A 57,671-nucleotide genomic window follows, 5' to 3' on the forward strand; every position below is an offset into this window, starting at 1 on the left:
TGGAGTAGAACCCAATCCACGTCTTTCCACAGTACATAAAGGCGTAGACCTGTGCCGGGAGCATAATATTGACCTTGTTCTCGCAGTAGGGGGCGGAAGCGTATTGGACTGCGCAAAAGCTGTTGCTGTTGGAGCCAAATATGATGGTGATATGTGGGACTTTGTAGAGCGTAAAGCAGCGGCCCAAGACGCGCTTCCACTGGGCACAGTGCTGACAATGGCTGCTACGGGATCTGAAATGAATAACGGCTCCGTAATTACAAATGAGGTTACTAAGGAAAAAATGGGCTGGGGCAGCGTGCATGCCTACCCGGCATTTTCGATTCTTGATCCAGAGAACACTTTTTCTCTGCCACGTGATCAGACCGTTTATGGCATGGTGGACATCATGTCACATGTACTGGAGCACTATTTCCATACAGACGGCAATACACCGGTACAAGACGGGTTCTGTGAAACTTTGCTGCGCACTGTAATTGAAACCGCGCCGAAGCTTATCGAAGATCTGAACAACTACGAGCTGCGTGAGACCATTATGTACTGCGGTACGATGGCGCTTAACGGAATGGTCAGCATGGGTTTTGCCGGGGATTGGGCGACTCATAATATCGAGCATGCAGTGTCGGCTGTATACGATATTCCGCATGGCGGAGGTTTGGCGATTCTGTTCCCGCAATGGATGAAATATAATCTCAGCACAAACCCTGCGCGTTTCCGTCAGCTTGCAGTAAATGTGTTCGGAGTTGAACCTGCTGGCAAAACTGATGAAGAAATCGGGCTGGAGGGTATTGAGGCTCTGCGTAATTTCTGGGATTCCATCGGTGCGCCGAAGACGCTCGGAGATTATGATATTGATGACAGCGAGATCGGCAGTATGGCTGACAAGGCTGTTCGTTTCGGAGCGTTTGGTAATTTCCGCAAGCTTGAGCGTGAAGATGTAGTTGAGATTTATAAAATGGCTTTGTAAGTAATTCTTCTACGAAAAGAGACCATTTGTCTTTATTCCAGAAGTCACAATAGAATGTCAAAGAAGCGATTCCTCCGTTATGGGAGAATCGCTTCTTTGTATTTATGGTCTAGTGTGACTTGCTCCTCTGGCTATACTTTTCTGTCGTGCTCATCCCAAGCTTTCGCTGCCGCTGACCGAACCTCCGCTGCCGCTGGCCGAACCTCCGCTGCCGCTGGCCGTACCTCATCTATCACTGTTCGCACCCGTAATCTAATCCGTCGACCGTCCTCCAGAGTCTTACGGACCCAGCTGACGTTATCTGTGAATTTTCAGCCTTTTGAGCAAGTTTTCGGACACCAGAGACACTATTGCTTCGAAATGGTCTTATATTTGCTGTTTTTCATGCCAATAGGGGCTATGCGGTCCGATAGCATACCAAATGTCGGAAAAATCGGCGAATAGGGTCTGCTGAGTCCGATAGGCCGAGGCGTAAGCAACATAGCCTCTTCATATGCGCGAGAGTGTTACCTAACAAACTAGGGTTTGTAAGATCCCCTCACGACTGATTCCTCTACCAATATACGGCCTACCCTTACGGACCCAGCTGACGTTATCTGTGAATTTTCAGCCTTTTGAGCAAGTTTTCGGACACCAGAGACACTATTGCTTCGAAATGGTCTTATATTTGCTGTTTTTCATGCCAATAGGGGCTATGCGGTCCGATAGCATACCAAATGTCGGAAAAATCGGCGAATAGGGTCTGCTGAGTCCGATGGGCCGAAGGCGCGTAAACAGCATAGCCTCTTCATACGCGCGAGAGTGTTACCTAACCAACTAGGGTTTGTATGATCCCCACACGACTGATTCCTCTTCCAATGCACGCCTACCCTACGGACCCAGCTGACGTTATATGCGAATTATCAGTGTTTTGAGCAAGTTTTCGGACGCCATGGACCTCTGTCAAGAAAGTGGACAGTCACGCAACAGACATTCTAGTCAATTGCTCAGCAAAACGAACTGGAGAAAGATACCCCAGCGCGCCATGCATTCGCTTGCGGTTATAGTAAAACTCAATATATTGAAAAAGTGTCTGGTAGGCTTGCTCCTTAGTTTTGAATCGTGGATTACAATAAATGAGCTCCTTTTTCAAAATGCTGTGCCACGACTCGATACAGGCGTTATCATAACAGTTACCTCTGCGGCTCATGCTGGACTCCATGCCATACGCTTTCAACTGCTTTGTGTATTCATGAGAAGTATATTGAGAACCTCTATCGGAGTGATGTAATAGACCCTTTTCCGGTTGTTTAGCTTCGTAGGCATCTTGTAAAGCGCCCGAAATCAAGCTAGTTTCCATATGGTTCTCCAAACGCCACCCCACGATTTCGCGCGTGCAAAGGTCCATCACACTAGCCAGGTACAAGCGCCCTCCCCGGCAAGGAATGTACGTAATGTCGGTAACCCATACTGAATTGGGTTTGCGTATTTTAAATTGCTGGTTCAGCGTATTCGGGGCAATCGGATGGTCATGATTGGAGTCAGTGGTCTGTACCCGATACGTTTTGGAGACAATGGAGCGAAGCTTCATATGTCGCATGTACACACTCACCGTGCGTTCGGTAACGGTATAACCTTCTTGATGTAACAGGCGGGTGATCTTCGGACTCCCATACCGCTTTTGATGGTCTGTAAAATGATACTGAATTCGCTTCATTATCGCAGCCTTACGAAGCATATGCGTACTGGTTTTTTCTGTCCGCCACTTGTAGTACCCGCTCCGTGACACATGTAGGGTCATGCACATCTTCTCCAAGAGAAACTCGGAGCGATGTTTTTCAATAAACTGGAATCTCAGTTCCTTGGTTTGCTGAAGATGTGCACTGCTTTTTTTACGATCGCTAATTCCTCTTCCACATCGGCAATCTTGTTATCTTTTTCTTGAAGTTGACGGCTCATTTCTTTCAACTGTGCCTCGAGTTCTCGTACTCGATCCACGCTAGCTGCCGGTTCATTCTTTAATTCTCGATACTGGCTCATCCATTGATGCAGGGTACTTTTTGGGATGTTGAGCTCTTCCGCCAAGTCGCCCACTGTCTTTGTTTGCTCTTGAATGAACTGCACTGTCTGTTTTTTAAATTCTTCGTTATACCGTTGTCGATGTTCTCCCATGTGAACACACCTCCGTGGACTCATTATCGCCAGTCTGTTAACTACTGTCCACTTTTTATTCTAGCTTCACCAGAGACACTATTGCTTCGAAATAGCCTCATATTTGTTGTTTTTCATGCCAATAGGGACTATGCGGTCCGATAGCATACCAAATGTCGGATAAATCGGCGAATAGGGTCTGCTGAGTCCGATGGGCCGAGGTGCGTAAGCAGCATAGCCTCTTCAAACGCGCGAGAGTGTTACCCAACCAACTAGGGTTTGTAAGATCTCCTCACGACTGATTCCTCTACCAATACACGCCTACCCTACGGACCCAGCTGACGCTATATGCGAATTTTCAGCCTTTTGAGCAAGATGTCGGACACCAGAGGCACTATTGCTTCGAAATGGTCTTATATTTGCTGGTTTTCATGCCAATAGGGGCTATGCGGTCCGATAGCATACCAAATGTCGGAAAAATCGTCGAATAGGGTCTGCTGAGTCCGATAGGCCGAGGCGCGAAAGCAGCATAGCCTCTTCATACGCGCGAGAGTGTTACCAACAAAAATCAGCGCCTCAGCAACTATTGAACGGCCTTTAGGACAGCCCCAGCACATGTAATAAAATAGTGCCAATGTGAGCATGCTTATCCTCTGAATGGAACTTATTTGGGTGAATATCCAAAGATTGTGAAACCAAGGACCTACTTTGTACGTTTAATGTAATATGACAGTCCTGATTGAAGACAGGAGGAAACAAAAATGCAAACGCTGTATTTAGGCTGCTTGGCGCTAGGCGTCATATTTGCCATAGTCAGCGTCCTGGTGGGCGATGTGATCGGAGATGCCTTGCATGGGGTCTTTGATTTCGTATCCGTAGATTTTCTGAATCCCACCGTACTGGCTGGAGGAATAACCGTGTTCGGCGGAGCGGGCATTCTTCTAACCCGGTACAGCGCTCTGGAAGCTGGGGCGATCATTGCTTTGTCTTTGTTAGCCGCCGCTTTTTTGGGAGTACTTATGTATCTAGGGGTGGTTAAGCCCATGGAAAAAAGCGAAATGTCCAATGGTTTCTCAATGAGTGATCTGCCTGGCAAGATCGGGGAAATCACAATTCCTGTTCCCGCCACTGGTTATGGTGAGATTATGGTAAAGTTTGGCGCCGGCAATAGCCTGCATACGGCAGCAAGCTTTGATCATGAGCTGCTTCCGGCAGGGATTAAAGTTGTTGTAGTGGAGGTTAGAGAAGGCGTTGCATTGGTGTCAGAATTCGAAAAGAGAAGAGGAGTGGATCTTTAATGTTCGGTATTCCTGAGTATTTGTTAGTCCCTGCTGTTGTCGTTGCTGTCTTGTTTGTGCTAGGTATCGCATTCTGGGCACGTTACAAAACGGTTGGACCCGATGAAGGGATGATCGTAACGGGGTCGTTCTTGGGGAAAAATCATATTTCAGACGATGGTTCTGGTCGTAAAATAAAGATTGTACGCGGGGGCGGGGCCTTTATACTCCCAGTCTTTCAGAAGGCTGAATTTATGTCGCTTCTTTCTCATAAACTCGATGTGACGACCCCGGAAGTATACACCGAACAAGGGGTTCCGGTTATTGCCGACGGCGTAGCGATCATTAAAGTGGGTAGCTCAACGGAAGATGTGGCGACAGCTGCTGAGCAATTTATGGGCAAACCGATTGAAGCACTGAAGAGCGAAGCACAAGAAGTTCTTGAAGGTCATCTGCGGGCCATTCTCGGTTCGATGACCGTTGAGGAAGTATATCGTAACCGTGACCGCTTTGCGCAAGAGGTTCAAGGCGTGGCGGCACGTGATCTTAAGAAAATGGGTCTGCAAATTGTTTCCTTTACCATCAAGGATGTGCGAGACAAACATGGATATCTAGAGGCACTGGGTAAACCGCGGATAGCTGCTGTGAAGCGGGATGCAGAGATCGCTGAAGCAGAAGCAGTGCGGGATGCGAGAATTCAAAAGGCAAACGCAGAAGAGCAAGGGCAAAAAGCTGAGCTGCTGCGGGATACGAATATTGCCGAAGCCTCCAAGGAAAACCAGCTTAAGGTGGCTGCGTTTAAACGGGATCAGGATACAGCGAAAGCGGAAGCCGATCAGGCTTATCATATTCAAGAGGCACGTGCAAAGCAGACCGTTGTTGAAGAACAGATGAAGGTTGAGCTGGTACGTAAGGAACGTGAAATCGATTTGCAAGCCAAAGAAATTCAAGTTCGCGAGAAGCAGTATGATGCTGAAGTGAAGAAAAAAGCAGAAGCGGATCGTTATGCAGTAGAGCAAGCGGCGGAAGCCGATAAGGCGAAGAGAATGCGTGAGGCAGATGCCTTGCAATATAGTATTGAAACGCAAGCTAAAGCGACATCTGAGCAGAAGCGTCTTGAAGGTCAAGCGATGGCGGATGCAGAGCTGGCTAAAGGTACAGCGGATGCTGAGGTTATCCGGTTGCGTGGTCTAGCGGAAGCAGAAGCCAAAGAGAAACTGGCGGAAGCTTTCCAGAAATTCGGCGAAGCAGCGGTGCTCGATATCATCGTCAAAATGCTGCCTGATTTGGCTGGCCAAATTGCGAAGCCGCTGGCATCTATTGATAAACTTACCGTTGTAGATACCGGTAACGGGGAAGGTGCAGCCCGGGTCAGCAATTATGTGACTCAGCTAATGTCCACCGCTCCAGAGATGTTGAAGAGCGTCTCAGGGATTGATGTAGAGGCACTGATCAAGGGGTTGACCTCTAAAGCTTCCGGAAGCAAAGGAGCATCAGTTACACCAGTCGCACCTGTTGCACCAGCTACACCTGCAACTTATATTCAGCCATCAGCAACATCTAGTACAGCCAGCGAGACTTTAACTTCTGTGCCTGAACAAAAGGAAAAATAGTTTAATGCAATTTATATGGTTTTAATTTACTTAAGGTATGACTGGCAAAGCTGCTGGTCATACCTTAATCTTTATGTTTTGATCTGTTTTGATCTAAATTAGACAACATGATAAAAAGCTCATGCGTTTACAGGTGATTTTTGATGAAGCTTTATAGCTTATCGGCATCCCGTGGGAATTATTGTATATATAGACATCGACGCTTTCACTGGTGTTTAAAGATTTTTTCAGGTAAAATAAAAGCCTTTAAGGCTGTTCACTCTGATCTACTAGCTTAGTAAGGACACAGAGTGTTCTTCTAATATGCAATTCTTGGTGTTATGATGGTAGCAAAGCTTGTATTCATCGTACGATTTCTTATTGCGTATGCTGCTGGAAGTTAGGTGTTTAGAAATAAAAGAGGTGTCAAAAATGAGTAGCATAACAGTGGCGAAGGTGTTGAATAACAACGTTATCATTGCCCAGCATCCTCAATATTCCGAGGTTGTAGTTATCGGTAAAGGGATAGGGTTTAACCGCAAGCTGCGGGATCAGATTAATCTATCCTCCGTGGAGAAGATGTTTATTCTTCGCAGCCAGGAGGAGCAGGAACAATATAAACAGCTTCTTCCCCAAGTGGATGAGAAGTTGATTGAGGTCGTTCAAGAAATAGTATTACATATTATGCATTGTAGCCGTCAGCCGCTTAATGAGCATATTCACATTGCACTTACCGACCATATTTCCTTTGCTATCCGTCGTTTTGAACAAGATATCCCAATTCATAATCCATTTTTGTATGAAACTAAGGAGATTTATCCTGAGGAATATAAGATGGCAGAATATGCGATTGGAAGGATCAATGAGGCTATGGGCGTGGAATTGCCGGTGGATGAGATAGGTTTTGTGGCTCTTCATATTGTCAGCGCACTTAGTAATAGGCAAATTTCCGAGGTTAGACAACATTCTCTCTTGATTGGAGAGCTGGTTGGGTTAGTCGAGAATTATCTGGACTATCGAATCCCACGTGATTCACTTGATTACTCAAGACTGGTAACCCATCTGCGATTCGTTCTAGAAAGATTACGCCGTGGAGAGGCGGTACAAGAGACCTCAACCCTGGATGGACTCATGAAACGGGAGTATCCTGAGATGTATTCGTTGGCTTGGAAATTAACAAAAATTATCGAACAGCGTGTGCGAATTCCCGTGTATCAAGCTGAGGTGAGTTATTTGACGATTCACCTGCAGCGTATTGCCCAGAAAAAAGTGGACGAACAAGATATGGACAAGAATGGTGAAGCTCCTTAAAGTGCAAAAGTTGTAACAAATCATGGTTTCAAAAAAAACGCTTGCCACTTAAAAAAAACGATGCTACAATGTTCACTGTCATCAACAAAACAGAATATCGAGCGTGTAACTGATTCGATCAGGCATGAGTGAATTACAGTATTTTGGTTGTTAACCCCCTTCTTGGGGCAATCTAACGATAGCGTTAGATTACAACTTCTATACTGTGTTGCTCATGCCTTTTTTGGCATCTGTTTTAGTGAAATTAATGAAAGGAGTAACCTAAATGTTTAAAAAGTTGTTTGGTGTTTTACAAAGAGTTGGTAAAGCTCTGATGCTTCCAGTAGCTATTCTGCCTGCGGCAGGTTTGCTTCTTGGAATAGGAAACATGCTGGTAAACCCAGACTTCCTGCAATATGTTCCAGCACTGGAGAACCATGTTGTTCAGGCTGTTGCCAACGTATTGATGAACTCAGGACAAATTGTATTTGATAATCTAGCCTTACTCTTCGCGGTGGGGGTTGCGATAGGTTTAGCCGGCGGTGAAGGTGTTGCGGGTCTAGCTGCCATTATCGGTTTCCTCGTAATGAACATTACGATGGGTACAGTTATTGGTGTTAATGATTACGTCCTGAGCCAAGGCGACTTCTCGTATGCCAGCGTATTAGGGATTCCAACACTGCAAACAGGGGTGTTTGGAGGTATACTCGTCGGTATATTGGCTTCGGCCATGTACAAGCGATTCTTCAAAATTGAGCTTCCTTCTTACCTGGGTTTCTTCGCAGGTAAACGTTTCGTACCGATCATGACGGCGGTAACAGCTCTAATCTTGGGCTTGTTACTGACAATAGTATGGCCACCTATTCAACATGGTCTGAACTATGTGTCACAAAGTATGATTGATACGAACAAAACGCTTGCAGCGTTTATCTTCGGAACGATCGAACGTTCGCTCATTCCTTTTGGACTGCATCACATTTTCTACTCTCCATTCTGGTATGAATTTGGTACCTACGTTGATAAAGCTGGAGAATTGGTACGTGGTGACCAACGGATCTTCATGCAGCAGCTTCGCGATGGAGTAGACTTCACAGCAGGGACATTTACTACGGGTAAATATCCATTCATGATGTTTGGTCTTCCAGCAGCGGCTTTGGCTATCTATCATGAAGCTAAACCTCAGAATAAAAAGATCGTCGGAAGTTTGATGATTTCCGCGGCATTGACATCGTTCTTGACAGGGATTACTGAGCCGCTCGAATTCTCGTTCCTATTCGTGGCTCCATTGCTGTTCGCTGTACATGCTGTGTTTGCAGGTCTGTCCTTTATGACTATGCATATTCTTGATGTTAAAATCGGCATGACATTCTCGGGTGGTTTTATCGATTTTGTGCTCTTCGGTATTATCCCGAACCGTACAGCTTGGTGGCTGGTCATTCCGGTAGGTCTAGCCCTTGCCTTAATTTATTACTTCGGCTTCCGGTTTGTAATTCGGAAATTCAATCTTATGACACCGGGTCGTGAAGAAGATACGAATGAAGAAGAAGAAGTGAATACGGAGTCTGTCTCCAGAGCCGGTGATGATCTACCGCGGAACATTTTGTCCGCTCTAGGTGGTAAAGAAAACATCACTCATCTAGATGCTTGTATTACCCGCCTTCGTGTTGAAGTTAAAGATAAGGCAGGCGTAGACAAGAACCGTCTTAAGAAACTTGGTGCATCAGGTGTGCTGGAAGTGGGTAATAACGTTCAAGCGATTTTTGGAACACGTTCAGATACGATTAAATCGCAGATTCAAGATGTGATTAACGGAAAGACACCTGCGGCTTCAGCAGCTCCAGTAGTGGTTACTCCAGAGCCAGAAGAAGAACAACAGGCAGGTGAAGCTGGTGAAGCGATTATCAAGGAAGATATCGTATCTCCAGTAAACGGTGAATTGTTGGATATCACAGAGGTACCAGATCCAGTATTCTCCCAAAAAATGACGGGCGACGGCTTCGCGTTCCTATCCGAAGATGGGAAGATTGCTTCACCGGTTTACGGTAAGGTATTTAACGTGTTCCCGAGCAAACATGCCATCGGTATTATGTCTGACGGAGGCAAGGAAGTGCTCGTTCATATTGGGGTTAATACGGTTAAGCTTAAAGGTCAAGGCTTCACGGTATTAGTTGAAGAGGGCGATCTTGTAGCGGCTGGACAACCGATTATGGAAGTGGATTTAGAGTATGTAAAAGCACATGCACCTTCTGTAATCTCACCTGTTATTTTCTCTAATTTACCAGAAGGCTCTTCTGTAACATTGAAGAAGCCGGGTAAGGTTTCTATAGGAGACCAAGACATCATTACGATTCAGTAAAAGTGCAAGGGCCGATGCTTCCTTGTTCATACAAGGAAGCGAAGCTTTCACTATAAATTTAAAATACTTTAATAACAGAAAGCGAGTTGGATAATATTATGCAAAAAACATTCAGAATTGTCGATGAAGATGGAATTCACGCACGTCCAGCAACTGCCTTGGTAAATACAGCAACAAAATTCAAAGGTACAGAAGCATATGCAGAAGCTAAAGGTAAAAAAGTAACTTTGAAATCCATTCTTGGCGTATTGTCATTGGGTCTTGAAGCTGGAGATACTTTGTCTTTGATTACTGAAGGAAGCGAAGAAGCAGAAGCTTTGAACGCTCTTCAAGAAGTAATGATTAAAGAAGGGCTAGGGGAAATCCATGAATAAGATTTCAGGAATCGCGGCTTCAGCAGGGATTGCAGTAGCCCGTGCTTTTATCCTGAAACATCCGGATTATACGATTACGAAGACAAGTATCAGTGATACTGAAGCAGAAGTCGCTAAGTTAAATGATGCACTCGCCAAATCAAGAGTGGAGCTGCAAACGATTAAAGAGCGTACTTTGGCAGAGCTGGGGGAGAAAAAGGCTGAGATTTTCGAATCACATCTGCTTATTCTTGATGACCCAGAGCTGATCAATCCTGTAATTGATAAAATCCGTGAGGAATCGGTTAACGCGGACTATGCGCTAAACGAAGTGGCTACGCAATTCATTGAGATGTTTGAAAATATGAAGAGTGCCTATCTGCAGGAACGTGCAGCTGATATGCGTGATGTTACCAAGCGCTTGCTGAACCACCTGCTGGGCATTCATTATGTAAGTCCTGCAGAAATCAGTGAAGAAGTAATCGTGATTGCTCAAGATCTAACACCATCGGATACAGCACAGCTTAATCGTAAGTTCGTTAAAGGCTTCACAACGAACATCGGTGGACGGACTTCTCACTCTGCAATTATGGCCCGTTCTTTGGAAATTCCAGCGGTTGTTGGAACTAAAACGGTTCTGTCAGAAGTGAATTCTGGCGATTTGGTGATTGTCGATGGTCTGAACGGAGACGTTCTGATCAATCCAAGCGAAGCTGAAGTGGCAGAGTACACTCGCAAGCAGGAAGCTTACGATTTGCAAATCGCAGAATGGAAGAAACTTCGCGACGAACCTACAGTATCAGCAGACGGTAAACATGTTGAACTAGCTGCCAATATTGGTACACCAAATGATGTGAATGGTGTCATTGAGAATGGTGGCGAAGGTGTAGGTCTGTACCGCACTGAGTTCCTTTACATGGGTCGCGATAAGCTGCCTTCTGAGGAAATTCAATATAACGCCTACCGTACTGTACTTGAGAACATGAAGGGTAAGCCGGTAGTCGTACGTACCCTGGATATCGGTGGCGATAAAGAGCTGCCTTATCTTGACCTTCCGAAGGAAATGAATCCTTTCCTTGGTTTCCGTGCGATCCGTCTTTGCCTGGATCGTCAGGATATTTTCCGTACTCAATTACGCGCATTACTAAGAGCAAGTGTTCACGGGGATCTTCGCATTATGTTCCCTATGATAGCTACGCTTGGTGAATTCCGTGCTGCACGTGATCTTTTGCTCGAAGAGAAAGCTAAGCTTCGGGAAGAAGGTAAGGAAGTATCAGACAACATTCAGCTTGGCATAATGGTTGAGATTCCATCAACTGCTGTACTGGCTGACCAGTTTGCTAAGGAAGTTGATTTCTTCAGTATCGGTACGAATGATCTTATTCAATATACAATGGCTGCGGACCGTATGAATGAACAGGTATCTTACCTGTATCAGCCTTACAATCCAGCCATCCTGCGTTTGGTCAAAAATGTAATTGATGCAGCCCATGCAGAAGGTAAATGGACGGGGATGTGTGGTGAAATGGCTGGTGACGCAACAGCTATTCCGCTGCTACTGGGTCTTGGTCTCGACGAATTCAGCATGAGTGCAACTTCCATTTTGCCAGCGCGTAGTCAAATATCTAAATTGTCGGCTGCCGACATGAAGGATTTGGCTGCAAAAGCGTTGCAGCTTGGCACGGCTGAAGAAGTCGCTGCGCTTGTTCAAAGTATCGCTAAGTAACTTTTTACGCATGCATTAATCCGCTTTAGCGTTCTACTGTTTTTCCAACTACTATTGCCGACTTCCGATGGCTGGAGGTCGGCTTTTTTATGTTTTTTAACCTATAATTTTCTATAATTCGACCTCATTTACTGTTCACTGTTTATTTTCTTTATTGCGCAGATGTCTATACCGATAGTATTAGTAATGAGCATAAAGTCGATAAGGAACCCAAACCTATAAATATGTCGTACATATAATAGTAAGGATCCATAGAAAGTTTATACTCCATTTGCTGACTTGCAGCGCTGTGCAAGTATTAATATGAAATAAATTGGTAATATATGGACTTATAAGCAACCCCACAGGTTAGGTGGGGAGCCATAGGATGGTGTTAATTCATGAGTAAAAATTATATAAATGCAGAATTGATGATGGAAGTCTACGAGGGCAAGGATTTAGGCTTGACGTATTCAACGGAGTACAGTGTATTTAAAGTCTGGGCACCTACGGCACTTGCTGTGTCCCTTGTACTGTACGAAACAGGTGGGCATCAACTGAATACTGAGTCACCAAAGAGTGCTATGGACAATGGTCGTATTGTATATATGCAGCGTAGTAATGGTGGAGTCTGGCAGACCAAGTTATCAGGTGATCTAAAAGGGAAATATTATATGTACCGTGCTGTTTTTGCAGATGGCAATGTGACGGAAGCAGTAGATCCTTATGCAACAGCGGTATCTGCAAATGGTTTAAGATCAGCAATCGTTAATTTGCAGGATACGAATCCAGAACATTGGGATCAGGATGTAGCGCCTCCGTTACAGCATCCTGCCGACGCAGTGATTTATGAACTGCATGTTCGTGACTTCTCCTCACATGAGAGCTCAGGTATGCATTATAAGGGTAAATTCAAAGCATTTACCGAATTTGGATTAAAGGATTCGGCAGGAAATACAGTGGGGATTGATCATCTGGCTGAATTAGGGATTACCCATGTACATCTGATGCCGGTATTTGATTTTCAGACCGTGGATGAGCTGAAGGTGGTCAATCGGGGTTCCTCCATAGCTAATGTGGACTACAATTGGGGGTATGATCCCCAGCATTATAATGTACCTGAAGGATCTTACAGCACCGATCCTGCCAATCCTGGCTTGCGGATTCGTGAATTTAAAGAGATGGTGCAGGCCATACACAGCCGCGGGATCGCGGTAATTATGGATGTCGTTTACAACCATACGTATGCTGTGGAGAACGGCCCCTTTGAGCCGCTTGTCCCAGATTATTTCTATCGCCGCGATTTTACGGGACGTTTGTCGAATGGCTCCGGGGTTGGCAATGAGCTGGCTACAGAACGTCCGATGGTCCGTAAATTTATTAAGGACTCCTTATCTTATTGGGCTTCGGAATATCATATTGATGGTTTCCGGTTTGATCTAATGGGACTGATGGACAGTGTTACCATGCGGGAGATTACCGAAGAGCTTCGGCTAGAAGTGAATCCGAATCTGTTGCTTTACGGTGAACCTTGGACGGGTGGAGATTCTCCGCTGGCCACTAAAACGCTAAAAGGCGTACAACGGGGCAAGGGCTATGCTGTTTTCAACGATAACTTCCGTTCAGCGATCAAAGGGGATAGTGATGGTTTCGGAAGAGGGTTCGTGACAGGCGAATACGGCAAAGAAGGTGCTATTGCAGCCGGAATTAAAGGAGCAATTCATGAGTTTACGGACTCGCCTGTGGAATCGGTGAACTATGTAACTGCCCATGATAATTTGAATTTATGGGATAAGATGCTTATCGTTCAAGGAGGGAGCCAGGAAGCTGATTTTCCGGTAATAGCTAACATGGATAACGAAGATCTGGAAGAGGCAGTGGCCCTTGCCAATCCATACGTGAATGTAGATCAGGAGAATATTCTCGGTAATGAAACTGTACGTCGATCCTTGCTTGCTAACGGAATTATTCTGACCTCGCAGGGGATTCCTTTCCTGCATGCTGGAGATGAGCTCCTGCGCAGTAAATTTGGAGATCATAACAGCTACCGCAGCGGTGATGCGGTCAACTCGATCCGCTGGAATATGAAAAGCGCATTTAAGCCCGTATTTCAATATTATAAAGGCCTGATCGAGCTACGGCGCACACATCCGGCATTTCGTCTGCATGGCCGCCAGGAAATTGAACGCTCGTTAGAATTTCTGCGTTGTGATGGCGGAATAGTATCGTATCTGCTTAGAAGCCATGCAGGAGGCGATCTCTGGAACAATATTACCGTTGTCTTCAATGCTAATAATGACCGGATGTCGGTATCACTTCCTGAGGTTGCTGATAGTTGGAACGTAGTAGTAGACCATACCCGTGCCGGGATAGAAGCCATCCGCAGAATCGAAGGCAATGAGGTAGAAGTGGAAGGGTTGTCGATGATGGTCCTTTATGATGAATGTGGTGAGCCAGCCCCACGCTCTAAAATCATCGAAATACACTATGAACGCCCTGATCAGAATTACCAAGGCTGGAATCTTTGGGTTTGGGATACAGGAATCCAGGATGGACAATGCGATTTCCGTTATATGGAGAACGGGCGTGCAGTAGCCCGCATCGAAGTGCTGCCAGATACCCAAACTATCGGATATATTTTGCGGCTTAATGATTGGGAAGAAAAAGATGGAGACGGAGACCGTTTCATTGATTGTTCTACGAATGGAGAGTTAACCAAGGTCTTAGTTCGGGATCGTGATCAGGAGATTGACGAAATTTCAGAAGATCATCTTCGGTTAAGCAGTTAGAGGCCATACAAAAAAAAGCTGTTTCAGGGTTGATTTATCCTGAGACAGCTTTTTATTTGCTCTTATGGTTTTACAATGGTCTGGTTAGCTAACCCTTCGTCCACAAGCTCGTAGTAGAGATTGGCTTTATTGCCACCATGGTCTTTAGAGCGATACATCGCCAAATCGGCGGCACGCAGCAGTTCATTAATACTGCTTCCGTGTTCAGGAAATAAAGCGACTCCGATGCTCGCGGAGGTGTGGAAGCTGGACCCGTTATCAACAGACCAAGACTTGTTGAACAGTTTAAGTAACCGCTGCAGTGTTTCTTCAAGCATCTCTGGAGAAGTGAATCGATGCAGTACAACTGCGAACTCATCTCCGCCGATCCGGAAGGCCTGACCTATTCCTTTAACCGTATGCTGAAGTTCACGGGAGAGCAGCTGAAGAAATTCGTCTCCAGCCAGATGGCCTAAGGTATCATTTAGCTGCTTGAATCTATCACAGTCCAGCAGGGCAAGCGCAATATTTTGCCTCCGTCCTTCGGGTTGGGTGATAAGGTTCTCCATATACATTTTGAAATGAGCCCTGTTGGGAATCGCTGTTAAATGGTCATAGAAAGCTAGCTTATGTAGTCGTTCTTCGTATTGTTTTCGCTGGGTAATTTCCCGAGATAACAGCATAAATTGTGCTGGGAATTTACGGCTGCCGAGAACAGGTGACACCTTAGTTTCAAGCCATACCCATTGGCCTTCTGCTCCGCGCATGCGCAGTTCAGAAATGCGCGGAGTTCCCTGAACAACACTTTTTAATTTAGCCCAGGCAATTTCCGGTTCACGTATGTAGTTGGATAACGGATCTCCTTTTTTAGGCACATAACCTAGAATACTGGAGTGTGAGGGAGAAGCATATAGAATCAACCCGTTGGGATCCGTCAAAATAATGAAATCAGACATAGTTTCACCGATAAGCTGATAAAGTGTTTGTTCTTCCAGCATTTCATTCTGGAGCCAGATGATTTTGCGTCCAAGGTAAATAATAACTAAGAGAAACACAAATAAGAGGAGTGAATAAAGAGAGAACAAAGCGCTTTTTTTATCCTCAAAACCATCCGTTACTTGCAAGGCGTAGTTGCCAATCAAGTCCTCTGCTTGATCGAGATGTGCCCTAGCTTCATTGAATTGCGAGTTTAGGGTGAGTGTAGAATATGAATCTGGGTTCCAGCTGCTCTTCGTCCGTTCTGTTATTAGCGTATACCCTGAATTTTTCCATTTGATAATGGTAGTTTCGAAGGAGCTGAGCTCGTTTTTTAATTCGGAAAGGATAATTCCACTTTGTTTCATATCACTGTAAGGGTTTTTTATAGCGTTGATATTTGATCTTGCTACACTTATTCGTTCCTCCGCTTGAAGATTATTATCTATAAACTCCTTAGTGAACTGTTCACCTTCTGCGGCTGTTAGGTTTGGACCCATTGCGATTTGCAAGGCTACAGCGGCTTGATGCAGATCACGATCCGCGCTCAGTATGAGCTTAGAGTTCTGATATATATCATCATAAAGAGAATCTGACAATCTATTAATCGTGTAATTTAAATAGAGTAGCGAGGCGACGCTGATCCCAACCAGAAGGACGGAGATTGCAGCGAAGACATAGAATAGTTTGCGTGTTACCTTGAACTCAAAGAATCCTGCCACAGTCATCTTCTCCCTGTATAAGATGATTAAGAAAATCTATTGCTGCTTAAGTAGAACCTGCAGAACGCAATCTATGGTCAGGCGTAATTTAATTCATTCACTGATGTTTGAAGGTGCTTTTGGGATAAAAGAGGTGTTGTATACATAGTGGGAAAACATAGGAAAGTGTACGTGTGAGTAAATGGTAGTTTCTAGTATATCAAGTATATAGGACGTGCTGCTTATAGAGCAATCTTTACTCAGATAATAATCAAAAAGACAAAATTTAAAGTTTAGTGTATGGGCCTATTGAATTATCTATATTCAAACCGATGGTTCCTATTACCCAACTCGATCATAAATGATACCTTTTACAGCTGCTGAAAAAAAACTGCCCTTAGTCATCTTAATGACTATAGGACAGCTAATCATTCATTATTCGTTACGCAGTGCGTGAATGGGGCGAAGTCGTGCGGCTTTGTTCGCAGGCATCATTCCAAAAATCACACCGATGAGTAAGGAGAAAATAAAAGAGATCAGTACCATATCCCAAGCAATCGAAACTGTAAGTGCTGAGTATTTACCCAGCAGCCAACTGCCCGCGACACCAATGCCAACCCCGAGCACCCCACCCAAACCGCTGAGCACGATGGATTCAATCATGAATTGAGCGAGGATATCGAATTTTTTGGCACCAATTGCTTTACGGATACCAATCTCACGTGTTCTTTCATTGACAGATACGATCATGATGTTCATGATTCCGATGCCGCCGACAAAAAGTGAGATGCCTGCTATGCCTGCAAGCGCCATGGAAAGTGTATCTGTTGTGGAATTGACAGTTTCCAGCATTTCCTGAGAATCAAACACACTAAAAGCATTATCCGCATAATTGAATTTAGCATCAAGCGTACTTTCCAGTTTTTCTTTTGCAGCTGCTACAGTATCTGCTGAAGTTGTCTTAATGGTGATGGAACGGACGCCTTTACTTTTTAATTGGCGTTCTGCAGTGCTTATAGGAATTAGTATGATATCGTCGTTGGAACCACTTAGACTGGAGCCTTTTGTTTCTAAAAGCCCAACGATTTTATAGCTAATCCCGTTTAACTGGACCTTCTGCCCTACAGGATTATCTGTACCGAATAAATCTTCGGCCGTACCTGAACCGATCAACGCTACCTTTTGCCGGTATTCGTTATCAATATCAAGCAAGAAGCGGCCCGCCTGTACATGAAAATCCTTAACCTCCTCATAAGAGGGGGTGATTCCTTCTACAGTTACACTAACGTTGTCCGTTTTGTTCTTGGCTGTAGCATTGCCGCTGATCACAGGAGCTACATTTGCTATACCCTCTATATCCCCTAGAGCAAGGGCTTCCTCATAGGTGAGAGAGGTAGTCGCCCCACGGCCAGTAATGTTTACAGTGAGTTGGTTTGTGCCTAGTCCGTTTAGCTGCTCTGTGATCTGTGAAGTAGTTCCTTGTCCAACAGAAACAAGAATGATGACCGAAGAGACTCCAATAATAATCCCAAGCATCGTTAAAAACGCTCTAACCTTACTGCTGTTGATGCTCTTCAGGGCCATTCTCATGCTTTGGTACAATTTCACCCCGCATTCCTCCGATCTTCCACGAGGTTGCCATCCTGAATACGAATAATCCGCTCCGCTTGTTTAGCTATTTCCAGATCATGTGTGATAAGGATGATGGTATGCCCTTGCTTATTCAACTCACGTATCATTTGCATGACTTCCTGCCCCGTTCGCGTATCCAGTGCCCCGGTTGGTTCATCGGCGAGTAGAATAGGGGGAGATCCCGCCATAGCCCGGGCAATCGCTACCCGCTGTTGCTGTCCTCCCGAAAGCTCAGAAGGGCGGTGATGCATCCGATCCTCCAGCCCTACTTTAATGAGTGCTTCCTGTGCTAGTTGTCTTCTTTCCCGATGGGAGAGGCCACGATAAATCAATGGCAGCTCCACATTTTCAATGGCTGACAGCTTGGGGAGCAGGTTGAAATTTTGAAAGATAAAGCCGATCTTCTCATTGCGGATCGTTGCGAGCTTATTGTCGGATAACTTGCGAACCTCTTGTCCATCTAGAAGATAACTTCCTTCATCGGAGATATCGAGGCAACCAAGCATATTCATGAGTGTTGATTTACCAGAACCGGAGGGACCAATAATAGCTACGAACTCCCCCAGATCAATTGTAAAGGAAAGGCTATTTAAGACCGTCATGGTTTCTCCGGCCATTGTGTAGCCGTGGGACATGTCGTGAACTTCGATCAGAGGTGCTGAAGCACTCATCTGCCGCCACCTCCGCCACCACCTGGTGCGCTGCCCATACCACCAGCGCCACCTCCGGTGAAGCCGCCACCCCCACTAAAGCCACTGCCGCCGAAGCCAGCGCCACCCATACCGCCCATACCACCTCTAGTTTCCGTTTCCGTGCTGGTTGTTCCGGTTTTCGTAGAGATTACGGTAGGGATGATCACCTGGTCCCCTTCATGGAGTCCGCTGACAATTTCAATGCTGCTCTCATCATGGAGACCCACTTCGACAGTGACCATCTGTCCTGAGCTATTGCCGCGATTTCTTCCACCGGCAGCGCCGCTGCGAGCGTCAGGAGCCCCGCTGGGCATAGCGCCGCCGCGAGCATCAGGAGCCCCGATGGGCATAGCGTCGCCGCGAGCGTCAGGAGCCCCGCTGGGCATAGCGCCGTCGCGAGCGTCAGGAGCCCCGCTGGGCATAGCGCCGTCGCGAGCGTCAGGGGCACCGCTAGGCATTGGTACTTGGCCCTCGCCAGCAGTTTTGGAAGTTGTGACTGAACCCGCTGCTAGAGGAATAGAAACTGTGTATTTTCCGTTTCTTTCTTGTACAGCTTCAATAGGTACTGTTAATACATCCTTTTTCTCAGCAGTGGTTACTGAAACTTCCGCAGACATTCCAACAAGAGCACCTTCGGAGCTTGTTAGACCTATGGTAACATCGAAGAGGGAGACACCGTTTGAGGCGGTGCCCTCATTAGCTATTTTCGTAACCGTGCCCTTGAATTCCGTATCAGGCAGAGCATCCAATGAAATAGTGGCAGGCATCCCTAGCTTTACAGTAGGAATATCAAGCTCATCCACCTGCACAACTACACTTAAATTAGCATAATCGGTAATGTCGATGAGTTCAGAGCCGTCCATGGCTTTTTCACCGCTTGCAATATTAACTGTCGTTACAGTTCCGTCAATAGGAGCCGTTAACGGATCAGGAGGAAGCATATCTTCTTGGACAGAAGCTATTTTTTCCTGTTGCGCCGAAATGTCGGTTTTGGCCTTTTCAATCGAACGTTTGGCATTTGCCAGCTCATCTTCTGCTGCACCTGATACGGCCAGCTTCTTATATTGCTCCTGCTTGTCCTCAAGATCGGTCTCAAGTGAGGCAAGTGAAGTTTGCTCCTGCTTGAGATTGTCACTCAGATCATTGCCTTCAAAGGTAATCAAAGTCTGGCCTTTTTTCACGAGATCGCCCTCTTTGACAAGAACCTCAGCTACGGTCCCGCTGTCCTTCGTTTTTACTTTACCAGTTTCTGTAGCAATCACGGAGCCGGCTCCGGATACACTAACTACGATATCGCCCTTTGTAACGGTAGCTGTATTAACAGGCGCTTCAGCGGCTTGACTGTTCTTATCAGGTAACAATGTATAAACCAGCATTCCTGCTGTGGCTACAACTACTACTCCAAGAGTCCAGAACACTATTTTTTTCTTCTTCATTTCTATCCTCCATAGCTCATCATATTAATTGCCGGATGTATTGCTGGTGTCTGGATCTGTACCAGAAGTAGAGTTGCTGTTCGAAGTCGTTGATGCCGCCTGATAAGTGACAACATAGGTTTGTGTTCCCAGCAGATTTCGATGGCCTTGGAATTCGTCGTATAGATTCAACCGGATTGCGCCGCCACCCAGTGTTTTGTACAGGCTGCTTGTGAAGGTTGTGGTGTACGACTTGAAGTTACCTAATTGTAGATCTGTGCCAAGCGTTAATGTTTTTTCCATGCTTTGTCCTAAGGGGTCAATCAGCTCCAACACCAGTTTGTGCTCATAGGTGCCTGATTCATAAAGCGTGCTGGCTGACATGTTGTAGGTTAGTGCAGTGCTGAGCGTATCTTTACCAGCGGTGACGGTGGCGACTGCATTTGTAACGGATAGAGTATAAGGAAACATTTCCACGTTCAAAAGATTGCCTTTGGGCTCCACCCCCAACTGGTTCAGTCCAAGCGATACCGTATTGATGTAACCCGACGATTGACCGCCAGGAGCGGTAAGCTTGCCTTCAGAAACACCCTCCCCGATGTAAAGGACAAGGTTCGCTGGATCTATACCGAGAGGGAGCTTACTCCAGAGGGTGACCAGACTTTTTCCGTTAGGACTGGTGGAGGTTTTGGACTGGGTGACTTCGGCTTCATAATATTGATTGTCTTGTGTTTTGTAATAGGCTACGAGCTGAGCCTGTTCGGATTTACGCGATTCCTCACTGTTCATTTCTAGTTCTGTGTACAAGAGATTTGAATCTGTACCTGGGTACACGAGGGTCCGGCGTACAAGTAATTCCGCTTTTTTACCTTCAAGCTCAAGATGGAAAGAATTTTCAGCTGCAACACTCTGTACCCGGCTGTCCAGTTGGGTAGTACTTAGAGAAAGGAAGTTAAGCTTACTTTCACCTGAAGTTTCTTGCAGGGTGATTTTTAATTGATTGAAAGTATAGCTATAAGGAACATTGGCTACGACATACACAGCAGCCGATTCATTTGGACCGAGGATGGTTTGCGTACTTTCTGAGACAACCTGGGAAGTGCTGCTGATGTCACTTTCTCCAGCTTTGACGACACTTGTAAGCGCAGGAAGCTGAACAGAGGTTGATTTAGTGTTGCGGATGTTGATTTTAGCTACGATCTGGTCTTTGTCGGACCAAGGGAGTCTTTGAATGTTTGCAATTTTGACAACAAATGTACCGTGACTGTTCTCAATGGGGTATTCCGTGTCCTGCCAATTGTTAGTTTGCAGCGTGTAAGGGATCTGATAATAGGCGGTAGGAAAAATGATCTTGCCTTCAGCAGCCGGCTCAGTCATTTGCAGCTGCAATGTTCCTTGATTGAGTGTGAGTGGTACATCTGCGCTGAGTTCAATAATCTTTTCTTCAAGCGGTTTCAATGTTAGGCTGGTAAAATCCTTCGTATCTACCGGAAAGCTATACCCTTCAGCGGCTTTAATAGCAAGTTCATAGGCAGGCACATTCACCGCTTTGTTGCCGCTATTTTTGATGCGGAACTGTAGTGTCCACTTTGCGTTGCCATTGTCAGCATAGACGTTAGCCGTTTTCAGCTGTGTTTCGACTGTATTATTGCTGATTGTAAGCTTCTTCGTGACATTGCTGGCTACGACAAGATCCGGTGTTGTTGCAGCGGGGAGATTGTAGGCGACAACCGGCAACGCTATTTTTAATGAGGCATCTTCTCCGGCAAATTGCAGCGCCATGTTGTCTGTCTTCATATAAGAAGGGATTTCCGTCAAATAGTAGATCGTCTTCTTTTCCTGAGGCTGTACTTTATAGCTGGTGCTGGTGTCATCAAGTGCGAGTTCAAATACAGATCCTCCAGCGGAAGCGAGGTATCCTTTAAGTCCAGTATCACTGAGCACCTTGGTTCCTTGATTAGTGAAGCTAACACCAACCTTGGCATAGACCTTACCGTTATATTTATAAATTTGCAGGCTCTCTGCCTTGGTGGTTACAGGGAGATTGTTTAGGGTGATCTTTTTACTCTGCCCTCTGGCGACAGCTTGTGAATATCCTGTGGGTACGGTGAAGTTCCCTAGCTTTTTTTGATAATCGGTGGTGTTGAAGTCCCATCCGTACAATGAAATTTTGACCCCGTTTAAAGAGGTGGATTTGCCGATGTTTACATAGTAGGTGATAGATTGACTGCTTTTCGCGGCAATGGATTTGATGGTTGCACTGCTGGTAATAGGGCTTCCTTGAATAACTGTACCGCCGCTAGTAGTTACTTTGGAGAAAAAGTCCACCAGATTGAGGCTAGCGTTGCTTCCATTAGAGTAGCTGAGTGTGTATGTAAGAATATTTCCGCCATCCTGAGTTAATAAGCTGACATCCGTCAGCTTTGCGCTGATGTTAGTCTTCAAGGCTATGGAGCCTAGTTTATCCAGAGCGGATACGGAAGCTGTTGTTGCTATTTTGGTGGATGTAGTCCCGGCCCAAGCGGTATGAGCTCCATACGCTGCAGATTGGCTAAGTACAGCTGTGCTTAGCAGCACCGCGGCTACTTTTATTCTCCGTACATGCATTTGATTTCCTCCCAATAGGATAGTTAATAGTCTGCGAAGGTGCACCCGAGTGGATAAGCAAGCCTTCCTAGTAATGGAAATTATCAAGCTCCGCTGAATGTTAGCTGAAAAAAAGTTGGAAAAATGGCTCTGAAGCTTAAAGCCAGCTTAAAAGAAGATAAAAATTAGCCTAATTTTGTCCAGCTTGTCAAAACGACAGATTTTGCATATAATAAAGAGACATATCTCTTGTAGTAAAGAGATACCTGACAATTAGCATGAATTGTGAAATGCAGTGATGGAGAAGAGTACACAGTGCCTGACTTACAGGGAGGAGACGCCGCGGATTGAGAGCGTTTCTAAGAAGCAGAGCTGTCGAAGTTCACTCCGGAGCAGTTCCCTGAATTCCTTAAGTTGTCTAATAGGGAAGGGTAGGGGATACCGGTCACAGACCGTTATTTCTGTATAAAGTGAGATAGGTATCTGCTCCAGCCAAAAGAGGGAATGAAGCTCTTAAGGGGAACAGATCAGCTTGTCTAACAAGGGTGGTACCACGGTCTTTTCGTCCCTTACCGGGAGGAAAGGCCTTTTTTTGTTGAACTAGACAATGATTGAAGGGGGCTGTACACGGCCATGAAAGAGAAGTTGGAAGCATTGAAGGTTGAAGCGCTGGCTAAGCTGCAGGAGGTTATGGATCCGCAGGTACTAAATGATCTAAGAGTGAAGTATCTCGGTAAAAAAGGTGAGCTTACAGAGGTTCTGCGCGGTATGGGAGGACTTAGTGCTGAGGAACGTCCGGTAATCGGGCAAGTAGCGAATCAAGTTCGCAGTGCTATTGAGGAGATTATCGGCGCGAAGCAGGAGGCTTTTCAAGAGCAGGAAACCCAGCAACGTCTGCAGGCTGAAAAAGTAGACGTAACCTTACCGGGTCGCCGTATGCAGCAAGGGGGCATTCACCCGCTTAGCAGAGTCGTACAGGAGATTGAGGATATTTTTATCGGCATGGGCTACCGTGTAGCTGAAGGTCCGGAAGTAGAGACCGATTATTATAACTTTGAAGCTCTAAATCTGCCTAAGAATCACCCGGCACGTGATATGCAGGATTCTTTCTATTTAACGGATGACCTGTTAATGCGCACACAAACCTCGCCGGTACAGATTCGTACTATGCAGGCTATGAACGGTGAAGCTCCGGTAAAAATCATCTGCCCGGGTAAAGTATTCCGCCGTGATGATGATGATGCAACGCATTCCTTCCAGTTCCACCAAATCGAAGGTTTGGTCATTGGAAGTAACATTCGAATGAGTGATCTGAAGGGCACCCTGCAACAATTTGTGCAGGAGATGTTTGGACCGAATACAGGCATTCGTCTTCGTCCGAGCTTTTTCCCATTCACTGAGCCAAGTGTTGAAGTAGATGTAAGCTGCTTCAAATGTGGCGGCGATGGCTGCAGACTATGCAAGCAAAGCGGATGGTTAGAAATCCTTGGCGCAGGTATGGTGCATCCAAATGTACTGAAAATGGGTGGCTATGATCCTGCTGAGTACAGCGGCTTCGCTTTCGGAATGGGTGTAGAGCGGATTGCGATGCTTAAATACGGCATCGATGACATCCGACATTTCTATAGTAATGACATGAGTTTTGTGAAGCAATTCAAGGGCGTTTAGTTTTTGTGGGCGCGTTGGCTGATAGTGGCGGAGAATGGCTTTGGAGTGTTCTCCCACAGGAAGCAGCGCGAACGACAGTGAAATAAATACATCTGAAACATAAAGGAAGTGAGCGGATATGAAAGTATCAACCGGATGGTTGGCTGATTATACATCGATTGAAGGAGTAACCGCCGAACAGCTAGCGGAGAAGATTACCGCTGCCGGCATTGAGATTGACGGCGTAGAGCGCCGCAATAAAGGCATTTCCGGCATCGTAACCGGCTATGTGAAATCAAAGGAAAAACATCCTGATGCAGACAAGCTGAACGTATGTATCGTGGATGTGGGCCAAGATGAGGAGCTACAAATCGTTTGCGGCGCAAAAAATGTAGCTGCAGGTCAAACTGTACCTGTAGCAATGGTTGGCGCTAAGCTGCCAGGACTGGATATCAAAAAAGCCAAGCTGCGCGGTGTCCTGTCGCAAGGAATGATCTGCTCGGCCAAAGAATTGGGACTGAATGATAAATTGCTTCCAAAAGAGCAACAAGAAGGTATTCTTGTGCTGCCTGAAGGGACAGAGATTGGTCAGGATATTTCCAAGGTCCTCGGCTTAGATGACGAGATTCTGGAATTCGATCTGACTCCGAACCGTTCAGATTGCCTCAGCATGATTGGTGCTGCTTATGAAGTAAGTGCAATTCTTGGGCGTGAAGTTAAATTACCTGATCCAAAAAGCGAAATGATTGAGATCAGTGGTCCTGCTGCGGATTCCATTTCCGTCAAGATTGAAGATGAAGAATACTGCAGCCATTATGCAGTTCGTTATATTGCAGGTGTTAAACCTGCACCATCACCGCTGTGGATTCAGAATCGTCTGATGGCTGCTGGGGTTCGTCCAATTAATAATATTGTGGACATTACCAATTATGTGATGCTGGAATATGGACAGCCGCTGCATGCTTTTGATGCAGATAAAGTACAAGGTGGAGAACTCGGCGTTCGTCTTGCCCATGAAGGTGAAGTTTTGGTTACACTTGACGGTCAAGAGCGTAAGCTAGAGCCGCAAATGCTCGTTATCGCTGATGGAGTAAAAGCTGTAGGTCTGGCCGGAGTAATGGGTGGACGGGATACAGAGGTTACTGCTGAGACGGTAAACCTTGTTCTGGAATCTGCTAAGTTTGATGGAGGAACGATTCGTAAAACCTCGCGTCAATTGGGACTTCGCTCTGAAGCCTCCCTTCGTTTCGAGAAGGAAGTGGATCCAAGTGCAGTTATTCCTGCATTGAACCGTGCAGCCGTACTGATTGCACGTTATGCTGGCGGATCGGTCCATGAAGGCATCGTGCAAGCAGGAACTGACGCTGTTCAAGAGAAGGTTCTCACCTTGTCCTTAGAGAAACTGAATCGTTATCTGGGAACGGATTTGTCCTTGTTGGAAGTGAAGACATTGTTTGGCCGTCTACATTTCAAATGTGGAGATACCGCACAAGGGCTGATTGAAGTTCAAGTCCCAACCAGACGTGGCGATATCAGCTATGATGTTGATCTTATTGAAGAAATTGCCCGCCTGTACGGGTATGACAATATTCCAACGACTCTAATTGAAGGAATTACAACGCCAGGAGCACTAACTCACAAGCAAGCGCTCCGTCGTGAACTGCGTCGCCTATTGTCACATGGCGGTTACCAAGAGGTGATGGGTTACTCCTTCATCCAGCCGCAACAAAGCACAATGTTCCCTGAGTTATCAGAAGGAGCAGTAGCGGTGAAGCTGGCTATGCCGATGAGTGAAGAACGCAGCGTACTGCGTACCAGCCTTCTACCACAACTCTTGGATATTGCCAGCTACAATACCAATCGTCGTCAAAGCGACTTGGCATTGTTTGAAATCGGCAACGTCTTCTTCACGGATGAAGAACAGTTGACTCGTCAGCCACGCGAACTGCCGGTGCTGGGGCTGCTGCTTAGCGGAAGCTTAACAGTGAAGCAATGGAATGTTTCGGCACAGCCTGTGGACTTCTTTGATTTGAAGGGTGCGTTGGAAACGGTATTTGCTCATTTAGGGCTGACCGATAAAATCGTCTATGTAGGAGATAGTCCAGAAGGATATCATCCTGGGCGTTCCGCGTCGGTATATTTACTCGGAAACGAGGGTCGTGTGAAGATCGGAACGATGGGACAGATTCATCCGGATCTGCAAAGACAGCTGGATCTGGTGGATACTTATGCGGCAGAAATTTTATTGCAGCCGTTATATGAAAGTGCGCAAAGCCGTTTGCAATATAATGAGCTTCCGCGTTTCCCAGGAATGGAGCGGGATATTGCTGTGGTCGTGGATTCCGCTGTACCAGCGGGTGATCTGCTAGCTTCCATCCGCGATAACGGAGGTACTTTGCTCCAGTCCGTCCAGGTATTTGACGTTTATACTGGTGGTAAGCTGGAGAATGGAAAGAAGAGCATCGCGATCTCACTGCTGTATCGTCATAGTGAACATACACTGACTGATGAGGAAGTAGGAGAGGTGCATGAGAAGGTATTAGCATCTCTTCAACAAACTTTTGGTGCAGAATTAAGAAAGTAGCAGGAATTGTGTAAAGCCGCAGCGAATCCATTTAGAAACTGAGATTCGCTGCGGCTTTTTCTAGGTAGAGTGCAAAGCGGAGAATATCAGCCATAATCTATTGAATATTAGGGATTTTGCCAAATGCTTACCAAAAAAGCTACAATAGAAGAAGTGAAACTAGCTTAGAATCCGCACACATACAAAGGAGGGCACAACTGTGGCTATGGACCGGACACGTGTCGCCGTGGAGATATACGGAACTTCCTATAAACTCGTCGGAAGCAGTACTGAATATATGAAACAAGTGGCCCGTTATGTTGATGAACATATGCGCACGATTTCTAAATCTCACACCAGACTGGACACACCGCGTATAGCGGTGCTTGCAGCTGTACATATGGCGGAGCAGGCTATTCAGGTTCAGGACTTCAAAAATGAACTAAACATGATGACAGGTGAACGCAGTGAACTGCGATTGGAAGTATCTCGCCTGCTGGAGGTACAGCGGGAGCGGCAAGAAGAATTCGAGCGACTTGAAGCTGCGGCCAAAGAAGAGGCTGGGCGACTGATTGCTGCTGCGGAGGAAGAACGTAAGCGGCATTTGGAGATTCAGGAGAATGAACGCAAGGTACATGCGGAACAGCTTCAGGAGGCAGTGCAAGCTGTGGAAGCTGCACGCAAGAAGCTGGAAGAAGAATTGCTTGAGCGCGAGATAGAGCTGCAAGCACTGCGGACAAGCTACGAAGAAGAGCAGGCAGCTAGTCGTGAACACCAGCGGCAGGAACTGGCGAAGGCGGAAGCCATCCGTTTGCAGCAGCTGGAGGAGCAGAAGGCTGCTCATCTGCAAGAGCTGGAGAACATCCGGGAGACGCTGACCAAGGAGAAGACAGACACGCTGTCTGCTCTGCAGCTTGAGCTGACCGTGACCAAGTCAACACTGGAGGAAGAGCTTGAGGTTACCAAGTCTACATTAGGTAAAGAACTCGAAGATACCAGATTGACGCTGGGTAAGGAGCTTGAGGATACCAAGTTGACGTTAGGTAAGGAGCTTGAAGATACCAAGTTGACCTTAGGTAAAGAGCTTGAGAGTACCAAAGCGAAGTTAGGCAAAGAGCTGGCGGAAGAACGTGAAGCACTGCAGCGGGAACAAACCAAGAATAAGGAACTGCGGCAGTCACAAGGCACTCAAGAGCATAGACATAAGCAAAATATTCAAGAGCTGGAAAAACAGCTGGCTGAGCTTCGTGGTGGGACAGGGCAACTTCAGTCCAGATTACGTGCGGCTGAAGCCAGTCTTAAGAGTGAACGAGATGCAAGACAGACGCTTCTTGGACAATATGAAGCGATTGTTAAACGTGAAGAACAGCTCAGTGAAGAGCTGCGCACGGCTACTGAGCTGGGCACACTGTTGAATGAGGAGCTGGAAGAGTTACGCCAGCGTTATCAACAGTCACAGAATGAAGCTACAGAGCTAAGAGCGTCACTACAGGAGACGAGTGAAAATCTGCACCGTGTTCAGGAAGAGCTTGCGGGATCAGCAGCAGAGGCGGCTAACTGGCAGGAGCTTTCGGATAAACGCATGGAAGATATTGGTGAACTGGAAATGAATCTGCTGGAGTCTGAGGAGAAATCCGTGTTGCTCCAGAAAGAGATCGACACGCTACGTGGGCAAGCCGATGGATTAGTACAGCAGCTGGATCAGGAGGTTCAGCTTCGTACAGATGCAGAACGCGAAACAGCGGTACTTCGGGAGCAAGGTGTGCAGGCTCAGAAGGAATTGTCTGCGCTTCGTGTTCGTTATGAGGAATTGATTGCTCAATACGACGATGTACTGCAAGAAGGAGAACGCCTGCAGGAAAGATATCAACTGTTGCAGGAAGAAGGCGAAGAGGCAACACGACGCTTAGAAGAGTTATCTGAAGCTAGTCGTGAAGCTGCTGCTACTGTTGCTGAGCAACAGGAAGTGCTGAAGGAAGCAGAGGCGTACGGAGCTTCCTGGAAGCATAAGTACGAGGAACTATCCGATCAGCAGCTGCAGTGGACGGATCTCGAAGCAAAGCTGCGTGAGGAGATCGACATTTGGCAGCAGGAAGCCGGTGAGGCTGAAATGAAGCAGGAAGCTATTGATCGTGAACGTAGCGAAGTGCTTCAGCAGCTAGGTGAAGTTGGTGAAAGCTATGAAATGGTTCAAGGACAGCTTCGTTTGTTGCAGCTCCAGTTTGAAATGCGTCAGGAAGAGCTTGACAAGCTGACAGATGAGCATCGTAACCTTAAAGAGGAATATGCCAAGCTACAAAATGAATATAATGAATGGATTCAACTGATCGAGCAAGACAGTTGAGTGCCGGATGCAAGTAAAAGAGCTGACCTGATGAGTAGAGAGATCTATTTCGGGTCAGCTCTCTTTATTAATGAGCTCAAATTAAAAAAACAGCCGATCTCAGGGGGAATCCCTAATAATCGGCTGTTTATGTGTAATCTATTCCACGATGATTGTAGCTCTCATTCCGCTATGTCCGGAGCCACACATAATGGAGCAGGTCATTTCGAAAGTTCCAGCTTCCTCGGGTACGATCACCTTTGAGGATTTTTTTTCATTAAGCTGCAGCTCGAACTCTGGAATAAGGATACCGTGATTGCCGTCATCATTTTTAAAAATGATTTTGACGGGAACACCCTTTTTTAGATGATATTCTTCCTGATCAAAGCTGTAATTTGTAGCTGTGATTATGAGTTCTGTTTCTGCCTCGATTTCCGGCTCCGATGTGTTAGTATTGCCAGCAGCACTATCATTGTTGTTCCCACAGGCTGTAAGTGCTATAACGAACACCATTGAAAGTAGAATTGCAAATTTTTTAATAATCTAAATCCCCTCCCAAGAAGTCCAAGCATAGTGAAAATGTGACAATTATGTAGACATCATAACTTAAAATTTAAGTAAGCGCTTTGATGAAATGTGAAAAATATGTGAACAGGCAGACTGTTCAAACTTTGTCGTAAATTGCAAAAAAATGATGAAAATATAACTAAAATTTATTATAATGAAAGCTATTACATTAACGTATAAAAGTAGGGGATACATATTACAAGTATTAATGATGCGCTAAGTACGGAGGTTTGGCACCGTAGAATCTTACAAGGCTATTGGATGGTAGTCATTCTTTTATTAATTTCACAGTTGCTGTTTTTGTCGAATATTGACCGACTCCAAATAAAAACAACCATGGATACGAATCTATGGCATTTATTTATAGCCTGTAATTTACTAATTGTGTTCCTTATGATTACTGCGGAGCTGTGGCTGCGTTATAGTAAACAGTCCCCTAAATATGGGGTGGTTAGCTGCGGGTTTTTAGTGTCCTATCTTATGTATTTTGTATTAGAGCCTTTTGTTGACGGTGCTCAGATGACACTTATGATGCCGATTATGGTTGCTCTTATTTATTTTGATCGTAAGCTCCTGTACATAATGGGGTTATTTAGTATTGTGTTTTATGCCGGGGTATATTTTGGGTTGGAACGGCCATTCCTACATAAACCGCTGCTTGAATTCTTGATGGTAGAGTGTGTATTTTTGGTATTTGTGCTGATGGCTATTGCAGTAATTATTCGTGCTCGTGAAGCGCGTATTAATTTAGAAAGATTAACCAAGGCGGGCCAAGATCTAATGGTGGAGAGGGCTATTTCGGATAAGCTGCTGAAGATAGACGCACTCACTGGACTCTATAATCATAAAACCTTTCATGAATATTTGGATTCATTATTGGAGCAATGTGAAAGCAACAACCTTCAGCTACAGCTGGCTCTTTTCGATATTGATAACTTCAAGCAAGTGAATGATACCTACGGACACAGGGTTGGAGACCTTGTACTTAAGGTGATAGCGGACAAGGTAGGCGGCATGATTGAGTTAAATGATTTTGCGGCTAGATATGGCGGGGAAGAGTTCGCTGTGATTTTTACAGATAAAAGTTTCTCGGAGTCCTATGAAGCAGTAGAGAAATTACGGAAAAATATTGCTCAAATTGAACATTTGCAGGCTGGTAACAAGCCGATCACCGTGAGCATTGGAATTTGTGATTATCAGCTTGGGGATGGAAAAGAGCTTCTCTTTCGTAAAACAGACAAAGCGCTCTATACCGCTAAAAAGCAAGGCAAGAACAGAGTGGTCAACTGTGCGGAGAGTCATAAAGAGGAGATTGTGTCTTTTGCATAAAAACAACACAGAACCCCTTATTGCCGGAGAAGAACCGGAATAGGGGGTTCTGTGTTGTGAAGAGCTTTTGTTACTTAGCGGCCTCAAATGGAGTGGATACCGGCAGAAACAGGTCGATAATCCCAATGACAAGAGCTGCTAAGATGGCACCCAGAATGGATACGCTGACTCCGCTGACTACGAATTGAGCGACCCAGATTACTACCGCACTGACAATAAAGCCGACGATACCACGACCGAAAGGCGTTGCTTTTTTGCCGAAGATTCCTTCGACTACCCAGCCGAGTAGCGCAATCACCAGTGCAAGGATTAAAGCGCTCCAGAACCCACCAACCGTGAACTGTGGAACAATCCAGCCAACAACCATCAGAACAAGCGCTGCGACCACAAAACGACCAACATGACTTAAGAAATTCACTGTACTAACCTCCTTTGGCCCATGCTAAGGATATGTGCAGTTCTTATTGTGACCTTATTACGTGATTCTATGCTTAAAAATAAGACCCAAATAGCGAAATTGACCTGAATTCTGTATAATGGAAACATCTATGAAGGGAGCTGTGACTGTAATTGGACGACAAAATTTTGCATACGCTTGAATATCGCAAGATTTTAAATAAATTAATGCAATATACGCAAACCCCCATGGGAAGATTGGCTGCGGAGCAGCTAAGGCCCTCCGGCGATTTCGAAGGTGTGAAGAAGCTGCTTCAAGCCACGGATGAAGCGGCTAATGTGGATCGCCTGAAGGGCATTCCTTCGTTCGGCGGGGTAAGCGATATTCGAGCTGCACTAAAACGTGCTTCTATAGGCGGAATGCTGGGAACAACTGAGCTGCTGGCCGTTGGAAATACCATTGGCGGCGCACGCAGAGTCAAACGTTTCCTGGCAGCTATGCATGAGGAAGAAAAGATTGAGCTCCTGTTCTCACTGAGCGACGTTTTATCGGAGCAAAAACATGTGGAAGATGCCATCCGTTTATGTATAGACGAGAATGCTGATGTACTTGATACAGCTAGTTCTGAGCTGGCTAACATTCGCCGTGAATTGCGCGGAGGAGAGACCAGAATTCGTGAGAAGCTGGATTCGATGATTCGTTCGTCTTCTGTAGCGAAAATGCTGCAGGATCAGCTGGTGACCATTCGTGGTGATCGGTTTGTTATTCCTGTAAAAGCGGAGTACCGTGCCCATTTCGGTGGTATCGTACATGATCAGTCTGGATCAGGAGCGACTTTATTTATCGAGCCAGAGTCTATTGTGGCGATGAATAATAAACTCCGTGAAACACGGCTGCGTGAGGAACGGGAAATCGAGATCATTTTACACAGGCTGACGGCACTTGTAGCCGACATTGCGGAAGAAATGACCTACGATATTGATATTCTGGGAGAACTGGACTTCATCTTCTCCAAGGCGCGTCTTGCTCGTGATATGAAGGCTACTCAGCCGCGTATGAATGACCGCGGTTATCTTAAGCTGCGCAAAGGGCGGCATCCGCTTATTCCAGCGGAGCATGTGGTTCCTTTGGACGTGGAGCTGGGCAATCAATACAGCTCAATTATCGTAACCGGACCGAATACCGGTGGTAAGACCGTTACCCTCAAAACCATCGGCTTGTTGAGCTTAATGTCGATGTCCGGCTTGTTTATTCCAGCAGAGGAAGGCAGCCAGATGTGTGTGTTTGATGCCATTTATGCTGATATTGGCGATGAACAGAGCATTGAGCAAAGTCTGAGTACCTTCTCTAGTCATATGACTAATATTATCTCCATTCTGCGTAGAATGACTCCTAAGAGCCTTATTCTGCTTGATGAGGTGGGGGCTGGAACCGACCCGGCAGAAGGCTCTGCGCTGGCAATTGCCATTCTGGAGCATATTCACCGGATCGAATGCCGGATGGTCGCAACAACACATTATAGCGAACTGAAAGCATACGCTTATGAGCGTAAGGGAGTTATCAATGCCAGTATGGAATTTGATGTCCAGACCCTTAGCCCAACCTATCGCTTGTTGATCGGCGTACCCGGACGAAGTAACGCCTTTGCGATTGCCGAGCGTCTAGGCCTGCCTCATGCGATTCTGGAGCATGCCCGCGGCGAAGTGAAGGAAGAAGATCTGCGCGTGGAGCATATGATTGCTTCTCTCGAAGAGAATCGGCTGGGAGCGGAACAGGAGCATGAACGTGCAGAGGGCATCCGCCGCGAAGTGGAGGAGCTGCGCAGCAGACAACAGCAAGAGCTTGAGAAGCTGGAAAGCCAGCGTGAGAAACGCCTCGAGAAGGCTGAGAAGGACGCCAGCGCGATCCTGGACAAAGCGCGTAAGGAAGCTGAGGAAATTATCAGTGATTTGCGCCGCTTGGCTATGGAAGAAGGAGCTTCAGTTAAAGAGCATAAGCTGATTGAAGCGCGGCGACGTCTGAATGAAGCTGAGCCATCACCGCGCAAGAAGGCTGTTACCCGCAAGACTACCAAGGCTCCACGTACAATTGGTCCTGGAGATGAAGTGAAAGTCGACAGCTTGAACCAAAAGGGCTTTGTGGTGGAGCTAAGCGGTACTAAAGAGGCACTGGTGCAGTTTGGCATTATGAAGATGAAGGTAAGGCTGGATGATTTGGAATTGCTCTCCTCGAAAGCAACAGCTGCGCCAACGGCCCTTCGCCATGCGACAACCGTCAAACGTTCCCGTGATGAGAACATTCGCAGTGAACTGGATTTGCGCGGGACTAACCTGGAGGAAGCTATCATGGAGACAGATCGTTTTATCGATGAAGCCTTTTTAGGTAATCTGGGCCAGATCGCCATCATTCATGGTAAAGGAACGGGTGTGCTGCGCACAGGAATTCAGGAATATTTGCGTAAGCACAAGCATGTGAAGAGTTATCGGCTCGGGAATTATAACGAAGGCGGCGCGGGCGTAACTGTGGCTGAGCTGCAATAGCGGGATTTCCCGGCAGAAAGAAGGGGAAAGCGTGCAAGAAGATATTGATCTTTTGCTGGGTCATCCGCTAGGTGCCTTGCTTGGCTACTTTGCAGTGGCGATTCTTGGGCTGGTTGTATTTCTGTCTTTTTTTGAAATGGTAACGAAATATAATTGCTGGGAAGAAATTCGTAAGGGAAACCTGGCAGTGGCAATGGCGACAGGCGGCAAAATCTTCGGAATTTGCAACGTACTGCGTTTCAGTATTGAAGCTGGTGTTTCAATTTACGAGACAATGAAGTGGTCCGTCGTCGGTTTTTTGCTGCTGCTGCTTGCCTATTTTTTATTTGAATTTCTGACCCCTGTATTCTCTATTGACGAGGAGATCGCTGCGGATAACCGTGCTGTTGGACTTATTGCCATGCTGATCTCGGTATCGTTGTCTTATGTAATAGGTGCGGCTATTTTTTAAATCCGTCCTTATAAGGACACCCTGCAAAGGATTATGGATCTGGACAAGCTTTGAATTGAGCAGTCCCACTCTTTGTGGGGTATCTTAGGAGGAAATCATGAAGATTCTCACCCGAGTTCTGTTTCTGTCAGCGATTGCTTTTATAGCAGCCGGTATTATTTATTTAATGATGAATTAAATTTAAAAGTGAAAGTATGAAGGAGATTATAAAGATGGAAACAACTGTATGCCCTTGGTGTCATACTGAAATTGTATGGGACGAGGAATTTGGACCTGAGGAGAATTGTCCTCACTGTAACAATGAGCTTAGCGGATACCGTACGGTCACTGTTGGGATTGATGGCATCGAAGAAGAAGAAGTAGAGGAAGTCGTAGAGGAACCCAAACAAGAGGTTGTTAATGACGATGATCTTTGGGGAGAGCCTGATAAAGACAGCGTAGTTCCAATCTATAATACGCTTAATCAATTCGGCGATGATTATGACTTGAATAAGTACGAAGAGAGTGTCTCAGCTATTCTGGCCATTCAGGAGGAAGCTCCGGAATGTACTCAATGCCATGAGCTTACGATCCTTGCGGGTAAGCAGCCTGTGAGCAGCTTTGAGCCGTCTGCTCCAGCTACACTAGGTAAGTCGGTATTAACCGCTCCATTCTCACTCAATGTTTACGTTTGTCCTTCCTGCTTCCATGTTCAACACAGTCTGGCACAGGAAGATCGGATTCAGCTCGTACGCAATTTGAGCAACGCTCAGGCGTAAGAATAAGTATATAAAGAAAGGGGGCGTCCCATAAGCTAATAGCTGCTGGGGCGTGCCCCTTCTTTTTTTGGACCTTACTTGACCGTTGACCGTTGTCGGAAGCGTGCGTATATGTAATCACTGTCGGATGCGCATAGTAACCCGCTAACGGACACAACCGGCCTTAATCGCACCATTATCCGATATTTGGAATGCTATCGGACTCCAGTGCAGCTATTGGCTTGAAAAACGCCTATATATGGGCCTCTTTCCAAGGATAGCATCACTGGAGTCCGAAACCTTGCTTTAAAGGCTAAAAACATGTAAATAACGTCAACTGAGTCCGTAAGCTCCATGGGATGATGGATTTATGATTGAAGCAGGGAAAATAAAAAGCGGGGTTGTCCAAAAAGCAGTGAAGCGGCTGCGAGGGCCAGCCCCGTTTTTATTATCTACAAAATCAGTTCTGTTTCATCACGTCCAAACTCTTAGAAGGAGAGGGTTTGGCTGACCGGGTGAGTGAGAATAAATCTAACTCAGGCCGATGTTTGCCGGCAATCGTATCCGTTAACAACTCCGCAGCGATCATACTGTACACCGTCCCATTGCCTCCGTAGCCCTCGATGAAGTAACAGTGAGGGAACTTTGGATGTGGGCCGATATATGGAAGCCCATCACGAGTAGAACCGAACACAGCACCCCAAGAGTACTCCAGCTCAATGCCTTTAATTTCTGGAAATAAGGCTTCAATCTCTTCGAGCAATTTTTGACCTTGAGAAATCACTCGGACCTCACGACGTTCGGGGTCTGTCAGCTGCTCATCCTTACCTCCCGCAATAATCCTGCCTTCAGGGGTTGTCCGAAAATATAAATAAGGGCGGGCTGTCTCCCACAGCAGGCTACGCTCATGCCACTTTGGAAAATCCTTTAGAGGTTTGGTCATCACTGCATACGTGTTGATCAGCTCAGCGCCCCGGTCTTTTTTGAATTCCTGTGTTTCATAACCCATTGCAAAAATAACATCCTTGGCAATAATCCGGCCATTTTCTGTGTGGCAAATCACGCCATCCTCAGTAAACTCATAATGTTTCGCTTCGCTCTGTTCAAAGACGCGGACGCCATTCGACGCTGCCTTGGCGATTAGGCTGTGCACCGTTCGATAAGGATTCGCTTCGGCATCCCCACGTGAATAAAGTCCTGCTGGTTTTGAAAAAGAGTACAGAGCTGCAATCTTATCCTCTTCCCAAAATTCAGAATCGAAGCCATTAGCCACGAGATTCTCATATTCTTCCCGCAATGCAGGTACATCCGCAGGAGTGCTGGCATACAAAAGACTGCTGCGAGGAATGATCTGCGGATCGATATCGAGCTTGTCCGGCAGGTCCAGAATGTTCCTTACCCCAGCCTGGCATAACTGATAAAAGAGCAAACCGTTCTTTTGCCCAAAGGTGTTCATACATGAGGTTAACGATTTATCGTTGGAAATCTGCAGGAGTCCAGTGTTAGCATGCGAGCTGCCGCTGCCGACCCGTCTTTTTTCGATCAGAACAGCATCTGCTCCACTTAAGGACAAGCGATAGGCGGCCATTGCCCCACCCATTCCGGCGCCTACAACCAGGCAATCACAATGAATAGTACCTTCTAGAGAGGGGTAAGTTGGAGGGTTCTGTAAAGTGCTTGACCAAGGTGTATTTCCACTATTTAAATTCATGAATTGTTCGCTCCTTCATTCGTGCCGTGATTTAGTATTGGCGGCATTTTATCGTCTCATTCGCGGTATGTTCTTATTTCTGTCATAACTCTCTAGTGCCTTTCGGCAAATAAATCGCGGGCATAGGCGGCATACTAAAGCCTGTATGAATCAACTACAAGGAGGGACTACAACAAATGCAATCAACGCAAATGCAAGCGCTAAGTGGTAAGGAATTGGAATATATCGCTGACTCCATCTCTAATGAGGACTTGCTTCTCAAGCAATGTGCAGCAACGGCTGCGACAACACAGAATCAACAAGTTCGCCAAATTTGTATGCAGCATATGCAAAATCACACCAAACACATGACTGAGCTCACTCAGTTAATCCAACAACATCAACAATACGCGCCAACAAGCCCACAATAATTGCAATATTAATTCTAAGGAGGTTATTTAATGAACGCGCAAAATACTGGGGCATTTATGCCGGATGAGGATTTACTAAACACCATTTTGTGTGATTTGAAGCGGACCGTACGCGAATATGCTACAGCTGCTACAGAATCAGCATGTCCAGCCGTTCGTAGGGTTTTTAACACTATGACCATGGACACTTTGCAACTCCAAGGTGATTTATACACGCATATGTCTCAACTGAATATGTATCCTGCACCTGCAAAAGCATTGCGCCAAGATGTGGACAAGCAGCTTCAAACCGCACAGCAAATGCAACAGCAAACAGGGCAATTTGTTCAACAAAAAACCGGGCAATTTGGCGCATACGCTCAGAATGCTCATATCCCGGCTAACGGACAACATCAGCCTTCTCATTTAATGTAACCATGATGGTTGGCGAATGAAGCAAATCGCTTCATGAGTGTGGAGATAACGCCCGTTTTTACTGGTTAAATCCGGTAGAACGGGCGTTTTTTCTATTTTTTTATGTATGTGCTATGTAAACTCTGCCTTTCATGGAAGCTCCTATGGGGTTATTTTGTTTGCAGAGATGCACATTTCATGTCATATTAGTATTAAACTCTTTTCGCGGGGCGACGCATTAATAGCGTACCGTCATTGGCGAACTATCCGGAGGGAAGGCATGAAGGAAATGAACGAGCTTAAGAGGAAAGTGCTGGAACTGCTTAAGGAAGACGCGAGAAGATCTACTGCACTCTTAGCAACGCTGCTTGGCGCGGAAGAAGAAGATGTGAAGACTGCGATTGAGCAGTTGGAGAAAGATCATGTCATTGTAAAATATGCCGCCGTTGTAAACTGGGATAAAGTGGACGATGAGAAGGTAACCGCACTGATTGAGGTGCAGATTACGCCTGAACGAGGGCGTGGTTTTGAAGGGATTGCCGAGCGAATCTACCTGTATCCACAGGTCAAATCAGTTTATCTGATGTCTGGTGCTTATGATCTTCTGGTGGAAGTGGAAGGCCGGAATTTACGTGAAGTGGCCAATTTTGTATCTGAGAAGCTGTCTCCAATTGATTCAGTACTTTCAACCAAAACGAATTTTACCCTTAAAAAATACAAACAGGACGGGATCATCTTCGAAGAGCATGAGGAAGACAACCGTCTGATGATCTCTCCATAAAGGAAGTAATCATATGATCACGAATAAATCGCAGCTAACTGGAGAAGACAGCAAATCAATGGATTCTTATTTGGCCCCGTTGGTACAGCAAATTCAACCTTCGGGTATCCGCAAGTTTTTTGATCTGGCTGCAGGCAGTAAGGATATCATCTCTTTGGGAGTTGGAGAGCCTGACTTCAAGACCCCCTGGCATGTCAGAGAGGCTTGTGTCTATTCGCTGGAAAGAGGATTTACAGGGTATACATCCAATGCAGGGATGCCTGAACTGCGGGAAGGGATCGCGAATTACTTGCACAGCCGTTTTGCTGTGGAATATGATCCTGCCAATCAAATTATAGCAACCGTTGGCGGAAGCGAGGCCATCGATTTGGCATTACGTGCGCTGATTTCACCGGGGGATGAAATTCTGATTCCTGAGCCTTGTTATATCTCTTATTCGCCGATCACCGCGATTGGTGGAGGAATACCTGTAGGTATTGAAACGGTTGGTGAGAATAACTTTAAACTTACTGCGGAAAGCTTGGAAGCCAAAATCACTCCGCGCTCCAAGGTTCTGATTTTGTGTTACCCTAGTAACCCTACGGGAAGTGTAATGACCCGAGAAGATTGGGAGCCGATTGCTAAGGTAGTAGAGAAACATGATCTTATAGTGATTTCAGATGAGATTTATGCAGAATTGTCTTATGGCATTAATCACGTCAGCTTTGCCTCTTTACCAGGCATGATAGACCGTACGATTCTGGTTAGCGGCTTCTCCAAAGCTTTTGCAATGACCGGATGGCGGATGGGGTATGCTTGTGGTCACCCGGATCTTATCGCTGCAATGCTTAAGATTCATCAGTATACTGTGATGTGTGCTCCTTCTATGGGACAGGTGGCTGCACTTGAAGCGCTGACCAATGGGATGGAAGAGAAGGACCGGATGGTGGATTCCTATAACCAACGGCGGAGGTTGATCGTCAAGGGCCTACGCGATGCAGGGCTGGAGTGCCATGAGCCGCAGGGCGCCTTCTACGCTTTTCCAAGCGTGCGCAAGACAGGGCTGACTTCTGATCAATTTGCTCAACGGCTTTTGCTTGAATACAAGGTTGCAGCTGTGCCTGGAAGTGTCTTTGGATTAGGTGGAGAAGGTTACTTACGCTGTTCTTACGCCACATCAGTATCCCAACTGAACGAAGCAGTAGAACGCATTGGTGCTTTTGTCACAAAGCTTACACGTGAGAGAACGGATTAGTGAAAATTGAACTATAGCCGATCATACAATCCTATGGTATTATTTTACTTTGAGAGTAATTAGCCCCTATAATAGAACTTACAAGGATCCATTTACTCTGGAACTAAGCGTTGCTTTGAAGTTGCTTTATTTAACTTTTATGCTCTTTTGCAGCACGCGCTCAATAATACTTTTGGGAGGGATGATTGTGCTTAGCGCCGATTATTACTTACCTTCCTATGGTGGGAAATGTTTCTCTGGAAATGGGAAAATACCCCCCAAGGGTGATGCTTCTGCTCGCATACTCTCTCTGGAAGATGAAATTAGAATACTCCGCAGCAAGATGGAGCAGCTTTTCCTGCAGGAAAAATCATTCACTTCGGATAATGTGATTGAAATTAGCAGTTTATTGGACCTCAAAATAAATGAGTACATGAAGGGGCGTCCAGCTGGAAAATAGTGCTGCTGAATGCTCTTGAGAGGACCCTAGGGTCCTCTTTTTGTTGTGCACTATTACTAATGATGGTGTTTTTGTGTATACTCTTAATTTGCTATCTTTATTGCCTTCCTTATAGCAGAAAGCTTAAACTATCAGTATATGTTTTTTAAGAATGGATAGGAGGCTTAAACCATGGCGATTTATACACGTACGGGTGATGCAGGTCAGACCTCAGTGATTGGCGGCCGGGTCGGCAAGGATGATGTCCGCGTCGAGGCCTACGGAACGATCGATGAGCTGAATTGTTTTGTAGGGCAAGCACGAAGCCTGATGGAAAGTGATAATTTCGACGATGTCCGCGAGCAATTGCTCGAAATACAGCATGAGCTGTTTGATTGCGGCACGGATTTAGCATTTGTTAGACTTGCTGATGGTGGTCAATATATGGTGACAAGTGAGATGGCTCAGCGGCTGGAAGGCTGGATAGATACTCTACAAGAGGAGAATCCGCCACTTGAGAAATTTATCCTGCCAGGAGGTAGTCAGCTGGCTTCGGTTCTACATGTATGCCGCACGGTTTGCCGTCGTGCAGAACGCCGGGCGGTTACCTTAGGGCGAACTGCGGATATTAACCCAGAAGCGGTGATTTATCTCAATCGATTGTCGGATTATTTTTTTGCTTTGGCTAGAACGGCTAATACACGGTCAGGGATTACTGATGTAGAATACATCCGCAGTAAAAAGGTGTTCCGAGACTAATATGACAAGCTATTATTCACCCATTACTTATATCATACCGCCTGAAGAGGATGACTTCCTGCTGAAGACCATCCTGCACAAACGGATGGATGTCTCACGCAAGCTGCTCTCTCGCCTGAAGCAGACGGAGCAAGGCATTACATTAAACGGTGAACGTGTATACATTAGTGTGCATGTAAAGGCAGGAGATACCGTGCAGATTCGCATGGAAACGGAGACTTCGGATGATATTTTGCCGCAGCCGATTCCATTTGAGATTTTATTTGAAGATGAACATCTGCTAGTGGTTAACAAGGCAGCGGGAATTATAGTTCATCCCACCCATGGACATTACACCGACACGCTTGCCAATGGTGTGGTTTATTATTGGGCACAGAAGAATGAACGCTTCCGTTTCCGGCCTGTTCACCGTCTGGATCAGGAGACCTCCGGTGTGTTAGTGATCGCCAAAAATCCTTACAGCCATCAGCATATTTCCGAGCAGATGATCGCCGGTACTGTGGATAAGCGTTACGCTGCATTTGTTCACGGGGTTCCTGCGGAGTTATCCGGCGATATCGACGGCCCTATCGATCGTGATCCTGAGGAGCCACATCGGCGTATCGTGACACCGGATGGATATCCTTCCCTAACCCGATATGAGGTTAAGCAGGTGTATTCAGCTGGCTCTAGAGTTGAACTAAAGCTGGAGAGTGGGCGTACGCATCAGATTCGGGTCCATATGACCTCAATCGGCTGTCCGCTGATTGGGGACAGCATGTACCGTCATGAGCTGTACAATCTACCAGAATTGACTTCAACTCAAAGCGAGCAATTGGAGACCGTTGCAGCACTCGATGCTTCCATACCGCGTCAGGCGCTGCACGCAGTCCGTCTGACGTTCAAGCACCCGGTGCTTCTGCAAAAAATGATTTTCGAAGCCCCGTTGCCACCTGACATGGCAGCCTTGGAGAAAATATTGGAGCAAGGTCCGACAGTGGATTTGTGATAAAATTATGATTCAGGCGATGGTGTGGCGAAGGGGAGGATTGGAACTGTAGGAGCGATAGCGACCGCCTTTGTCTGCGGATTTCAAACGTGTTTAACGGTAAAATTGAAGAAATCTGTAGACAACAGCGGCCGAAAGTCCAAACATTCCCCATAGTTACGATATTATTAGCCGATTATTAAAGGAGCACAGCATGAGCAAATTAAAAGTATATCAATATCCCAAATGCAGCACCTGCCGCAGCGCAGTGAAATGGTTGCAGGGACAAGGTCATGAGCTGGAGCTTCAGCACATCGCAGAGCAGCCACCTACGGTGGACGAGCTGCGTGAGCTGCTCGCGAACAGCGGCCTTGAGCTGAAGAAGTTTTTTAATACAAGCGGTGAAGTATATAAATCATTAGGTCTGAAGGACAAGCTGCCCCAGCTTACGGAACAGGAGAAGTTAGAGCTGCTCTCAAGCCACGGGATGCTGATCAAACGCCCGATTGTCACCGATGGAGTTAAAGTTACGGTGGGATTCAAAGAAGACCAATATGCCGATACTTGGGCTAATGTTTAATATCAATACAACGATCAAGGGAGAGGTTTATAAGTGAGAACAGATACAACGGGCCGGGTAATGCTTGTAGATGGAATGGCTCTGCTGTTCCGGGCCTTTTATGCGACCTCTTATGGAGGATATATTCGCAAGACAAAGGAAGGTTTACCGACGAATGCGGTATATGGATTTTTGCAGTATTTTTTTGATGCAGTAAGTACGTTTGAGCCTTCTCATGTCGTATGCTGCTGGGATATGGGTAAAGGAACGTTCCGTACCGAGAAATATGATGGATACAAATCCAACCGGATCGAAGCTCCGCTGGAATTAATTCCGCAATTTGATCTAGTAAAAGAAGTAGTGGCTGAGCTAGGTGTGCCAAACATCGGTCTTGCCGGCTATGAAGCAGATGATTGCATTGGTACGCTAGCATCCTGTTACAGCGATAATTCTGAGGTTTACATTCTGACGGGTGACCATGATATGCTGCAGCTTATTGATGAGAATGTTAAGGTCGTCATTATGAAAAAAGGACGCTCCAACTATAAAGTTTATGACCTTGCAGAATTGCTTGAGGATAAAGGTCTAACCCCTAGACAGGTTATTGACCTGAAGGGCTTTATGGGCGATACAAGTGATAATTACCCTGGTGTAAAAGGGATTGGTGAGAAAACCGCGCTGAAGCTGTTAACGGAATACGGTACAGTTGAAGGTGTAATTGAGAATCTTCACTTGCTCCCTAAAGGTGTACGGTCCAAGATTGAAGCCGACCTTGATATGCTGCATCTATCAAGAGAGCTGGCTGAAATCCGTTGTGATGTGCCTGTGGTCTGTGAGCTGGCGGAAGCTTTATGGCAATTACAACGGGAAACAGCCGCGCGTAAATTTCAAGAACTGGAATTTGGCAGCCTGATGCATTTGATCGCTGAGGTGCAGGACGAACGGGGAATTGTACAGATTGAGTTAGGTGATCTGGGTTAAGGAGAGTCTCCCTTCATGCAAAAAAGCATGAAGGGAGTTTTATTATTGTGATAGCGCTTCATCCAACGTATAATAAGGGCTGTTGATTGTTTTATTTTATATTAATTTTTATTTTCAAACTGGATGGCGGATTATTGCTTAATGGAGAAGGGAGATAGTTGCTATGAAGTTATTGGGAGCGATTGAAGCAGGCGGAACGAAGTTTGTATGCGGAATTGGTTATGAGGACGGTACCATTCTGGACCGAGTTAGCTTTCCGACAACAACACCGGAAGAAACGATGGGACTCGTAATTGACTATTTTAATGGGAAGAATGTAGAAGCTTTTGGTATTGGATCGTTTGGACCGATTGATCCCGTGCTGGACAGCCCTACTTATGGTTACATAACAACGACACCAAAACCTCACTGGGGACAATATAATTTGGTAGGTACAATGGCTGAGCAATTTAACGTGCCGATCGGTTTTGATACGGATGTGAATGGTGCAGCGCTTGCGGAAAGTAAATGGGGAGCGGCTAAAGGTCTGGACAGCTGCCTTTATATTACGGTTGGGACAGGCATTGGAGCGGGAGCAGTAGTTGGAGGTCAGATGGTGCATGGATTGTCTCATCCTGAGATGGGGCATATTCTAGTTCGCAGACATCCAGAGGACACGTTTGAGGGCTACTGCCCTTATCATGGCGATTGCCTTGAAGGGTTAGCCGCAGGTCCGGGGATTGGCAAACGCTGGGGACAACCAGCAGGCGAGCTGCCTGTTGACCATCCAGCTTGGGATATGGAAGCTCATTATCTTGCACATGCACTTATGAATTACGTGTTGATTCTGTCTCCCGAAAAAATCGTAATGGGCGGTGGTGTCATGAAGCAAAGCCACTTGTTCCCGCTAATTCGTACCAAGCTGCAGGAGCTGCTGAAGGGTTATGTTCAGCATCCAGCGCTCAATACCGACATCGATAATTATGTTGTGCCACCGCAGCTTGGAGATAATGCAGGACTTGCAGGTGCGATTGGACTGGCAACTTTAGCTTTGGCAAGGAACTAGTATAAAAAGATATTGACTGTTAGGAAATATATGGTATTGTAGGATCTAACAGTATAGCATTTAATGAGGGAGCACCTCTTTCACGTTTATCGTGAGAGTGGTGCTTTTTTGTGTTTTCCGAGTCTGACAGTGTGGGATTCACATCAGCGAATAAGTAGCTCAGACCGGTAGGTATAGTGCTTGCTGAAGACTAGAAAGGCAGGGATGAATATGCAAATTGTATTTATGAATCGCTTATCCAGAATATCTGGGGTGGATCAAGAGGTGTTCGCTCAGCTATGGATTGGAGAGGAAGAAGGAATGTGGAGCCTGGGCTGGCGTGATTTTTCAGGCGGTGAGGAAACACAGGAGCATTTGTGGTACGCGGGTGGTTCATGGAATGAAATGCTTTGTGTTTACAGGCATGAGCTGGCGGTGAAGATGGGGGATGGCTATCGGCCGTTGATTGATGGCGTATTTCATGAAGAAGACGGCCTTACCGGGCGTAATCAGGAGCAGCTAAGGCTGCAATATTACAGTGAATATAATGGGAACGAAGCTATATATGAGGAGTTATGTGCTTGGCGCCGCAGCCGAGCTTCTAGTGAACGGAAAGCCCCTTACATTCTTGCCAGCAATCGTTTGTTACGTTTGATAAGCACTTTCTTGCCGCATACACCAGAGGAGCTGCTGCAGATCCCTGGTGTAGGGGAAGGAAAGGTAGCCCAATATGGCACGGATTGGTTGGCTATAACCTCTACGGCTGCAAGGGAACATTCCTTTCCTTTGAATTGGGTACACCAAGAAATTGAGGAGGATTCTTTTGTATCCTGGCTCTATAAACAGAAAGAGGTCAAATATAAGAAACAGCTAGAAAGACTGCGATTACGGCGAATTCTGCTGCAAGGGATCGAGAATGGGTTAGGGTTAGAACAGCTTAAGGTGAACAGTGGAGTGAACCGTCGCGAACTGATTGAAGCGGTAGAGGAGCTGGAAAGAGAAGGTTATTGCGTGGAGAAACTGATCGAGGTAGAACTGAAAAATGTGCCGCAGAATGAGCAGGAGGCGATATGGAATGCCTATGCAGAGGTAGGAGATCTTTTTCTAAAGCCAGTGCTGCATAAGGTGTATGGGGAGGATTTTTCAGCAGCAGAAGGGCTGGATAGCTATTATGAACGTCTGCGGCTGATCCGCATTCGTTTCCGGCGGGAGCAAGCTGCTAAAGTGGGCATGGCGACCAGTTTCTAGTAGCTTTTTATCATATCAAAAAGACGAAGGCTTCCTTACACCATAGGGTTAAAGGGCCTTCGTCTTGCCTATTCGTCCGTTTATTTTCATAGCCATTCTTTCTTGCGGAATACATACAGCATCCCACAGCCTAACGTCAACATTAGACCTATAACGGCAAAATAACCGTATTTCGTATGCAATTCCGGCATATGATCAAAGTTCATCCCATAGATTCCGGTAATTACGGTCAAAGGCATGAATATCGTTGTAATCGCGGTAAATACTCTCATAATTTCATTGGCGCGGTTGGCGATACTGGATTGGTAGGCCTCACGTAAGTTGCCCATGAGATCGCGGTACGTCTCAAAGGTTTCGGATATTTTAACTGCATTTTCATAAATGTCGCTAAAGTATTTCTGCAGCTGATCATCAATCAGACGGAGGTCTTTTTTATTCAGGGTATTGATAACCTCTTTCTGTGGTCCCAGCATCTTCTTTAACCATAAGATCTCACTTCGCAGACCGATAATCTCACTCAGATGAGATTTCTTGGTATGCATTAGAATATCCTCTTCAAGCTTCTCAATCCGGGCTTCAATTCGGTCACCTACGGAGAAATAATTATCTACGACAAGGTCGATAAGCAGATAAAGGAATTGGTCGGGTTCGCTAACCTCTTGTTCCCATAACATGGGCTTCAGGACGCGTAGCTCGTGAATCTTTTGTTTCGTTACAGTAATAATATAATGTCTGCCCAAGAATATATTGAGCGCCCGCAGGAAGATTTCCTCATCATCAAAGCGGATGCTGTTTACAACAATAAAGTAATGACTTTCGTATATTTCGATCTTTGGACGTTGATCCTCTTCACTAAGGCAATCCTCAACAGCGAGATCATGCAGGTTGAACAGGGGCTGAAGCAGCTCCAAATCCTCCACATCTGCATCAATCCAATAGAACCCTTCTGTTGGGGGTGTCAATGTTTCATCAATTTCATCAATAGGTGTAAAAACCCCTGCATTCACCAGCCGGATTTTCATCTGATTCCACTCCTTCTATCCCCGGGTCTTCACCAGGGACTGCTAATTAAGCACAGAGAAAAAATCAGCTTGGCCGGCGTTACAATCAATACAAGAGGCCGAATGACGATTCGAGGGCATGAAGAAGAACTGCTCCCGCCGCCGGCAAGCTGATGATTATCCTGTGTGGTTGCTCATTCTGTACACTTAATTGCGAGCTCGGGTCGCCTTCCATTCTTCTTCTCACCTCTTCTTTTCGTTCAGGTATGAAATACTTGTCTAGTATAACAACGGAGTATGCCTCTTTCAAGCAAATTTATTGTTACTTTGAGGCTACATCAGCATTGTATGGACTTGACGAAAAGGAGGTTCATGATTTAAAGTAAATTTTAAAGAAATTTAATTGAATACAGCTAAATCTTATCAAGAGCAGGTGGAGGGACTAGCCCTATGAAACCCGGCAACCGGCGTGTGAACGCACGGTGCTAATTCTTGCGGAACTTTGCTGACGACTAACCCTCGTCCAAAAGTTTCTGGCAGATGAGAGAGGCGCATATGACTGTAGATATGACCTTTCTCGTTTTCCGAGAAAGGTCTTTTTATTGTTCAGAAAGCCGCGATGTGACAACATAACCTAAATACAGTTAAGGAGTGGAAAGACAATGCCAATTAAAATTCCCGACAGTTTACCAGCAAAAGAAATACTATCCGGTGAAAATATTTTTGTGATGGATGATAGTTTGGCTTTCCATCAGGATATCCGCCCACTAAGGATTGCTATTCTGAATCTCATGCCGACTAAAGAAACGACGGAGACTCAATTGCTGCGTTTAATAGGAAATTCACCGCTACAGGTTGACGTTACCTTGCTGCATCCACGCTCACATACTTCTAAGAATACTTCTGCTGAGCATTTGAGAAGCTTTTACAAAACTTTTGACGAGATCAGCCACCGCCGTTTGGATGGTCTTATTGTTACAGGAGCACCCGTAGAGCAAATGGAGTTTGAGGAAGTATCCTATTGGGAAGAGCTAAAAGAGATTTTTGAATGGAGCAAGGATAATGTGACCTCGACCATGCATATCTGTTGGGCGGCGCAGGCAGGGTTGTATCATCATTTTGGTGTTCGTAAAGTAGCTTTGCCTGAAAAATGTTTTGGAGTATTCTCCCATACGATTAATCAAAATAACATTAAATTGCTGCGCGGCTTTGACGAGGTATTCCATGTACCGCATTCCCGTCATACCGATGTCTCCCGCGAAGATATTGAGAGCAATCCAGATCTGCAGATTCTGGCGGAATCCGAAGAAGCTGGTATGTATCTAGTAGCTACGACCGACGGCAAACAAATATTTGTGACCGGACATTCCGAATACGATCCATTATCCTTGAAATGGGAATATGATCGTGATTTGGAGAGGGGCATGGAGATGGCCTTGCCGAAACACTATTTCCCTAAAGATGATCCAGAACGAACACCTCCTGCAGTGTGGCGTGCACATGCCAACTTATTATTCTCTAATTGGCTCAATTACTATGTATATCAAGAGACACCTTACGATATCGACCCGATTGTTTATTAAGATCAGCGCTACATTACAATTTAGGAGGCATTTATCATGGACGACAAACTTAGGATTGAAAGCAGACTGGCACAAATAGGTTCACAAGAAGATCCGGCTACCGGAGCCATTAATTTTCCTATCTATAATGCTACGGCATTCCGTCACCCGAAGCTTGGGCAGAGCACAGGTTTCGATTATAGCCGTACCAAAAGTCCAACCCGTTCCGTACTAGAGAATGCGGCTGCGGAATTGGAGTCTGGTGATGCAGGTTTTGCCTGTAGTTCTGGGATGGCAGCTATTCAAACCATATTTACCCTGTTTGGGCAAGGCGATCACTTGATCGTTTCGCTGGATCTTTACGGCGGGACCTATCGTTTGTTGGAACGAATTATGTCCAAGTTTGGAATCACTGCTTCCTATGTAGATACGAATGATTTGGATGCGCTTGAGGCTTCACGCCTTCCAAATACGAAGGCGATATTTATTGAAACGCCAACGAATCCTTTGATGATGGTTACGGATATTGCAGCAGTAGCTACTTGGGCCCGTCATCATGGGCTGCTCACAATTGTAGACAATACACTGCTGACTCCATTTTTCCAGCGTCCTCTGGAATTAGGTGCAGACATTGTAGTCCATAGTGCTACCAAATATTTGGGCGGACACAATGATGTACTTGCTGGTCTTATTGTATCTAAAGGAGCTGAATTATCCGCTGAAATAGCGATTCTACATAACTCTATTGGCGCTGTGCTTGGGCCAACAGACAGTTATCAGCTGATGAGAGGCATGAAGACACTGGCCCTGCGTATGGAACGGCACGAGAGTAATGCGCTAGCAATTGCCCGCTATCTACAAGGGCATCCGGCGATTGCGGAAGTGTTCCATCCAGGTCTGCCGGATCATCCGGGATATGAAATCCAGAATCGCCAGTCCTCGGGCAATACCGGAATTTTTTCTTTCAAATTAAAAGATGCCAGATACGTAGAACCTCTGCTTCGTTATATCCGGCTTATTGCCTTCGCGGAGAGCCTCGGCGGGGTTGAATCGCTAATGACCTATCCTGCAGTACAGACGCATGCGGATATTCCTGTGGAAATTCGGAATGCGGTGGGTGTAGATGATCGATTGCTGCGCTTCTCGGTCGGTATTGAACATGCGGAGGATCTAATTGCTGATCTTGGTCAAGCTTTAGAGGCTGCGCGGGCGGAAATCGAAACGAAGTAAAAGTAACGGCAACCCAGATCGGCACCGAATGCTGGGAAATATCGAGGATCTATCTCACCGTTGATTTAGAGCTGGTGTTGGACGCAGGATGAAATAGAGCTGTCTCATAAGCCGGGAATTGGCTGCTGGGATAGCTCTTCTTTTTGGACTTTTTGCTATTGGACACAGCTGACCTTAGACACAGCATTATTACACATTTGGAATGTTAACGGACTCCACAGCAGCTATTGCGCTAAAAACCAGCCTTCATGAGTCTCTTGTCAAGGAATAGCGTCGCTGGAGTCCATAACTATGCTCCAAAGGCTAAATACTAACTAATAACGTCATCTGTGTCCGGCAGCCTCCAGGAATTTTGATTCACCGGGTGCAGGCAGCAATGTAAGGACTCTTTCTGCTAGATGGTATCTTGTTGAGAAAGTAAAAAGTTTTTCAAGCTGTTCAGATTGTGATACGATGAGGAAATGAACTGTTCATTTATTAAAATATAAGGTATAAGTTACATACTGTACTTTATCCTTATGTTACTACGAGAAACGGTTGTTATCTCTAAAGGACGACAACGTTATTTTTCTTGTGATTTTGTGAATCTACCATATCCCTAAGGGTTTAAAAGGAGGATGCGAACGATGAGTGCGATAGATCTTATTTTGGATAAAGCCCTGCGGGGTGACCGTCTCCAATTGGAAGATACCATCCGACTATTCGAGAGCAACGAAATTGAGAAAATGGGTGCTGCTGCAAACACTATTATGGAACGCTGGCATCCGGACCCGTTAGCCACATTTGTAATTGGCCGTAATATTAACTATACGAATGTATGTGATGTGTACTGCCGTTTTTGCGCTTTTTACCGCAGACCAGGCTCGGATGAAGGCTATGTGCTGCCAGATGAAACGATTTATCAAAAAATTGCTGAAACGATTGCTGTTAATGGTACAGAAATTCTTATGCAAGGTGGAACTAATCCTAACCTTCCATTTAGCTACTATACAGATATACTGCGCGGAATTAAGCAACGTTTCCCTGAGATTACTATGCACTCCTTCTCTCCTGCGGAGATTATGAAGATGAAAGAAGTATCAGGATTACCGTTGGAACAAGTGGTTCGTGAAATTCATGCTGCGGGTCTGGATTCCTTGCCAGGCGGAGGCGCAGAAATTCTTGATGACCGTACACGCCGCAAAATCAGCCGGCTAAAAGGCTCGTGGCGCGAGTGGATGGATGTAATGCAGACAGCACATAAAGTGGGTATGAATACAACAGCAACAATGGTGATTGGGCTTGGAGAAAGTATGGAAGAACGAGCTTTGCACTTACTACGTGTACGTGAGGCTCAGGATGAGTGTATTGCCAACAAATATGATTCTGAAGGTTTCTTGGCCTTTATCTCATGGACATTCCAGCCGGACAATACCAACCTGAAGCTGGACAGACAAACGCCTGAGGAATATCTGAAGACGGTAGCGATCAGCCGCCTTGTGTTGGATAATATTAAGAACTTCCAATCTTCTTGGGTCACTATGGGGCCAGAGGTCGGCAAGCTCTCCTTGCAATATGGCTGCAACGATTTCGGCAGCACAATGATTGAAGAGAACGTAGTATCTTCTGCGGGTGCGACTTACAAGGTAAACATCGAGTCGATTACTCAGCTGATTCGCGAAGCAGGCAAAGTTCCAGCACAGCGGAATACACGTTATGATATTCTGCGGGTGTTCGATGATCCTAATGCGAAGATTGATAATGATTTTGTAATGCAGAACTAATATATATTAATTATTAATCAACGCTTGATGCTTGTTAATCCTTAAGTGGATTACTGAGCATCAAGCGTTTTTTTGTAAGGTTAGGTTTACGATCATTAGCAAGTCTTATTGCAGAACACATCTGAATCTTCGCTTGTTATATCATCCGCTAGGCGTACGGACCCAGTGGACCTTAATTGCAAATTCAGCGCTTCTTGAGTCGGGGTTCGGACCCCAGCGACGCTATTCCTTGAAAAGAGCCTCATATAGACTGGTTTTTAGTGCAATAGCGACTGTGGGGTCCGATAGCATAGGGAAAATCGGAAAATGTGGCGTATAAGAGCATCAGTGTCCGATAGAGCTGATGTATACGAACATTTTGAACTAAGGTTAACTACACAAACTAAGGTTGCCGTGGAATAAGCCTTTTAAACGAAGCTTTATATAAATGTGAACATGAATTCATTTTTTATTTCTTTTTATCCATTCACATTATTATCCAAAAGTGATATCATAATCATATCAAAAGAATATCTAGTGGGGGTGCTTTTATGAAAGAGAAAACGCTTCGTCCTGTCAGTGGATTTTGGGTTCTCGCATTGATTGCAGTTTGTTTAGCTGGGGGAATTTATGGTGCGGTTCAAGAGTATGTCGCAGTGCCAGTCATTCTGTTCGTTGTAGCTGGGGTATTATGTACAAGTGTTACGGTTGTGCAGCCCAATAAGTCGGTTGTAGTTACCTTTTTCGGGCAATATGTAGGGACTATCGTGACAAGTGGCTTGTTTGCAGTCATTCCATTCAGTTTGCGCAAGACGGTTTCCCTCCGCGTACGTAACTTTAACAGTGTCAAGCTGAAGGTTAATGATGTGGAAGGTAATCCGATTGAAATTGCTGCAGTTATCGTATTTAAGGTAATTAACTCTGCAAAAGCGCTTTTTGATGTAGATAAATATATGGCGTTTGTGGAAATTCAAAGTGAAACAGCGCTGCGTCATGTGGCCAGTAAATACCCGTATGATAACTTCAATGAATCGGGCATGTCCCTGCGGGCCAATGCAGATGAGATTGCTAAAGAATTGGCAACCGAGCTGCAAGAACGTTTGTCGATATCTGGTGTAGAGGTCATTGAAGCGCGGCTCACACACTTGGCTTATTCCACAGAGATTGCCAGTACAATGTTGCAACGTCAGCAAGCATCTGCAATTCTGTCCGCTCGTCAAATCATTGTTGAAGGCGCCGTGGGCATGGTCGATATGGCGATTAAACAGCTTAAAGAGAGTGGCGTGGTTGAGCTTGATGAGGAACGCAAAGCGGCGATGATTAATAATCTGATGGTTGCGATCGTGTCGGAGCGCGGAGCGAGTCCGGTCATTAACGCCGGCTCGTTGTACTAAGGCGGTGCATCATGGCGGCCAAGAAAAGCTTTCCACTGCGGATTGATCCGGATTTACATGAGGCGCTGGAACGATGGGCGGGAGAGGAATTTCGCAGCGTAAACGGACATATCGAATACTTGTTGCGTGAGTCTTTGAAACGTGCAGGCCGCTTACCTGAAAAAAAACGGCGAGAGGAATAACCATAGAAGGGCTGTTTCAGCATCCATGTATTGGCTGCAAGAACAGTCCTTATGTGTGTCTTCTGACTGTGTTTCTATCATTTTGGACCCTTTTCTGACTTGACTGTCAGAGAGGACAGATTTATAATTACTCCATAATTCACGTTAACAGCATTGACGAAGATATGAGTTGATTGTTCTGGACCGTTCAGAGAGAGGAAACTTAGGCTGAAATTTCCTCCGGCATCCTGCTTTCGATTTACCCCTTTGTAGCTGCGGTTTTGAACTCCCTGCAATGGGATAGTAAGAGCTGCCGGTTCATGGTCGTTACTCCATGCTTACGAAGGATTCTATCTTTGCTTCGCTTGAGTTTTCAAGGGAGGCTAGAGAGAATCGAATTTGGGTGGAACCACGGGTGTAATCGCTCGTCCCTTTGCGGGACGGGCGTTTTTTTGTGTGCGTGGATGTTATTGTTCCGCAAAGGTTAAAGGGCCGTTAGGCTTAATTATATGAAGGAGGAATTAGCAATGTCAGTAAGTATTAAGCTTCCGGACGGTTCTGTCCGTGAATACGCAGAGGGTAGCAGTATTGATGATGTAGCAGCTTCTATTAGCAGTGGCCTGCGCAAAAATGCAGCAGCGGGGAAATTGAACGGTATCGTTGTAGATTTATCTACTCCCCTTGAAGAGGGCGCACTGGTAGAGATCGTAACTTTGGATTCACCTGAAGGTCTGGAGGTTATGCGCCACAGTACAGCTCACTTGATGGCTCAAGCGGTTAGACGTTTGTTCGGAACAAAAGAAGTTAAGCTTGGTGTAGGTCCGGTCATTGAAGATGGCTTCTACTACGATATGGATCTGGAACATCCTCTAAATCCTGAAGATTTGCTCAAAATCGAAAAGGAAATGGACCGCATAATTTCGGAGAACCTGCCGATCGTGCGCAAAGAAGTTAGCCGCAAGGAAGCACTTGAAATTTTCGGTGAGCTAGGTGATCCTTACAAGCTGGAATTGATCGAGGCATTGCCTGAAGATAGCGTAATTTCTATCTATGAACAAGGAGAATTCTTCGACCTATGCCGTGGACCCCATGTGCCGTCGACTGCTAAGATCAAAGTCTTTAAATTGATGAATGTAGCCGGTGCTTACTGGCGCGGCGACAGCAAGAATAAGATGCTTCAACGCGTATACGGCACAGCTTGGATTAAAAAAGCTCAGCTTGATGAGCATCTTCGTCTGCTTGAAGAAGCGAAGAAACGCGATCACCGGAAGCTCGGTAAAGAGCTTGAAATCTTTACATTTAATCAATTGGTAGGACAAGGCTTGCCAATCTGGTTGCCTAAGGGTGCCAAATTGCGCAGTATTCTGGAGCGTTATATCGTAGATCTGGAAGCAAGTCTTGGCTATCAGCATGTATACACACCAGTTCTGGGTAATGTTGAACTGTACAAAACTTCAGGACACTGGGAGCACTATCAAGAGGACATGTTCCCTAAGATGACTATCGACAATGAAGAATTTGTTCTTCGTCCAATGAACTGCCCGCATCACATGATGATTTATAAGAGCTCGATGCACAGCTACCGTGATCTGCCGATCCGTATTGCTGAGCTTGGTATCCAGCACCGTTATGAAATGTCAGGCGCATTGACTGGCTTACACCGTGTGCGCTCGATGACTCTTAATGACTCCCATATTTTCTGCCGTCTAGACCAAATTAAAGGCGAGTTCATTCGTGTAATCGAATTGATTAAACAGGTATACAGTGACTTTGGTATTAATGACTACCGTTTCCGGTTGTCCTATCGTGATCCTAAGGATACTGAGAAATATTATGCGAATGACGAAATGTGGGAAACTGCACAGCGGATGTTGCGTGAGGTTGTAGAGGAAGCTGGACTGCCGTTCTACGAAGCAGAAGGCGAAGCTGCATTCTATGGTCCTAAACTTGATGTGCAAATTAAGACTGTATTAGGTAAAGAAGAGACTCTGTCTACTGTACAAATCGACTTCTTGCTGCCTGAACGTTTTGAACTGGAATATATCGGCGATGATGGTCAAAAACACCGTCCAGTCGTTTTACACCGCGGAATCTTGGGTACAATGGAACGTTTCGTGGCCTTCCTGTTAGAGAACTTTGCGGGCTCGCTGCCGCTTTGGTTATCTCCACAGCAGGTTAAAGTAATTCCTGTATCGACAGCGTTCGACGATTATGCCAAGGAAGTTACAGACAAGCTGCGTCGCCGTGGTATCTCTGCTGAAGCAGATCTCCGCAATGAGAAGCTGGGTTATAAGATTCGCGAAGCTCAGCTTGAGAAACTGCCATACATGTTCGTAGTTGGCGAGAATGAGATGAACGCTCAGACGGTTTCCATCCGTAAACGCGGGGAAGGCGACATTGGAGCTAAGCCGCTTCAAGAAGTGATTGAGCTCTTGTCTCAGGAAATTGCTGATCGTGTGATCTCCTAGTTTCTTGTAATTATCAACACCAAAATTACGTCTAAATAAGACCTCTGTTATATGCCAATGAGGATCAACTTCTGATCTTCATGTATAAAATTTTGTGAATCGGGAAACCTTCGCTAATAAGGGGGAGGTTTTTCACATGAACAAAATGGGCATATTTCAGAGGTTTTGGTGTCTTTTTGTCACCATCGTTTTGCTATTGACCGCTGCTGGAATCATTCCAGAATCTAAGCAACAGGCAGTAGGGGCCATTGGGACAGGAGACACTTTACAGCACACGGGTATTAACAAAACGCTATCGAACGAGTTGCAATATACCAAGGCTAATTCTGTGTTTATGAGAACTACAGATGATAAGGTCATTCTTGCGACTGGCCGTGCCACACTTATGTCAAACGAGGCGCATTCCGTCGCACCTGTATTACCTGCAACAACAAAAAATAAACCAGCAGCGACGAAGGCACCGCAGAGCACCAAAGCTCCAACCACTAAAACAAACGGTGGCAGCGGATCTTCCAAACAGTTACCAAATTCTATTCCTGTAGCCGCACCTGCGGAAGACCAGATCATTACTTCAATGAAAGTGATGGCGACTGGATACACTGCGGGTTATGAATCTACAGGTAAAACATCTAAACATCCCGAATATGGAATTACCTATTCAGGGGTAAAAGTGCGCAGAGACAAAAATACAGTCTCAACCATTGCTGCGGACCCTAAGGTTTTGCCGCTGGGGAGTATTCTTTATATACCGGGCTATGGATATGCCATAGTTGCTGATACAGGCTCGGCTATTAAAGGGCGGAAGATTGATCTGTATTTTGCTACTACGAAACAGGTGTATAAGGAATGGGGCAAAAAATCAGTTGTAGTTCAACTCATTAAGCGTGGTAACGGGACTTGTACGGAAGTCATGCTGAAGAAGCTGAGCCAAGCGATTGAGACTTACAAAGCAGTACCGCAATCCATGCTCGAAGAATCCATTTAAAGGGATTGAACTTATTTTCACTTGGTCATGCATAATAGTGACATCACCTTGCCATAATACGGACTGGGGCAAAGCAATTGCCTCTTCCGAGATGTTCTCTTAGTAAGCATATTCTATGCTGCATAAGAGAAAAGGAGGTGAATTCCGTGGCCAATAACAAGAAATCTAAAGTACAAGAAAATTACAAAACACCAAATGAAAAATACAATGCTGAGTTTGCTGTTGAGAATGACGGCGCTACTAAGCAAAGTGGAAATACTTCTAAACCAGCTCAGAAACCGCAACAATAATGCGCTGACTGAAGCAGAAGACTGCTGAAAAAAAGAGACTGTCCAATTCAGTTAATTACTGAGGGACAGTCTTTTTTCATATATAATGAAGTAAATAGAATTTTATCCCATTCATCTCAGTCTAGAGACTGAGGGGAAGTTCCTTCTCTCGCCGCTGTTTCTCAGTACTTCATTCCTGTAGACTAAGGCTATAAGATTGAAGAAGAGAGCGTTCCACTACTTTAAAGGGGAAATGAATGATGAAAAGAAGGTTCACCAGCCAGGTTTTAGGCGGCCTGATCCTGATAGGGATTGGAGCTATGTTTCTACTGAGACAATTAGGTTACACTGATTTCAGCTTAGGTTACCTGATTTCGAATTATTGGCCGGTAATTTTGATCCTAATGGGAATGAACCGGCTTTTAGGTACAGGGGATGGACAATCCAAAGGTTCTTCACCTATCGGCGGCTTTTTCTTTCTGGCGATCGGAGTGTTTTTCCTTGGACGGAATTTAGATTGGTTCGATATTTCGGCCGGGGATTTTTTCAAAATGTTCATTCCAGTTATGTTGATTGGCGGCGGACTTTATGTGATTTTTAAACCACGCGGTTCAGTACCACCTGTGCCACCAGCTCCACCGTCACCACCAGATCACTTTCCTTCAGGAAAAAGCTCACTAGATGTGGAGCCGCCCAAACCACTGGATTCCACACTTGATGAACAATTTGAGCAAAAATTCGGCAAGGCTTCTGGTCAACGCGACTGGAAGGACTATCTTCAAAAAGATGAAGAAGACGATGAGGACGAAACAGGATCTTATAAGTCCAGCGCTGAAGCACGTTGGCAAGAGAAGCAGGAACGACACGAGCGCAGACGTCAGGAACGTCATGAGCGTCATGCACATAGACATGGTAAATGGCATGAGGAATTCCATGAATCAAATAATCAAAAGGAATCGACCAATCGTTCTGCTTTTATCGGAGATGTCCACATGGGGCGCGAGCATTTCCAACTGAAGAACACGAATATCTCGCAGTTTATCGGCGATACCGTACTGGATCTGACGAATGCACAGATTGCTTATGGCGAAACGAGGATTAATATTTCCGCTTTTATAGGCGACATTAAAGTGTACATTCCGAATGATATGGATCTTGGCATCTCGGTGAACAGCAGTTCTTTTATCGGGGATATGGAAGTTCTGGATCAGTCTCGCAGTGGTTTTATGAGCAGTGTACAGTGCAAGACTCCTTATTATAAAGAAGCAGGCAAAAAAGTCCGTATAAATGTAAGTGCATTTATAGGTGACATTAAAGTTAAAACGGTGGGTTAGATGGGGACAATCTTCAGTAATACCAAATGGTTGCTGTTGTTTTACTT

Annotated in this window: 47 protein-coding genes, 1 riboswitch and 1 other annotated feature (2 of these 49 cut by a window edge); of the genes, 36 read left to right on the plus strand and 11 right to left on the minus strand. The window is 45.7% G+C overall.

Annotation, left to right across the window (positions count from 1 at the left end; genetic code table 11):
- Window positions 1-967, plus strand: partial view of an iron-containing alcohol dehydrogenase gene (locus MHH50_RS08315; protein ID WP_076308704.1) — the 3' portion only. 197 nt of this gene lie to the left of the window's left edge; only the last 967 of its 1,164 coding nucleotides appear in the window; the start codon falls outside the window, past its left edge; the stop codon is at window positions 965-967.
- A gap of 958 nt (window positions 968-1,925) precedes the next feature.
- Here MHH50_RS08315 and MHH50_RS08320 read toward each other — a convergent pair.
- Together MHH50_RS08320 and MHH50_RS08325 are read right to left on the minus strand one after the other, a co-directional pair.
- Window positions 1,926-2,852, minus strand: a complete 927-nt coding sequence (locus tag MHH50_RS08320) for an IS3 family transposase (protein ID WP_143766422.1) — start codon at window positions 2,850-2,852, stop codon at window positions 1,926-1,928.
- Window positions 2,801-3,118, minus strand: a complete 318-nt coding sequence (locus MHH50_RS08325) for a transposase (protein ID WP_036683594.1) — start codon at window positions 3,116-3,118, stop codon at window positions 2,801-2,803. The genes MHH50_RS08320 and MHH50_RS08325 overlap by 52 nt, the downstream gene beginning before the upstream one ends.
- Before the next feature lie 740 nt (window positions 3,119-3,858).
- Here MHH50_RS08325 and MHH50_RS08330 point away from each other — a divergent pair.
- From MHH50_RS08330 to pulA, 7 genes are all read left to right on the plus strand, one after another.
- Window positions 3,859-4,395 (plus strand): hypothetical protein, encoded by a 537-nt coding sequence (locus MHH50_RS08330; protein WP_042186148.1) that lies wholly within the window; start codon window positions 3,859-3,861, stop codon window positions 4,393-4,395.
- Window positions 4,395-5,987, plus strand: coding sequence for a flotillin family protein (locus MHH50_RS08335; RefSeq protein ID WP_081392480.1), 1,593 nt, complete (start codon window positions 4,395-4,397; stop codon window positions 5,985-5,987). The genes MHH50_RS08330 and MHH50_RS08335 overlap by 1 nt, the downstream gene beginning before the upstream one ends.
- Before the next feature lie 411 nt (window positions 5,988-6,398).
- The gene (locus tag MHH50_RS08340; RefSeq protein ID WP_076126370.1) at window positions 6,399-7,277 is read left to right on the plus strand and encodes a PRD domain-containing protein; all 879 of its coding nucleotides are present in this window, start codon (window positions 6,399-6,401) and stop codon (window positions 7,275-7,277) included.
- Window positions 7,278-7,542: 265 nt separating this feature from the next.
- Window positions 7,543-9,612, plus strand: coding sequence for a glucose-specific PTS transporter subunit IIBC (gene ptsG, locus MHH50_RS08345; protein WP_036683572.1), 2,070 nt, complete (start codon window positions 7,543-7,545; stop codon window positions 9,610-9,612).
- Between the two features lie 98 nt (window positions 9,613-9,710).
- Complete coding sequence (locus MHH50_RS08350; RefSeq protein WP_076126374.1) at window positions 9,711-9,986, plus strand: HPr family phosphocarrier protein; 276 nt, start codon at window positions 9,711-9,713, stop codon at window positions 9,984-9,986.
- Complete coding sequence (gene ptsP, locus MHH50_RS08355; protein ID WP_076126376.1) at window positions 9,979-11,691, plus strand: phosphoenolpyruvate--protein phosphotransferase; 1,713 nt, start codon at window positions 9,979-9,981, stop codon at window positions 11,689-11,691. The genes MHH50_RS08350 and ptsP overlap by 8 nt, the downstream gene beginning before the upstream one ends.
- 380 nt (window positions 11,692-12,071) lie before the next feature.
- Window positions 12,072-14,459, plus strand: coding sequence for a type I pullulanase (pulA, locus tag MHH50_RS08360; protein ID WP_340034186.1), 2,388 nt, complete (start codon window positions 12,072-12,074; stop codon window positions 14,457-14,459).
- A gap of 62 nt (window positions 14,460-14,521) precedes the next feature.
- On the opposite strand, the gene MHH50_RS08365 is transcribed toward pulA, so the two are convergent.
- The 5 genes from MHH50_RS08365 to MHH50_RS08385 form a co-directional block, all read right to left on the minus strand.
- Window positions 14,522-16,135, minus strand: a complete 1,614-nt coding sequence (locus tag MHH50_RS08365; protein ID WP_340034187.1) for a sensor domain-containing diguanylate cyclase — start codon at window positions 16,133-16,135, stop codon at window positions 14,522-14,524.
- Between the two features lie 414 nt (window positions 16,136-16,549).
- Window positions 16,550-17,722, minus strand: a complete 1,173-nt coding sequence (locus tag MHH50_RS08370; RefSeq protein ID WP_139329884.1) for an ABC transporter permease — start codon at window positions 17,720-17,722, stop codon at window positions 16,550-16,552.
- Window positions 17,719-18,417, minus strand: coding sequence for an ABC transporter ATP-binding protein (locus MHH50_RS08375; protein ID WP_076126381.1), 699 nt, complete (start codon window positions 18,415-18,417; stop codon window positions 17,719-17,721). Before MHH50_RS08375 ends, MHH50_RS08370 begins: the two co-directional genes overlap by 4 nt.
- The gene (locus MHH50_RS08380; protein WP_340034188.1) at window positions 18,414-19,874 is read right to left on the minus strand and encodes an efflux RND transporter periplasmic adaptor subunit; all 1,461 of its coding nucleotides are present in this window, start codon (window positions 19,872-19,874) and stop codon (window positions 18,414-18,416) included. The genes MHH50_RS08375 and MHH50_RS08380 overlap by 4 nt, the downstream gene beginning before the upstream one ends.
- Before the next feature lie 24 nt (window positions 19,875-19,898).
- Window positions 19,899-22,460, minus strand: coding sequence for a hypothetical protein (locus MHH50_RS08385; RefSeq protein WP_340034189.1), 2,562 nt, complete (start codon window positions 22,458-22,460; stop codon window positions 19,899-19,901).
- A gap of 265 nt (window positions 22,461-22,725) precedes the next feature.
- Window positions 22,726-23,012 (plus strand) — a binding site (T-box leader).
- A gap of 60 nt (window positions 23,013-23,072) precedes the next feature.
- Here MHH50_RS08385 and pheS point away from each other — a divergent pair.
- The 3 genes from pheS (at window position 23,073) to MHH50_RS08400 (ending at window position 28,993) form a co-directional block, all read left to right on the plus strand.
- Window positions 23,073-24,107, plus strand: a complete 1,035-nt coding sequence (gene pheS, locus MHH50_RS08390; RefSeq protein ID WP_076126387.1) for a phenylalanine--tRNA ligase subunit alpha — start codon at window positions 23,073-23,075, stop codon at window positions 24,105-24,107.
- A 118-nt stretch (window positions 24,108-24,225) separates the two neighbouring features.
- Window positions 24,226-26,670, plus strand: a complete 2,445-nt coding sequence (pheT, locus tag MHH50_RS08395) for a phenylalanine--tRNA ligase subunit beta (RefSeq protein WP_340034190.1) — start codon at window positions 24,226-24,228, stop codon at window positions 26,668-26,670.
- 199 nt (window positions 26,671-26,869) lie between these two features.
- Window positions 26,870-28,993: a hypothetical protein gene (locus MHH50_RS08400; RefSeq protein ID WP_076303837.1), complete on the plus strand. Its 2,124-nt coding sequence runs from the start codon at window positions 26,870-26,872 to the stop codon at window positions 28,991-28,993.
- A 138-nt stretch (window positions 28,994-29,131) separates the two neighbouring features.
- Here MHH50_RS08400 and MHH50_RS08405 read toward each other — a convergent pair whose 3' ends face one another.
- Complete coding sequence (locus MHH50_RS08405) at window positions 29,132-29,485, minus strand: cupredoxin domain-containing protein (protein ID WP_254847636.1); 354 nt, start codon at window positions 29,483-29,485, stop codon at window positions 29,132-29,134.
- 315 nt (window positions 29,486-29,800) lie between these two features.
- Between MHH50_RS08405 and MHH50_RS08410 the strand changes: the two genes are divergently transcribed.
- Entirely contained in the window at window positions 29,801-30,868 is a 1,068-nt protein-coding gene (locus MHH50_RS08410) for a GGDEF domain-containing protein (RefSeq protein ID WP_076126393.1), read from the plus strand.
- Between the two features lie 70 nt (window positions 30,869-30,938).
- Here the strand turns inward: MHH50_RS08410 and MHH50_RS08415 are convergent, their stop codons facing one another.
- Window positions 30,939-31,286, minus strand: coding sequence for a phage holin family protein (locus MHH50_RS08415; protein WP_036683548.1), 348 nt, complete (start codon window positions 31,284-31,286; stop codon window positions 30,939-30,941).
- A gap of 152 nt (window positions 31,287-31,438) precedes the next feature.
- Between MHH50_RS08415 and MHH50_RS08420 the strand changes: the two genes are divergently transcribed.
- The 3 genes from MHH50_RS08420 (at window position 31,439) to MHH50_RS08430 (ending at window position 35,014) form a co-directional block, all read left to right on the plus strand.
- Window positions 31,439-33,805 carry an endonuclease MutS2 gene (locus MHH50_RS08420; protein WP_340034191.1) on the plus strand — a complete coding sequence of 789 codons (2,367 nt, stop codon included), beginning with the start codon at window positions 31,439-31,441 and terminating at the stop codon, window positions 33,803-33,805.
- A gap of 31 nt (window positions 33,806-33,836) precedes the next feature.
- Complete coding sequence (locus tag MHH50_RS08425) at window positions 33,837-34,256, plus strand: DUF350 domain-containing protein (protein WP_036683543.1); 420 nt, start codon at window positions 33,837-33,839, stop codon at window positions 34,254-34,256.
- A gap of 212 nt (window positions 34,257-34,468) precedes the next feature.
- Window positions 34,469-35,014: a hypothetical protein gene (locus tag MHH50_RS08430; protein WP_051491295.1), complete on the plus strand. Its 546-nt coding sequence runs from the start codon at window positions 34,469-34,471 to the stop codon at window positions 35,012-35,014.
- A gap of 439 nt (window positions 35,015-35,453) precedes the next feature.
- Here the strand turns inward: MHH50_RS08430 and MHH50_RS08435 are convergent, their stop codons facing one another.
- Window positions 35,454-36,704 carry an FAD-dependent oxidoreductase gene (locus tag MHH50_RS08435; RefSeq protein WP_340034192.1) on the minus strand — a complete coding sequence of 417 codons (1,251 nt, stop codon included), beginning with the start codon at window positions 36,702-36,704 and terminating at the stop codon, window positions 35,454-35,456.
- 176 nt (window positions 36,705-36,880) lie between these two features.
- On the opposite strand from MHH50_RS08435, the gene MHH50_RS08440 reads away from it, so the two are divergent.
- The 11 genes from MHH50_RS08440 to MHH50_RS08490 all read left to right on the plus strand — a co-directional run bounded on the left by MHH50_RS08440 (window position 36,881) and on the right by MHH50_RS08490 (window position 45,478).
- Entirely contained in the window at window positions 36,881-37,114 is a 234-nt protein-coding gene (locus tag MHH50_RS08440) for a spore coat protein (RefSeq protein WP_036683535.1), read from the plus strand.
- 30 nt (window positions 37,115-37,144) lie between these two features.
- Complete coding sequence (locus MHH50_RS08445; protein WP_076126401.1) at window positions 37,145-37,528, plus strand: spore coat protein; 384 nt, start codon at window positions 37,145-37,147, stop codon at window positions 37,526-37,528.
- A gap of 259 nt (window positions 37,529-37,787) precedes the next feature.
- A complete protein-coding gene (locus MHH50_RS08450; protein ID WP_036683529.1) occupies window positions 37,788-38,288 on the plus strand; it encodes an Lrp/AsnC family transcriptional regulator in 501 nt (166 codons plus the stop codon).
- Between the two features lie 13 nt (window positions 38,289-38,301).
- Complete coding sequence (locus MHH50_RS08455; protein ID WP_036683526.1) at window positions 38,302-39,522, plus strand: aminotransferase class I/II-fold pyridoxal phosphate-dependent enzyme; 1,221 nt, start codon at window positions 38,302-38,304, stop codon at window positions 39,520-39,522.
- A 250-nt stretch (window positions 39,523-39,772) separates the two neighbouring features.
- Window positions 39,773-39,961 carry an aspartyl-phosphate phosphatase Spo0E family protein gene (locus MHH50_RS08460; RefSeq protein ID WP_232061510.1) on the plus strand — a complete coding sequence of 63 codons (189 nt, stop codon included), beginning with the start codon at window positions 39,773-39,775 and terminating at the stop codon, window positions 39,959-39,961.
- A gap of 171 nt (window positions 39,962-40,132) precedes the next feature.
- Window positions 40,133-40,699 (plus strand): cob(I)yrinic acid a,c-diamide adenosyltransferase, encoded by a 567-nt coding sequence (locus MHH50_RS08465; RefSeq protein WP_076126402.1) that lies wholly within the window; start codon window positions 40,133-40,135, stop codon window positions 40,697-40,699.
- Window position 40,700: 1 nt separating this feature from the next.
- Window positions 40,701-41,687 carry an RluA family pseudouridine synthase gene (locus MHH50_RS08470; RefSeq protein ID WP_340034193.1) on the plus strand — a complete coding sequence of 329 codons (987 nt, stop codon included), beginning with the start codon at window positions 40,701-40,703 and terminating at the stop codon, window positions 41,685-41,687.
- 193 nt (window positions 41,688-41,880) lie between these two features.
- Complete coding sequence (locus MHH50_RS08475; protein ID WP_076126405.1) at window positions 41,881-42,246, plus strand: arsenate reductase family protein; 366 nt, start codon at window positions 41,881-41,883, stop codon at window positions 42,244-42,246.
- A 60-nt stretch (window positions 42,247-42,306) separates the two neighbouring features.
- Window positions 42,307-43,206, plus strand: coding sequence for a 5'-3' exonuclease H3TH domain-containing protein (locus MHH50_RS08480; RefSeq protein ID WP_076126491.1), 900 nt, complete (start codon window positions 42,307-42,309; stop codon window positions 43,204-43,206).
- A 163-nt stretch (window positions 43,207-43,369) separates the two neighbouring features.
- On the plus strand, window positions 43,370-44,251 hold the full coding sequence (locus MHH50_RS08485) for an ROK family protein (protein WP_051491338.1): 882 nt from the start codon (window positions 43,370-43,372) through the stop codon (window positions 44,249-44,251).
- Window positions 44,252-44,461: 210 nt separating this feature from the next.
- Window positions 44,462-45,478: an HRDC domain-containing protein gene (locus MHH50_RS08490; RefSeq protein ID WP_076310213.1), complete on the plus strand. Its 1,017-nt coding sequence runs from the start codon at window positions 44,462-44,464 to the stop codon at window positions 45,476-45,478.
- 86 nt (window positions 45,479-45,564) lie between these two features.
- On the opposite strand, the gene corA is transcribed toward MHH50_RS08490, so the two are convergent.
- Entirely contained in the window at window positions 45,565-46,500 is a 936-nt protein-coding gene (corA, locus tag MHH50_RS08495) for a magnesium/cobalt transporter CorA (protein ID WP_036684479.1), read from the minus strand.
- 396 nt (window positions 46,501-46,896) lie between these two features.
- Window positions 46,897-47,026: riboswitch (SAM riboswitch) on the plus strand.
- Between the two features lie 115 nt (window positions 47,027-47,141).
- Here corA and metA point away from each other — a divergent pair.
- The 10 genes from metA to MHH50_RS08545 form a co-directional block, all read left to right on the plus strand.
- Complete coding sequence (gene metA, locus MHH50_RS08500; RefSeq protein ID WP_076126410.1) at window positions 47,142-48,062, plus strand: homoserine O-succinyltransferase; 921 nt, start codon at window positions 47,142-47,144, stop codon at window positions 48,060-48,062.
- A gap of 36 nt (window positions 48,063-48,098) precedes the next feature.
- Window positions 48,099-49,271 (plus strand): PLP-dependent transferase, encoded by a 1,173-nt coding sequence (locus MHH50_RS08505; RefSeq protein ID WP_340034194.1) that lies wholly within the window; start codon window positions 48,099-48,101, stop codon window positions 49,269-49,271.
- A gap of 626 nt (window positions 49,272-49,897) precedes the next feature.
- Window positions 49,898-51,034: a cyclic dehypoxanthinyl futalosine synthase gene (mqnC, locus tag MHH50_RS08510; RefSeq protein WP_076126414.1), complete on the plus strand. Its 1,137-nt coding sequence runs from the start codon at window positions 49,898-49,900 to the stop codon at window positions 51,032-51,034.
- A gap of 530 nt (window positions 51,035-51,564) precedes the next feature.
- The gene (locus MHH50_RS08515; protein ID WP_036684473.1) at window positions 51,565-52,407 is read left to right on the plus strand and encodes an SPFH domain-containing protein; all 843 of its coding nucleotides are present in this window, start codon (window positions 51,565-51,567) and stop codon (window positions 52,405-52,407) included.
- Window positions 52,408-52,418: 11 nt separating this feature from the next.
- The gene (locus MHH50_RS08520) at window positions 52,419-52,589 is read left to right on the plus strand and encodes a toxin-antitoxin system HicB family antitoxin (protein ID WP_036684471.1); all 171 of its coding nucleotides are present in this window, start codon (window positions 52,419-52,421) and stop codon (window positions 52,587-52,589) included.
- A gap of 506 nt (window positions 52,590-53,095) precedes the next feature.
- Complete coding sequence (gene thrS, locus MHH50_RS08525) at window positions 53,096-55,036, plus strand: threonine--tRNA ligase (RefSeq protein ID WP_076135889.1); 1,941 nt, start codon at window positions 53,096-53,098, stop codon at window positions 55,034-55,036.
- 136 nt (window positions 55,037-55,172) lie between these two features.
- A complete protein-coding gene (locus MHH50_RS08530; RefSeq protein ID WP_254847635.1) occupies window positions 55,173-56,021 on the plus strand; it encodes a 3D domain-containing protein in 849 nt (282 codons plus the stop codon).
- A 146-nt stretch (window positions 56,022-56,167) separates the two neighbouring features.
- Window positions 56,168-56,311 (plus strand): hypothetical protein, encoded by a 144-nt coding sequence (locus MHH50_RS08535; protein WP_156113077.1) that lies wholly within the window; start codon window positions 56,168-56,170, stop codon window positions 56,309-56,311.
- A 236-nt stretch (window positions 56,312-56,547) separates the two neighbouring features.
- Complete coding sequence (gene liaF / locus MHH50_RS08540) at window positions 56,548-57,624, plus strand: cell wall-active antibiotics response protein LiaF (RefSeq protein ID WP_305953552.1); 1,077 nt, start codon at window positions 56,548-56,550, stop codon at window positions 57,622-57,624.
- A protein-coding gene (locus MHH50_RS08545; RefSeq protein WP_076126420.1) for a sensor histidine kinase crosses the window boundary here: on the plus strand, window positions 57,625-57,671 show its beginning. The gene runs 1,030 nt beyond the window's last position; the window shows 47 of its 1,077 coding nt (coding positions 1-47); its start codon is at window positions 57,625-57,627; its stop codon lies off the right edge, out of view.

This window comes from Paenibacillus sp. FSL H3-0302, from assembly GCF_037982245.1.
GTDB lineage: Bacteria > Bacillota > Bacilli > Paenibacillales > Paenibacillaceae > Paenibacillus_AQ > Paenibacillus_AQ odorifer.

Bases quoted from the DNA above. Each gene is read 5' to 3' on its own strand.
- MHH50_RS08325 (WP_036683594.1), bottom strand. From the start codon at position 3,118: ATGGGAGAACATCGACAACGGTATAACGAAGAATTTAAAAAACAGACA.
- MHH50_RS08330 (WP_042186148.1), top strand. From the start codon at position 3,859: ATGCAAACGCTGTATTTAGGCTGCTTGGCGCTAGGCGTCATATTTGCC.
- MHH50_RS08335 (WP_081392480.1), top strand. From the start codon at position 4,395: ATGTTCGGTATTCCTGAGTATTTGTTAGTCCCTGCTGTTGTCGTTGCT.
- MHH50_RS08340 (WP_076126370.1), top strand. From the start codon at position 6,399: ATGAGTAGCATAACAGTGGCGAAGGTGTTGAATAACAACGTTATCATT.
- ptsG (WP_036683572.1), top strand. From the start codon at position 7,543: ATGTTTAAAAAGTTGTTTGGTGTTTTACAAAGAGTTGGTAAAGCTCTG.
- MHH50_RS08350 (WP_076126374.1), top strand. From the start codon at position 9,711: ATGCAAAAAACATTCAGAATTGTCGATGAAGATGGAATTCACGCACGT.
- ptsP (WP_076126376.1), top strand. From the start codon at position 9,979: ATGAATAAGATTTCAGGAATCGCGGCTTCAGCAGGGATTGCAGTAGCC.
- pulA (WP_340034186.1), top strand. From the start codon at position 12,072: ATGAGTAAAAATTATATAAATGCAGAATTGATGATGGAAGTCTACGAG.
- MHH50_RS08375 (WP_076126381.1), bottom strand. From the start codon at position 18,417: ATGAGTGCTTCAGCACCTCTGATCGAAGTTCACGACATGTCCCACGGC.
- MHH50_RS08380 (WP_340034188.1), bottom strand. From the start codon at position 19,874: ATGAAGAAGAAAAAAATAGTGTTCTGGACTCTTGGAGTAGTAGTTGTA.
- MHH50_RS08385 (WP_340034189.1), bottom strand. From the start codon at position 22,460: ATGCATGTACGGAGAATAAAAGTAGCCGCGGTGCTGCTAAGCACAGCT.
- pheS (WP_076126387.1), top strand. From the start codon at position 23,073: ATGAAAGAGAAGTTGGAAGCATTGAAGGTTGAAGCGCTGGCTAAGCTG.
- pheT (WP_340034190.1), top strand. From the start codon at position 24,226: ATGAAAGTATCAACCGGATGGTTGGCTGATTATACATCGATTGAAGGA.
- MHH50_RS08405 (WP_254847636.1), bottom strand. From the start codon at position 29,485: ATGGTGTTCGTTATAGCACTTACAGCCTGTGGGAACAACAATGATAGT.
- MHH50_RS08410 (WP_076126393.1), top strand. From the start codon at position 29,801: ATGGTAGTCATTCTTTTATTAATTTCACAGTTGCTGTTTTTGTCGAAT.
- MHH50_RS08430 (WP_051491295.1), top strand. From the start codon at position 34,469: ATGGAAACAACTGTATGCCCTTGGTGTCATACTGAAATTGTATGGGAC.
- MHH50_RS08435 (WP_340034192.1), bottom strand. From the start codon at position 36,704: ATGAATTTAAATAGTGGAAATACACCTTGGTCAAGCACTTTACAGAAC.
- MHH50_RS08440 (WP_036683535.1), top strand. From the start codon at position 36,881: ATGCAATCAACGCAAATGCAAGCGCTAAGTGGTAAGGAATTGGAATAT.
- MHH50_RS08445 (WP_076126401.1), top strand. From the start codon at position 37,145: ATGAACGCGCAAAATACTGGGGCATTTATGCCGGATGAGGATTTACTA.
- MHH50_RS08450 (WP_036683529.1), top strand. From the start codon at position 37,788: ATGAAGGAAATGAACGAGCTTAAGAGGAAAGTGCTGGAACTGCTTAAG.
- MHH50_RS08455 (WP_036683526.1), top strand. From the start codon at position 38,302: ATGATCACGAATAAATCGCAGCTAACTGGAGAAGACAGCAAATCAATG.
- MHH50_RS08465 (WP_076126402.1), top strand. From the start codon at position 40,133: ATGGCGATTTATACACGTACGGGTGATGCAGGTCAGACCTCAGTGATT.
- MHH50_RS08470 (WP_340034193.1), top strand. From the start codon at position 40,701: ATGACAAGCTATTATTCACCCATTACTTATATCATACCGCCTGAAGAG.
- MHH50_RS08475 (WP_076126405.1), top strand. From the start codon at position 41,881: ATGAGCAAATTAAAAGTATATCAATATCCCAAATGCAGCACCTGCCGC.
- MHH50_RS08480 (WP_076126491.1), top strand. From the start codon at position 42,307: ATGCTTGTAGATGGAATGGCTCTGCTGTTCCGGGCCTTTTATGCGACC.
- MHH50_RS08485 (WP_051491338.1), top strand. From the start codon at position 43,370: ATGAAGTTATTGGGAGCGATTGAAGCAGGCGGAACGAAGTTTGTATGC.
- MHH50_RS08490 (WP_076310213.1), top strand. From the start codon at position 44,462: ATGCAAATTGTATTTATGAATCGCTTATCCAGAATATCTGGGGTGGAT.
- corA (WP_036684479.1), bottom strand. From the start codon at position 46,500: ATGAAAATCCGGCTGGTGAATGCAGGGGTTTTTACACCTATTGATGAA.
- metA (WP_076126410.1), top strand. From the start codon at position 47,142: ATGCCAATTAAAATTCCCGACAGTTTACCAGCAAAAGAAATACTATCC.
- MHH50_RS08505 (WP_340034194.1), top strand. From the start codon at position 48,099: ATGGACGACAAACTTAGGATTGAAAGCAGACTGGCACAAATAGGTTCA.
- mqnC (WP_076126414.1), top strand. From the start codon at position 49,898: ATGAGTGCGATAGATCTTATTTTGGATAAAGCCCTGCGGGGTGACCGT.
- MHH50_RS08515 (WP_036684473.1), top strand. From the start codon at position 51,565: ATGAAAGAGAAAACGCTTCGTCCTGTCAGTGGATTTTGGGTTCTCGCA.
- MHH50_RS08520 (WP_036684471.1), top strand. From the start codon at position 52,419: ATGGCGGCCAAGAAAAGCTTTCCACTGCGGATTGATCCGGATTTACAT.
- thrS (WP_076135889.1), top strand. From the start codon at position 53,096: ATGTCAGTAAGTATTAAGCTTCCGGACGGTTCTGTCCGTGAATACGCA.
- MHH50_RS08530 (WP_254847635.1), top strand. From the start codon at position 55,173: ATGAACAAAATGGGCATATTTCAGAGGTTTTGGTGTCTTTTTGTCACC.
- liaF (WP_305953552.1), top strand. From the start codon at position 56,548: ATGATGAAAAGAAGGTTCACCAGCCAGGTTTTAGGCGGCCTGATCCTG.